Consider the following 56574-nt stretch of genomic DNA (forward strand, 5'->3'; position numbering starts at 1 on the left):
CGCCGACACCCTGAACCAACGACCCCGCCCTACCCTCGAGCTGAAAACCCCAGCCCAAGCCATGAACGAACTCCTCAGCAAAGGTGCTTAGACCAATTGACTTTGGGCGATCTCAGCTGTCCGAACCGTCACACTCGACGACTCGGCCGGGGAGTGCGGGGTCGGTGATGAGGGATTCGAAGATCAACTCGGCGGGGCCGATCACCGGGAGGTCGGGGCCGAGGGTGGCTCGGCGGATCTCGGGTGGGGTGCCGAGGGACGCGAAGGCGTGGCGGGCGATGGCGTCGTCGAGGCGGGCCGGATCGGCGGACTGGAGGGAGCCGAGGAAGCCGCCGAGGATGATCAATTCCGGGTCGAACGCGTTGCTGAAGTCGATCATGGCCTGGGCCAGCCAGTCCAGTTGGCGGATGATCTCCGGCCGGGCCGCCGAATCCTCGGCGAGCAGTCGTCGTTCCAGGTCCTCCGGGGCCGCGTCGGCGACCCCGAGTGCGCCGAGCAGTTGGTCGCGGGTGACCTCGGTCTCCAGGCAGCCGCGGCGACCGCAGTGGCAGGCGGCCCCAGCGGGGTTGACCGTGGTGTGGCCGAGTTCGCCGGCGAAGCCGGACCGGCCGCGGAGCGGGCGCCCCTCGATCAGCACGCCACCGCCGATGCCGCTGGCGCTGCCGTTCAGGTAGACCACGGACCGGTGCCCGGCGGCGGCACCGAAGGTCGCCTCCGCGACGGCGGCCAGCCGGGCGTCGTTGGCCACCCGGGCCGGGATCGACGTACCGGCGGTGAAGGCCTCGGCGACCGGTTCGTCCCGCCAGCCCAGGTGCGGCGCCAGGACGACGGTGCCGTCGGCCTCCCGGACCAGGCCCGGCACGGCGACCCCGAGCCCGACCACGCGAGCCTCCGGTACGGAAGCGATCAGTTTGCGGATCTCGCCGTCGGCCACGGCAGCGGCCCGTTCCGGCGTGGGGACTCGCCGGTGCGCCCGCCGTACCCGGGCCCGGACGATCCCGCCGAGCCCGACCAGCCCCACGGTCACCGCGTCGACGTCGGGGTTGACCGTCACCGCCAGCACGTCCGGGTTCGGCTCGATCCTGGGGCTGGGCCGGCCGACGCCGTCGATCGCCGGTTCGGCCTCGACGACCAGGCCGAGCTCGGCCAGCTCGGCGACCAGGCCGCCGATGGTGGACCGGTTGAGCCGGGTCAGCCGGGTCAGCTCGGCGCGGCTGAGCCCGCGCCGGGTGTGCACCAGTCGCAGCACCGCGGACAGATTGCGGCGCCGGGACGAATCCGTACCCGCCGACATCTCATTCCTCCGTTGACGCCACCGGCCTTCGTTGACGATGATGATTGTGCGCGAATATGTTGCGGAGGGCAACAATTCAAAGATGATCAAGGAGCGTTGGAGTCATGGCAGTCACCCCCACCCCTGCGGACAAGTTCTCGTTCGGCCTGTGGACCATCGGCTGGGTCGGTCAGGATCAGTTCGGTGCGCCGTCGCGGGAGCCGCTGGACGTCGTCGAGGCGGTGACCAAACTGGCCGAGCTCGGCGCGTACGGTCTCACCTTCCACGACAACGACCTGTTCCCGTTCGAGGCCACCGATGCCGAGCGGACCGCCCAGATCGACCGGCTCAAGGGCGCGCTCGCCGACACCGGCGTCGTGGTCCCCATGATCACCACCAACCTGTTCAGTCACCCGGTGTTCAAGGACGGCGGGTTCACCTCGAACGACCGCGCCGTCCGCCGATTCGCGCTGCGCAAGGTGATCCGCAATCTTGATCTTGCCGCGGAGGTCGGCGCCCAGACGTTCGTCATGTGGGGCGGCCGAGAGGGCGGTGAGTACGACAGCGCGAAGGACGTCCGGTCCGCGCTGGCCCGCTACCGCGAGGCGGTCAACCTGCTCGCCGACTACGTGACCGATCAGGGCTACGGCCTGAAGTTCGCGATCGAGCCGAAGCCGAACGAGCCGCGCGGCGACATCCTGCTGCCCACCGTCGGCCACGCACTGGCGTTCATCGAGACGCTGGACCGGTCCGAGCTGTTCGGCGTCAACCCCGAGGTCGGGCACGAGCAGATGGCCGGACTCAACTTCACCCACGCGATCGCGCAGGCCCTGGACGCCGGCAAGCTGTTCCACATCGACCTGAACGGCCAGCGCAGCATCAAGTACGACCAGGACCTGGTGTTCGGCCACGGCGACCTGCAGAACGCGTTCTCGCTGGTCGACCTGCTGGAGAACGGCGGCCCGGACGGTGGCCCGGCCTACGACGGCCCGCGGCACTTCGACTACAAGCCGAGCCGCACCGAGGACTACGCGGGCGTCTGGGAGTCGGCCCGCGCCAACATGGCCACCTACCTGCTGCTGAAGGAGCGGGCCAAGGCGTTCCGGGCCGATCCGGAGGTGCAGCAGGCCTTGGCCGATGCCAAGGTCGCCGAACTGGCCCAGCCGACGCTGAACGACGGTGAGACCTACCAGGACCTGGTCGCCGACCGCGCCAGCTACGAGGACTTCGACGCCGCCGGCTACCACAACGCCCGCGGCTTCGGCTTCGTCCGGCTGCAGCAGCTCGCCCTGGAACACCTGCTCGGCGCCCGCTGAGCCGGCTCAGGGAGCGGTACGGACCCAGCGCTGCTCGCCGTCCACCACCTCGTCGGTACGACTGAGGCCGGCCCGGGCGGCGACCCGCTGGGAGGCGACGTGCTCCGGGTGGACGTACGCGCCGACGACCCGGACGCCCTCCTCGAGCAGCCAGTCGACCAGGCCGGCGGCAGCCTCGGACGCGTACTCGCGGCCCTGCCAGGCGGTGCCGATCTCCCAGGCGACATCGGCGCCGCCGTCGGCCGGCCGGACCGTCGCCTGGACCACGCCGATCGGCACCTCGTCGAGCCGGACGATCCAGTTCAGCCAGCGTTCGGTGCCGTCGGGGGACAGGCCGCCGGCCAGCCGGCGGTAGCGGTCCCGGAGTTGATCAAGGTCCGGCGGGCTGCCGCCGGTGAACGTGTACAGCAGGGGATCCGCCAGCACGCCGACCATCGCCTCCGCGTCCTCCGGCACGACCGGACGCAGGGTCAACCGGCTCGTCCGCAGCGCCGGGAACCCCGTCACCGCTCGGCGCCGGTCCGCGGGTCGAGGGTCTTGCCGACGCCGGCGCAGACGGCCACGACCGCCTCGGACTCGCCGCGTTCGGTGAGCCGGCCCGCCGCCGGGTCGTCGCCGTCCGGTGCCCCGGCGAAGCGCAGGTCGAGGCTGGGGCCGCGGCCGGACTCGACGGCGCACGGGAACGACCAGACCTCGGTGCCGTCGGTGATCCGCAGACCGACGATCCGGTCGGCCTTGTTGTCGAACCGGGTGGTGCCGGCCAGCACCAGGACGTCGCCGTACGTGGCCGAGATGAGGCCCGACGAGATCGCCGGACCACCCGGCAGCGACGCCGTGACCGGCGAGACCGAGTACCCGAGCGCGCGGTCGGAGGTCGGCGTGTAGCCGGTGAACCCGCTCAACTGTTGACAGCCCGATCCGTGCACGACGAGGGTCCGGGCCGGCCCCTCGCCGGGCTGCCGCCAGGACGCGCAGCTGAACAGCAGTTCCGGGGTCGGGTCGCCGGACCTGATCTGTTCGGTCCGCAGTGCGGCCAGGTGGGCCGCCGACATGCCGATGCCGCCCATCCCGATCACCAGCGCGACCAGCAGCGTGATTACCGTGCCGGCCGGCCGGTCCGGACGGCGGCCGGGCAGCAGCCGCCAGGCGGCCCAACCGGCCACCAGCACCGCGGCGCCGGCCAGGTAGAGGCGCGGCGTCGCCTCGGTGAACAGGGCCGCCCAGCGCATCGCCGACCCGGACACCGTGAGGTCCTGTGCCGCCTGCCTCAGCTCGGGGGCGAACACGGCCCGGCCGACCGCCAGCGGGACCACCGCGGCGACGCAGGCCAGCACCAGCGGCCAGATCCGCGGCGGGCGGCGCGCAGGCAGGTCGTCGATGTTCTGCCAGAGGCTGCGCCAGGTGGTGGTGATCGCGGTGGCCACCCAGACCAGGCCGAGCAGCACCGCCAACAGGGTGCCGAACAACTCGCCCCGGATGGTCACGCCGATGATCATGACCAGGACCAGGGCGGCGCCGAGATAGGCGACCGGGAACAGGACCAGCCGGGCCACCCAGTGCCGGGACCGGATCAGCATCGCGATGGCCAGGCCGAAGATCAACAACCAGGTCCCGGTGCTGCGCTGGGTGGCGAACCAGACCTCACCGCCGGTCGCGAACGAGGCCGAGGCCAGCGGTGCCAGCTGGCCCAGCAGGGGATCGTCGGTGCCGCGGGCCAGCTCGGGCAGCCAGTAGGCGACGAAGAAGATCAGGTTCACCACGACCATGATCAACATCGGCAGCCGGGACAGCTCCAGCACCTTCGCCGTGGGCAGGTAGCTGTCGTCGCGGGAGAGTCCCGCCAGCGTCGGCTGCGTCGCCGAGCCGAGCGAGGTGATCGTGCTCACCCGCCGACTCCGGATCGCTGGTCGTCCTCGGAGCTGCTGGCCAGGGTGCTGCCGAGATCGGAGTCCTCGACGTAGGTCTCGTCGACGTACGGGTCGACCCACAGCCGCTCGGCCGGCGGCGCCGCCTCCGGGACCGGCTCCTGTTCGGCGGACCACTCCACCCGGCGGATCGTGACGCCCTGGACGTCGACCATGTCGTCGACCACGTTGTACGGCAGCCAGGCCTCGCGCAGCACCTTGAGCAGGGACTGCCGCCGGATCTCGGCGTAGTCGTTCATCCGCATCGCCGTCCGTACCGCGACCTCGAGCTCCGCCTGCACACCCCGGGCCAGGAACAGGCCGAGCTCGCTGCCGTAGTGCTCGGCCAGTTGCTGCAGCCCGTGGTACTCCTCGTCGTCCAGCAGCCGCAGCAGCACCTGGAGTTCCATCCGGTGGATCATCCCGCCGTCCGCCGTGACGACGTCGTCCAGCGTGATCGCCGCCTCGATCGTGTCCGTGGTGACCGGCAGCACCTCCAGCGCGGGGAGCAGCGGCCACCAGCTCGGCACCAGCAACTCGCCGGGCAGCTTGATCCTGGCCGGCCGGCGCCCGTCGAACAGGATCACGACGGTGCCCGGGCGCACCCGGGCCAGCCGGTCCAGGAGTCGACGCTCGCCGGTGAACAGGTGCGGCGGATCGGTGGCTTCGGGGACGGCTTCAGTCATGGCGTACTCAGCGGGTTGTGCGTGTCCTTGCGGGGCGGGTAGCGGGGGATGCGGGTTGGCATGTCAGTCCAAGACTGCATCACCAGCGCGGTTAGCGCCAGAATGCGGTCCCGCTGCCGGACCGGTGAGCATGCGTCCGATTGTCGTACCGCAGTGGCAGGATGAGCCCGTGCCGCCCTCCACCAACCGCTCGGCCGTGCCGAGCACCCTGCTGGTCACCGGCCCCGAGTCGCTGCTGGCCGACCGGGCCGTCGCCGACGTGCTCGGCAAGGCTCGCGCCGCCGCGCCGGAACTCGAGGTGACCGAGGTCGAGGCGGCCCGGCTCGACGCGGGCCGGCTGGCGGAGCTGGCCAGCCCGTCGCTGTTCTCCAGCTCCCGCGCCGCGGTGATCCGCAACCTGGCCGAGCTGCCGTCCGACCTGTTCGATCCGGTGCTGGAGATCGCCGGCGCCCAGGTCGAGGACCTGGTCCTGGTCCTCGTGCACGGCGGCGGCGCCAAGGGCAAGGGCCTGCTGGACAAGCTGCGCAAGCTGAAGCCGGTGACGGTGGTCGACTGTCCGCAGGTGAAGGCCTGGGAGCTGCCCAAGTTCGTCTCCGCGGAGGTACGGCAGGCCGGCGGCACCCTGGAGCCGGAGGCGGCGCAGTTCCTGGTCGACGCGATCGGGCACGACCTGCGCTCGCTGGCCGCCGGCGTGCGCCAGCTGATCGCCGACACCGAGGGCCGGATCGACGTGGCCACGATCCGGCGCTACTTCGGCGGCCGGGCCGAGGTGACCAGCTTCGCCGTCGCCGACGCCGCCCTGGCCGGCCGGACCGGGGAGGCGATGGAGCAGCTCCGCTGGGCCACCTCGACCGGGGTCGCGCCGGTGCTGGTCACCAGCGCGCTGGCCTCGGGGCTGCGCGGGCTGGCGAAGTTGATCAGTGCGCCGGGCGGGCTGCGCGAGGCGGACCTGGCCCGCGAGGTCGGCGTACCGCCGTGGAAGCTGAAGTCGATGCGGAGCCAGGTCCGCGGCTGGGACTCGACCGGACTGGCCACCGCGCTGCACGCCGTGGCCGCGGCCGACGCCGCGGTGAAGGGTGCCGAGGGAGACGCCGAGTACGCGCTGGAGCGGACGGTGCTCGCGGTCGCCGCTGCCCGGACCCGACGCTGATCCCAGGCCGTCGACGTGGTGTTCGCCACCAGGGCCCGTGTTGTGCAACGGATGTACTCCTCGCCGGGTATCGTCGGCCCGGTGCGTTTCAAGCGATCCGTGCCTGCGTCTGCGGCTGCGGTAATTCTGATCGGTTTATCCCTCCTCCTCGGGGCCTGTGGGACCGTTCCACCCGGCACGGCCGGTAGCCCGCCCGCCACGACCACCGGCACCACCTCCGAGTCGCCCGGCGGCTCGTCGAGTGCGCCGCCGAGTTCCGACGCTCCGGAATCGCCGAGCCCGACGCCGACCCCGCCGGCCAGCTCCGAACCCCCGGAGAAGCCCGCGGTCGACTGCAAGAAGCTCAAGTGCATCGCGCTCACCTACGACGACGGACCGAGCCCGGGGACGACGCCCGAGTTGATCAAGATCCTGAAGAAGTACAAGGCGAAGGCCACCTTCTTCCAGCTCGGCAACCTGGCCGCCGAGTACCCGGAGCTGGTCAAGGAGATCCACGACATCGGGTCCGAGGTGGCGAACCACTCGTGGGACCACGACTCGCTGGACCGGAAGTCGGTCGACGGCGCCTACCAGGACATCAAGAAGGCCTCGGACGCGATCGAGAAGGGCTGTGGCTGCAAGGTCACCCTGATGCGGCCGCCGTACGGCGCCACCGACAAGGGCGTGGACAAGGCGGCCAAGAAGCTCGGGGTGGCCGAGATCCTGTGGGACGTCGACACGCTCGACTGGGACACCCACGATCCGTACGACATCAAGAGCAAGGTGTTGCACAGTGCGGCCAAGAACCGGATCGTGCTGATGCACGACATCCACCAGACCACGATCGATGCCCAGGAGGACATCATCGAGGGTCTGCAGGACAAGGGCTACACGCTGGTCACGGTGAGCGAGATGCTCGGCGAGACGACGCCCGGCAAGCGGTACCCGAAGTCCTGGGCCAACTACGGCAACTGACCGTTCCGCGCGGCCCGGCGGGTGCTGATCACGCCGGGCTGTTCGGCCGGCTCCCCAGGTTGGTGCTCTCCAGGCTGGTGTCGGCCCAGGAGGCGAGCAGCTGCAGCGCCTCGGCCGTCGGCGACGCCGGTTCGGCGGTGTAGATCGTGAGGGTCAGGCCGGGCTCGCTGATCATGTCGACGCTCTCGTACGCCAGCGTCAGGTCGCCGACGACCGTGTGGTGGAAGTACTTGGTGCCCGTGCCGTGGGTGCGGACGTCGTGCGCGCTCCAGCGGCGCCGGAACTCCTCGCTCCGGGTGGACAGCTCGCCGACCAGATCGTGCAGCGCCTTGTCGTGCGGGTCCCGGCCGGCCTCGGTGTGCAGGATCGCGACGCAGATGTCGGCGGCCGCGTCCCAGCCCGGGTAGAAGCGGCGGGAGTCCTCGTCGAGGAACGTGTAGCGGGCGAAGTTCGGCGGTCGGGCCGGGTCGCGGTCGTACAGGGATGAATGCATGGCCCGGCCGAGGTGGTTGGTCGCCAGCAGATCCATCCGGCCGTTGCGGACGATCGCGGGCCCGCCGGTGATGGCGTCCAGCGTCCACTGCAGGCTCGGCGGCGGCGTCCACGGCTTCGCAGTACGGCGGCGCGGCCGCATCCGGGCGCTGGTGCCGTCGGCGGCGTGGGCGAGATGGAACAGGTGGGTGCGTTCGGCGTCGTCGAGTTGCAGCGCCCGGGCGATCGCGTCGAGGACGGAGCCGGAGACGCCGGCCAGGTTGCCGCGCTCGATCCGGGAGTAGTACTCGATGCTGACCCCGGCCAGGCCGGCCACCTCGGTCCGGCGGAGCCCCGGGACGCGGCGGGAGCCGGTCTCGGGCAGCCCGGCGTCGTGCGGGCTGATCTTGGCTCGCCGCGAGGTCAGGAACTCGCGGACCTCGGCTCGGTTGTCCACACCCGTGACGCTACCGCGCGCCGCGCGGGCCCTGGGATGCCTTGTCAGTACACCTCACGGCAGTGACTTCTCCAGTCCCGGCCGGGGCGCTCTGCTGGAGGGGCCGGCCGGTCGGCCGGCGTTTCCGATGAGTTCGAGGAGAACGTTCAGTGCGTGGTGTGGTGATGTACGGGCCGGGCGACGTCCGGGTGGAGGAGGTCGCCGAACCGACGATCCTGAAGCCGACGGATGCGATCATCCGGCTCGCGGCGACATGCATCTGCGGCTCCGACCTGTGGCCCTACCGAGGCGCCGACGCGGTCACCGAGCCGCTGCACATGGGTCACGAGTACGCCGGTGTCGTCGAGGAGGTCGGCGCGGAGGTGACCACGATCGAGCCCGGCCAGTTCGTGATCGGGTCGTTCTTCGCCTCCGACAACACCTGCGAGATCTGCCGGGCCGGCTATCAGACGTCGTGCGTGCACCGCGAGGTGCTGGGCACCGGCGGCGCGGCGCAGGCCGAGCGGATGCGGGTGCCCCTGGCCGACGGGACGCTGGTCGCCACCTCCGAACGGCCGGCGGACGACCTGGTGCCCGGCCTGCTGGCCGCCTCCGACGTGCTCGGTACGGGCTGGTTCGGCGCGGTCGCGGCCGAGGCCGGGCCGGGCCGGACCGTGGCCGTGGTCGGCGACGGCGCGGTCGGCCTGCTGGCCGTCCTCGCCGCCCGCGAACTCGGCGCCGAACGGATCATCGCGATGAGCCGGCACGCCGGCCGGCAGGCGCTGGCCCGCGAGTTCGGTGCCACCGACATCGTCACCGAGCGTGGCGACGCCGGGGCGGAGCGGATCAGGGAGCTCACCGGCGGTCTCGGCGCGCACTCGGTGGTCGAGGCGGTCGGCACCCAGGAGTCGATGATGCAGGCCATCCGGGCGACCCGGCCGGGCGGTCACGTCGGCTTCGTCGGCGTCCTGCACGACGTCGCGATCCGCGGCGAGGACTACTTCATGAGCCACGTGCACCTGCACGGCGGGCCCGCCCCGGTGCGCCGGTTCCTGCCCGAGCTGATCGAATTGATCATGACCCGGCGGATCGATCCGGGCCGGGTGTTCGACCTCGAACTCGATCTTGATCAGGCGGCCGACGGGTACCGGGCGATGGACGAGCGGCGGGCGATCAAGGTGCTGCTCCGCCCGTGACCGTGGCGATGCAGGCGGCCAGTGACCGAACGACCGCGAGGCTCACCGCGGCGCTGGTGGCGACCGTGGTCTTCCTGACCGCGATCGCGCCGCTGGCCACCGACCTGTACGTGCCGGCGTTCCCGCAGGTCGCCGGTGATCTTGTCGCGACGGCGACCCAGGTCCAGCTGACCTTGACCACCTTCTTCGCCGGGATGGCGCTGGGTCAGCTGGTCGGCGGCCCGGTCTCCGATCGGTACGGCCGCCGGCGGCTCCTGATCAGCGGCACGCTGATCATGGCCGCGGCGTCGGTGGTCTGCGCGGTCAGCCCGGCGATCTCGATCATGATGGCGGCGCGCTTCGTCCAGGGCTTCGCCGGCGGCTGGGCGATGGTGATCGGCCGTGCCGTGATCGTCGACCTGGCCACCGGCGCCCGGCTGGTCCGGGTGCTCAACGTGATCGCCGGGGGCGGCGGCATCGCTCCGATCGTCGGCCCGCTGGCCGGTGCCGTCATCCTGCAGCTGTCGCACTGGCGGATGTCGTTCTGGACCGTCGCCGCGCTCGGCCTGGCGATGGCCGTCGCGGTCGCGCTCGCCGTACCGGAATCGTTGCCGGCCGAGCGGCGGCACCGGGGTGGCCTGGCCGCGTTCGGCCGGACCGCCGGCGAGGTGCTGCGGAGCCGTCCCTTCCTCGGGTACGTCCTCGTCAGCGGCTCGTCGATGGGCGCGGTGTTCGCCTACGTGGCGACCTCGGCGTTCGTCCTGCAGTCGATGAACGGGCTGTCGCCGATCGCGTACTCGATCGACTTCGCGGCGAACGCCGGCGGCATGACCGTCGCCGCGCTGATCGCGGCCCGGCTGGCCGGACGGATCGCCACCCGCACGCTCATCCTGGCCGGTCAGCTCGCCGCGCTGGCCGCCGGCGTCGCCATGCTGGTGGGCGCCGTGTGGTTCCACGCGCCGCTCTGGCTGGCGATTCCGTGCTTCTTCGTCCTGATGACCGCGCAGGGCCTGATCGGTCCCAACGGCGGTGCGCTCGCGGCGGCCCAGGTGCCGCGCCATCCCGGCACCGGGTCCGCCGTGCTGGGCCTGGTCCAGTGGAGTTTCGCCGGCCTGATCGCGCCGCTGGCCGGACTCGGTGGCAGCACCACCGCGGTACCGATGGCTATTCTCATGATCAGCTGCACCGGCCTGTCCCTGACCGGACTCCTGGTCCTGGCCCGGCCCCGGTTCCTCGAACGGTAGGTCCTGTCGATCATGAAAACTGTCCGTACCCGGCGGATTCCCGGGCTGCTGCTCGCCCTGGCGCTGGCCGCCTGCAGCCCGGCGGCCGCACCGTCGGGGAGTTCGGAACTGGGCACGCCGGCGGTGATCACGACCGGCCTCGCCGCGCCGTGGTCGGTCGTCTTCCTGAGCGGTGGCACCCCCGTGATCAGCCAGCGCGACCAGGGCGAGATCCTCGAACTGGACGACGCGGGCCGGCCCCGGGTGATCGGGACCGTCGCCGGCGTGGAGCACACCGGCGAGTCCGGGCTGCTCGGCCTGGCCGTCGATGATCAAGATCGGCTGTACGCCTACTCGACCGGATCGGACGGCAACCGGATCCAGCGCTACCGGCTCACCGGCGAACCAGGCTCCCTGGCGCTCGGCGAGCCCGAGTCGATCATCGAAGGTCTGCCGTCGGCGAGCCATCACGACGGCGGCCGGATCGCGTTCGGCCCGGACGGCCTGCTGTACGCGACCGTCGGCGATGCCGGGCAGCGCGAGGCGGCCCAGCACCCGGACAGCCTGGCCGGCAAGATCCTGCGGCTGACGCCCGACGGCGAGATCCCGGCGGACAACCCGACCCCGGGCTCGCCGGTCTACAGCCTCGGCCACCGCAACCCGCAGGGCCTGGCCTGGGCGGCCGACGGCACGATGTTCGCCGCCGAGTTCGGCCAGAACACCTGGGACGAACTGAACGTGATCACGCCCGGCGCCAACTACGGCTGGCCGGTCGTCGAGGGCATCGCCGGCGACGACCGGTACGTCGACCCGGTGCAGCAGTGGAGTCCGGCCGACGCCAGCCCGAGCGGGATCGCGATCATCGGCGAGACGATCTTCGTCGCCAACCTCCGTGGCCGGGTGCTGCGGACCGTGCCGGTCGGCGACCCGTCCACCTCGGCCAGCCACTACGCCGGCGACTACGGCCGGCTCCGCGACGTGGCGCGAGCACCGGATGGCCGGCTGTGGCTGATCACCAACAACACCGACGGCCGCGGCAGCCCGGGTCCGGACGACGACCGCGTGCTCGCCGTCGACCCGCCCGGCTGACGCGGCCTCAGGCCCGGGCCAGGACGGTGGCGAGGCCGTCGGCCCAGCCGAGCAACGCCTCGTCGCGGCCCGGCGCGGCCGCGAACTGGACGCCGAGCGGGAGCCCGTCGTCGGTCCGGCCCGCGGGTACGCCGAGCACGGGCAGCCGCGCCTGGGTCCAGGGCAGGTTCATCAGCGGACTGCCGGTCGTGTCGAGCCCGTGCGGCGCCGGCCCGGTCGCGGCCGGAGCCAGGTACGCATCGAAGCCGGCCAGCGCGTCGACCAGGGCGTCGGCGAACACCGCCCGGTCCCGCAGCGCCGCCTGGTAGTCGCGCCGGTCGATCGCCCGGCCGTCCCGGATCGCGGCGGCCGTGCGTGGGTGGTAGAGGTCGGCGTGGTCGTCGAACCAGGCCTCGTGGGAGCGGGCCAGTTCGTGGCCGTTGATCAGGACGTTGCGCTCGTTGACGTCCTCGATGTCGTCGAGCAGTGCGACGTCCTGGATCCGGTAGCCGGCCTGGCGCAGCACGGCCAACTGCCGCTCGAACGCGTCCCGCGCGACCGGCTCGGCCTGGTCGAGATAGGCGCCGCGGGGGACCGCCAGCGTCGGCAGCACGGTCGAAGCGACGGGCTGCCAACCCGGCAGCGTGGCAGCCGCGACCCGGTGCAGCAGCGCGGCGTCGGCGGCCAGGAAGCCGACCGTGTCGAAGGTCGGAGCGTTGGCGATCACTCCCTCGGTGCCGATCCGGGCGAAGGTGGGCTTGAAGCCGAGGATGCCGCAGTAGGCGGCGGGCCGGATCACCGAACCGACGGTCTGGGTGCCCAGGGCGATCGGGGCGAGACCGGCGGCGACCGCGGCGGCCGAGCCGCTGCTGGACCCGCCGGGCGTGTGCTCCAAGCGGTGCGGGTTACAGGTCTCGCCGGGCGCCAGGTACGCGAACTCGGCGGTGACGGTCTTGCCCAGGATGACGGCGCCGGCCTCCAGCAGGCTGGTGATCAGGGGGCCGGGCTCGCCGGTGATCAACTCGGCCGGCAGCCGGGAGCCGGCCCGGGTCGGCAGGCCGGCCACATGGAACACGTCCTTGACCGCGACCGGAAGCGCGAAAAGCGGTGGCCGGTCCGAAGGGTCCGGCCACCGCTGCGCGAGATGGTCGAGGTCGCGCCGGCACCGCTCACGTCGATCAGGTTCGTCGACGAACGCGCGGAGGCGCGGGTTCTCGGCCTCGATCCGTGCGAGCAGGTCGATCATGACCGCGCCCGGTGAGGCCGAGCGGTCAGCCGAGCTTGGCGGCCTGGGCGGCGATGGCCGACTTGCGGTTCGCGGCCTGGTTCTTGTGGATGACGCCCTTGCTGGCAGCCTTGTCCAGCAGCCGGGTCGCGGACTTCGCGTACTCGGTCGCCTTGGCGGCCTCGCCGGATTCGGCGGCCTCGCGGAACCGGCGAACGGACGTCTTCAAGGCGGACTTGACGGACTTGTTGCGCTGGCGCGCCTTCTCATTCGTCTTGATCCGCTTGATCTGGGACTTGATGTTCGCCACGGGGCAGGCCTCTGACACTCTCTTCGTACGACAGGTGGACGTGCACGACCGAGCGGTCACGCGACGGTCGACTTTAGCAGTCTCGCTCCCGCGAGCTCAAATCCCGGCGACACTGAGCAGATGCACCTGGTTGATCCGCCCGAGGACACCGCCGTCCGGGCACTCTACGACGACGATCTCGCCTCCGACGGGTACGTGATGAACCTGACCCGGCTGTGGGCCTGGCGGCCGGATCTGCTCCACGCCTACCAGCAGGCCCGCTCGGCGGCGCTGGACGGCAGCGGCCTGACCGACCGCGAGATCGCGCTCCTCGTGGTGACCGCCGCATCCACCCGGCGGGACGCCTACTGCTCGCTGGCCTGGGGCGCCCGGCTGGCCCAGCGCGCCGACGAGCCGACGGCCGTCGCCGTCCTCGGCGGCAGTTCGGGCGGGCTGGGTGAGCGGGAGGCGGCCCTGGTCGACTGGGCCCGCGGCGTCGCCGCCGACCCGAACGGCACCACCGCCGCCGACGTCGAGCGGCTCCGCACGGCCGGCTTCGACGACCGGCAGATCCTCGCGCTGACCGTGTTCGTGGCGCTCCGGCTCGCCTTCTCGACGGTGAATGACGCCCTCGGTGCGCCGCCGGACCGAGAGCTGGTCGACGCCGCGCCGACCACGGTCCGGGACGCCGTCGACTTCGGGCGGACGCCGGCGTAATCTTTGACTATGTCAAAGGTTTCGGTCGACCCGGACACCGTGGACCGGGTCCGCTCCTTCAACCGCTTCTACACCAAGATCATCGGCGTGCTGGACGAAGGCCTGGCCGGCTCCCCGTTTAGCCTGACCGAGGCGCGGGTGCTGTTCGAGCTGGCCGCCGTCGGCCGGGTCGACATCGTCGGCCTGCGGACCGAGCTCGGCCTGGACCCCGGCTACGCGACCCGCATCCTGGACCGGCTGGGCGCGGCCGGCCTGGTCGAGCGGGAACGGTCCGAGGCCGACCGGCGACGGCAGACCGTCACGCTCACCGAGGCCGGCCAGGCGGCGTTCGAGGAGCTGCACGCCGGATCGGTGCGCGACGTCTCCGGCCTGCTGGCACCGCTGCGCGACCCCGACCGGGTCCGGCTGGTGAATGCCATGGGCACGGTACGGACGCTGCTCGAGCCGGCCGGGGACCCACCCCGGGTGGAGCTGCGCGGACCGGAGCCGGGCGACCTGGGCTGGGTGGTCGAGCGGAACGCGGTGCTCTATGCGGAGGAGTACGGCTGGGACCAGACCTACGAGACCCTGGTCGCCCGGATCGTCGCCGACTTCGCCGCGACCGCCACGCCGGGTCGGGACCGGGTCTGGATCGCCGCCGTCGACGGGCAGCGGGCCGGCAGCGTCTTCTGTGTCCGCGACGACGACGAGACGGCCCGGCTGCGGCTGCTGCTCACCGAGCCCTGGGCCCGCGGCCTGGGCCTCGGCACCCGGCTGGTCGAGGCCTGCATCGAGTTCGCCCGCTCCGCCGGCTACCGGCGGCTGGTGCTCTGGACCAACGACATCCTTTCCGCTGCCCGCCGGATCTACCAGCGGGCCGGCTTCCGGCTGGTCGACGAGGAACGACACCACAGCTTCGGCGCCGACCTCGTCGGCCAGACCTGGGAGCTGGACCTCCGACCCCTTGCGCCCTGAGCCTGTCGAAGGGCAAGGCCGATCGGGCACCGCCCTCGGGCAAGCACAGGGTGCATCCGGTTTCCGCTCCTCGGCACAGGGACAGCGCTAGCCTCGTTGCATGGTGCACAGCGACGCGCCGGACGTCGACGCCTACCTGGCCGAGGTGCCGGAGGGGCGGCGGGACGTGCTGACCCGGATCCGGGCGCTGTGCCGGGACGAGCTGGCTGGGTTCGACGAGACGATGGCGTACGGGATGCCGGCCTATCTCCGGGACGGGACGGCGGAGATCACCTTCGCCAGCCAGAAGCAGTACATCGCGTTCTACCTGCTCCGCAGCGACGTCAAGGAGGCGTACCGGGAGCGGTTGGCGGATCAGGACATGGGCAAGGGCTGCCTGCGGTTCAGGCGGCCCGATCAGGTCGATCTGGGCCTGCTCCGTGACCTGCTCCGGGCCACCGCCGCGAGGCCCGGCACCATCTGTTGATCACCGCTGTTGATCATGGCCAGGTGTTGATCATGACTCGGGATCGGTCCGGCGGCACCAGGCGATCATGGTGTCGGCGCAGCGGGCCTGCCAGGGCCGGATGGTCGGCAGGCCGGGCGGGTCCGGCTTGAGCGAGAACCCGTGCAGCGCTCCGGCGAGGCAGCAGACGCCGGCCCAGTTCAGCTCGAACGGCACCGTGCGCAGGGCGGGATGCTCGACGGCGAACCTAGCCACGTCGATCTCGCCGCCGTCGCCGACGTCGGCCCGCGACACCACCAGATCGGCCAGCAGCAGGGCCGGGTCGAGCCAGCGGGCGGCGTTCTGTGCGGCGGCCCAGTCGACCACCCAGACCCGGTCCGGCCCGAACAGCAGGTTGTCGGCACGCAGATCGGTGTGGCTCAGTGTTTCGCCGGCCATCCGGGCGACGGTGTCCGCCTCCAGCGCGGCGAAGCGTTCCGCTCGCTCGGCGATCCACGGATCGCCCAGCCACGGATCGTCGCCGCCGAGGGTGCGCCAGCCGCCGAAGAACCGGTCCAGCTCGTCACCGGTCGGCTCCGGCCACGGCGACGGCGTGAGCAGCCGGCCGAGCTCGGCGATGGTGTCGAAGGCCCGGGTGGCGTCGGCGAGGGTCCACGGGTGCGGCGGCGGGGCGGCGTCGATGGCCGGCAGTGCCGTGACCGCGTACTGCTCGTCGCCGACCTCGAGCTCGGCCGTCGCGACCGTACGCACCACGAAGTCGATCTCCGGCAGGCGTGCCGAGTGCTGTTGCTCTTCCCGATACATCCGTATCGCATCCGGATTGACCGCCGAGCCGACCGCCTTGATGAACAGGCTGCGGCCGCTGGCCCCGGTGACCACCGCCGCGACGCCGGGGGAGAAGCCGCCCTGCTTGTCGGCAACCTCGACGACCGGCTCGCCGAGCGTCCGGTCCACCCAGGCGCGGACCGCGGCGGGCAGATCGAGGTACGGACGCCGTACGCCGACGGCATAGGTCACCGGGTGAGTCATGGACGCCATCGTGGCGGACGGAGTCGGGTGAGTCGACCGGATAAGTCGCTGGTGCGCCGTGGGATGATGGGCGTTCGGTGCCTCCGTGCACCCGTACCGAACCATCGAACAGCTACAGACTGGAACCTGACCGCGTGACACCCACCCCTGGCCGGACCAGCCCCGACATCATCCGCAATTTCTGCATCATCGCCCACATCGACCACGGCAAGTCGACCCTGGCCGACCGGATGCTGCAGCTGACCGGCGTCGTCGACGACCGGGCGATGCGGGCCCAGTACCTGGACCGGATGGACATCGAGCGCGAGCGCGGCATCACGATCAAGTCGCAGGCGGTCCGGATGCCGTGGACGCCGCGGTCGGGCCCGTTCGCGGGTGCCACCCAGATCCTCAACATGATCGACACCCCGGGTCACGTCGACTTCACCTACGAGGTGTCCCGGTCGCTGGCCGCCTGCGAGGGCGCGCTGCTGCTGGTCGACGCGGCGCAGGGGATCGAGGCGCAGACGCTGGCCAACCTCTACCTGGCGCTCGAGGCGGACCTGCACATCATCCCGGTGCTGAACAAGATCGACCTGCCCAGCGCGCAGCCGGAGAAGTACGCCGAGGAACTGGCCGGGATCATCGGCTGCGACGCCTCCGACGTGCTCAAGGTGTCGGCCAAGACGGGTGACGGCGTGGCCGAACTGCTGGACCAGATCGTCACCCAGGTGCCGGCGCCGACCGGGAACGCGGACGCACCGGCCCGCGCGTTGATCTTCGATTCCGTGTACGACACGTACCGCGGCGTGGTGACCTACGTCCGGGTCGTCGACGGCGAGCTCTCGCACCGGGAACGGGTGCTGATGATGTCGACCAAGGCGACCCACGAGACGCTCGAGGTCGGTGTCATCTCGCCCGAGCCGGTGAAGGCGAAGAGCCTCGGCGTCGGCGAGGTGGGCTATTTGATCACCGGCGTGAAGGAGGTTCGGCAGTCCCGCGTCGGCGACACCGTGACCTCGTCCTCGGCCCCCGCGGCGGAGTCGCTCGGCGGCTACCGGCATCCGAACCCGATGGTGTTCGCCGGGCTGTACCCGATCGACGGCGCCGACTATCCGGAGCTGCGCGAGGCGCTGGACAAGTTGCAGCTCAACGACGCCGCCCTGACCTACGAGCCGGAGACCTCCGGCGCGCTCGGCTTCGGCTTCCGGATCGGCTTCCTGGGCCTGCTCCACATGGAGATCGTCCGGGAGCGGCTGGAGCGTGAGTTCAACCTCGACCTGATCTCCACCGCGCCGAACGTGGTCTATCGGGTCCAGCTCGAGACCGGCGCCGAACACATCGTGACCAACCCGTCGGAGTACCCGACCGACGGCAAGATCTCGGCCGTGTACGAGCCGGTGGTGAAGGCCACCATCCTCAGCCCGGCCGAATACATCGGAACGATCCTGGAGCTGTGCCAGGCCCGGCGGGGCGTCCAGCAGGGCCTGGACTACCTGTCCGAGGACCGGGTGGAGATCCGCTACACGCTGCCGCTGGCCGAGATCGTCTTCGACTTCTTCGACGCCCTGAAGTCGCGCACCAAGGGCTTCGCCAGCCTGGACTACGAGCCGGCCGGCGAGGAGGAGTCCGATCTGGTCAAGGTGGACATCCTGCTGCACGGCGAGCCGGTCGACGCGTTCTCGGCGATCGTGCACAAGGACAAGGCGTATTCGTACGGGGTGATGATGTCCGGCAAGCTCAAGGAGCTGATCCCGCGGCAGCAGTTCGAGGTGCCGATCCAGGCCGCGATCGGGTCGCGGGTGATCGCCAGGGAGACCATCCGAGCCATCCGCAAGGACGTGCTGGCCAAGTGCTACGGCGGCGACATCACCCGGAAGCGGAAGCTGCTGGAGAAGCAGAAGGAAGGCAAGAAGCGGATGAAGATGGTCGGCCGCGTCGAGGTGCCGCAGGAGGCGTTCGTCGCCGCGCTGTCCACCGGCGAGACGACCAAGGTGGAGAAGAAGGCCTGAGTCGGTCCATGATCATCAGCCTGTCCTCGGCGGCCGAGCTGCGCCGGCTCGCTCCCGAGGACCCCTTCCTCCGTTGGGAGATCCCGGACACGCTGACCCGGCCCGGCTACGCGTACGGCGCGGCGATGATCATCCCGCGCGCCACCCAGACCCGCGGCGACGGCAGCGCGGTGTTCGGGCCGCCGGCCGAGGCGGCGGCGCTGCTCGACGAGTTGATCATGACCGGTCGGCTGGACGAGCTGCCGCGCAACATCATCACGATCGAGGAGCGGTGCTACGCCGACGTGGCGGACCGGCTCGAACTCGAGCCGGGTGGCGACTGGCACTGGATGTGGACGGTCGAGGCGCCGCCGGACCAGCCCGGTGAGGACAAGATCATCGAGCTGGGCCGGTGCGACTACCCGGAGCTGACGGCGTTGATCACCGAGCACAACCCGGGCAGCGACGGGGTGCCGGGTCGTGCGCCCGGGCAGACCTGGCTCGGGCTGCGGGACCGGACCGGTGCCCTGATCGCCTGTGGCGTGATCGAGGACAACGTGGCCGGCCGGCCGTTGCTGTCCGGTATCACCGTCGACGGCGCGCACCGCGGCGGCGGGCTGGGCCGGGTGATCACCGCCGCCCTGACCCGGCTCGCCGTACGCCGGCAGGGCGTCTGCACGCTCGGCGTCTACGCGGCCAACACGGTGGCGATCAACCTGTACCAGCGCCTCGGGTTCCGGATCGGCCGGCGCTGGCAGAGCCGCCGGCTGATCGGAACCCGCTGACCGCCGCGGGTCAGCAGGTCACGTCGCGGCGCGGCCAGGTGCCGTCGACCAGGTAGTTCGTGGCGACGTTCGTCGCACACGGGTCGTCGCCGTAGACGTAGACGCCGTGCCCGACCCCGTCGACGCTGACCAGCCGGGCCCGGTCGCCGAACGCCGCGCGGACCTTCAGCCCGCCGAGGTACGGGGTCGCCGGGTCGCGCCGGTTCTGCACGACGAGGACGTTCGACGGGCCTTCGTCGGTGATCGTCACCGGCGGCTCGCTGGGCTCGTGGTGCCAGAAGGCGCACGGGTTGATGTTCGAGCCGGCGGCGCCGTACAACGGGAAGCTCCGGCGGTCCTTCGCCACCTGGCGCTGGTAGGTCGCGACGTCCTCGGGCCAGTCGGAGTCGTTGCAGGTGACCGCGAGGAATGCCGACCAGGTGTTGTCGTACGGGGACAGGCCGTCAGCCTTCTTCGTGATGGGCACGCGGGCCCGGTCCGGGCCCACCTGAGGGAGTTCGGCGAGCTGCCGGCCGACCGCTGCCGCGTCGGAGTCGGCGAGCGACTGCCAGAGCTGGGCGGTCGGGGCGAAGCTCCGCTCCGAGTAGAGCCCGACGAACACGATGAACCGGAACAACGCGCCGTCCACGTCGTCGACCGGCTTCCGGTCGAGCCGTTCCGCCAGGGCCAGGTAGTTCTTCCGGACCGCGGCCGGCGTGCGGCCGAGGCCGTACGCGTCGTGCCGGTCGGCCGCGAACCTCGCGAAGGCGCCGAACGTCTCCTCGGCGCCGAGGCCGAACCGCCGCAGACCCTCGTACCCGAGCTGGGTGTCGCCGACGTTGCTGTCGATGATCATCCGGTCGGTGCGGTCGGGGAACAGCGAGGCGTACGCGGCGCCGAGCGCGGAACCGTAGGAGAGCCCGAAGTAATTGAGCTTCCGCTCGCCGAGCGCCGCCCTGATCGTGTCCAGGTCGCGGGCCGTGTTCGCCGTGGTCAGGTGGCGCAGCCGGCCGTCCTGATCATGCTCGGCGCACTGGTCGGCGATCTTCTTCGCGGCCGCGGCCTGCCGCTCGACGGCCGCGGCGTCCGGCGCGTAGGGCGGGATGTTGCCGCGATACTCCTGGTCGGCGGTGAAGCCGCAGCTGATCGGCGACGAGTGGCCGACGCCGCGCGGATCCATCCCGATCAGGTCGTAACCGTCCAGCACACTCGCCGGTGCGCCGAGGGCGACCAGGTCGGCCGGCTGGGTGAGACCGGATCCGCCGGGTCCGCCCGGGTTGAGCAGCAGGATGCCGCGCCGCTTCGCCGCGTCCGTGCTGGCCAGCCGGGACACCATGACCTCGATCGTGGTGCCGTCCGGCTCGGCGTAGTCCAGCGGCACCGGCACCTTCGCGCACTCCAACTGCGGCGCCTTGGCCGCAACGTCCTCGGGGCAGGCGCCCCAGGTCACCTTCGCCTCCGGTCCGCCGTCGGCGCGGGCCGCGGCGGTCAGCAGGGATCCGGCGAGCCCGGCAGCGACGACCAGCGCGACACAGCGGCGCGCGATCCGTCCTCGATCCATCTCAAGCCTCCTGTCGTGGGACATGACGCGTCCCACTCCAGGGCGTGCCCTCGGGGCACGGTCAAGCCCGCGTGACCGAGGTCACCGGAGCCGGGCCACGGATCAGGCGAGGGCCGCCGCGATCCGGTCCAGCTGATCGGCCGACAACGGTCCGGCGGCGAGCACGCCGGCGTTGTCCCGGGCCTGCGCCACGGTACGGATGCCGGGGATCGGCACGAACGCCTGGCTTCGGGCGAGCAGCCAGCCGAGCGCTCCCTGGGCCGTCCTCGGTGAGGATCGCGCGGACCTTCTCCAAGGCGTCCAACCGGCGGCCCTGGTCGCCGGACCAGTCCCAGCCGTGCCGTACGTCGGTCTCGGCGAACGTGGTCTCCCGGGTCATCTTGCCGGTCAGCAGCCCCATCGCCAGCGGGCCGCGGACGATGCTGGCCAGACCGTTCCGCTCCGCGACGGCCAGCGTGTCCTCGTTGCCGTTGACCAGGCTGAAGGACTGCTGGACCGCCGCGCAGTGCTCGCCCCCGGCGAAGAACGCGGCCCGGTCCGGGTCGTCGGTGCTCCACCCGTAGAACCTGATCTTGCCGTCGGCGACGAGACCTTCGAGTGCGTCCCGGACCTCGCCGGCCCGGTCCAGCGGGTAGTCGCCGATGTGGAACTGGTAGAGGTCGATCACGTCCGTCCGCAGCCGGGCCAGACTGGCGTCGCACTGCTCCCGGATCGACTCCGGGGACGCGTCCCGGCCGATCGCCTCCCGCTTCTCCTCGTCGATCAGGTTGCCGAACTTGGTCGCGATCACCACCTCGTCGCGGCGGCCGTCGAGCGCCCTCGCGACGACCCGTTCGCTGTGGCCGGCGCCGTACACGTTGGCCGTGTCGATCAAGGTGACGCCCGCGTCCAGCGCCGCGTGCAGGGCGGCCACCGACTCGTCGTCGTCGACCTCACCCCAGCCGATCGGATTGCCGTCCCGGCTGGCCGGGCCGCCGATGGCCCAGGCACCGAACCCGATCGCACTGACCTCCGGGCCGTTCCTGCCGAGCCTTCGCGTGATCGTCGATTCAGCCACAGCGCTCCCTCTCCTCGTGTCTGCCGGGACTCCTGGTCCCGCCGCCGACAGTAGGCCGGGTCGCGGCGGCGGGGACTGTCCGTACCGGCTGATAGGACGGGGTGATGGCGATGAGATTCGGGGTGAACCTGCCCAACGGGCACCCGCCGGCCGAACTGGTCCGGTTCGCGGTCGAGGTCGAACAGGCCGGCTGGGACGGCTTCTTCCTCTGGGACCACGTGCAGCTCGACCCGGGCCGGCGAGAGCCGACGTATGACCCGTGGGTGCAGCTCGGCGCGATCGGTGCGCACACCGGACGGTTGCGGCTGGGCACCATGGTCACACCGGTGCCTCGGCGAAGACCGTGGAAGCTGGCCAAGGAGGTCGTCACGCTCGATCACCTGACCGGTGGCCGCGCGGTGCTCGGGGTCGGGCTCGGGGTGCCGCAGGCGACGGAGTACGGGGCGTTCGGCGAGCCGGTCGAGCCGAGGCTGCACGCGGCCCGGTTGGACGAGGCCCTGCCGGTGCTGGACCGGTTGCTCCGCGGCGAACGGGTCGACCACCATGGCGAGCACTACCAGGTGTCGGCCGAGCTGCTGCCGGGCGCGGTGCAGCGGCCACGGCCGCCGATCTGGGTCGCGGCGACGCTGCCTGCCCGCCCCGGAGTACGGCGAGCGGCCCGCTGGGACGGGATCGTCCCGCAGTCGCGGGACACCGGCGCGCTCACCCCGGACGCCCTGGCCGAGCTGGTCGCGGAACTCGACCCGGGACCGGGCTTCGACGTGGTGACACCGCTCGCCGACCACGCCAGAGCCGACGAGCTGGCCGACGCCGGCGCGACCTGGGCGATCGACGGCCCGCGGCACCGGGAGGAGACGTTCGCCGAGACCCGGGCCCGGATCCTGGCCGGCCCTCCGCGGTGATCAGCCGGCCGGTTCCAGCGCCGGCCGGGAGACCGGCAGGCTGACTCTGATGTCCAGCCCGCCGCCCGGTGCCGGCTCGGCCTCCAGCTGTCCACGATGGGCCGTCACGACCGACCGGACGATCGACAGGCCGAGCCCGGAGCCGTTGCGCCCGGCCAGCCGGTCGGCGTCCAGCCTGCGGAACGGTTCGAACAGCTGCGGCACCTGGTGGGCGCGGACCACCGGCCCGGAGTTGATCACCCGCAGCGTGGCCCGGTCGCCGGCGATGCCGGTCTCGACGTCGACCCAGCCGTGCTCGGGCACGTTGTGCCGAATCGCGTTCTGGACCAGGTTGTGCGCCAGCCGCTGCAGCAGCAGCGAGTCGCCGACCGTCGGTGCCGGCCCGGTCGTCGTCCGTACGGTCACGCCCGCCGCGGCGGCCTCGGTCGCGGTGTCGCCGACCGCGTGGTCGACGATCTCGGCCAGGTCGACGGGGCGCGCCTCGAGTGGCTCGTTGTCGATCCCGGCCAGCACCAGCAGCCCGTTGATCAAGGTCTCGTGCCGCGCGTTCACCTGGAGCAGGTCCTCGCCGAGCCGGCGCAGGTCCGGCGATGTCTGCTTGCGGTGCAGGGCGAGTTCGATCATGGCCCGGCTGAGTGCGAGCGGGGTGCGGAGCTCGTGCGAGGCGTTGGCCACGAACCGTTGCTGGCCGGCGAACGAGGCGTCCAGACGCTCCACCATGGTGTCGAACGCGGCGGCCAGATCCTTCACCTCGTCGTCCGGCCCGGACAGGGCGATCCGCTCCCGCAGGCCGTGGTTCGCGGTCGGCGCCGCGGCGATCCGTTCGGCGGCACCGCGGACCCGGTGCAGGGGTGCCAGCACGCGGCCGGCCACCAGCCAGCCGAGCCCGACGGCCAGGCCGCCGATGATCAGCAGCGCGATGCCGCCGAACAGCAGCAAGGATTGGGACGCCGCGTCCTGCAGCCGGGCCGCCTGCTCGGCCATGAAGGTCCGGGCGTCCGCCCCGGACAGGATCCGGCCGTCCGGCGTGTAGACGTACACCTGGCTCTTGGTGGGCAGGCCCGCCTTGTCGGGCAGCGGTTCGGCGCCGCCGGGATTGATCCAGGCGACCTTCTGCCGCAGCAGTTGCCCGGTGAGCTGCTGGTGGAACAGCAGGTAGGTGGTGATCAACAACGTCACGCCGCCGGCCAGGAACAACCCGCCGTAGATCAGGGTCAGCCGGCCTCGCAGCCCGATCGACCGGCGCAGCCTCGGGATCCTCATCGCAGCCGATAGCCGACGCCGGTGATCGTGTCGATCAAGGTCGGTTCGCCGAGTTTGCGGCGCAGCTTGTGGACGGTCAGCCGGACGGAGCCGGTGAACGGGTCGGCGAACTCGTCCCACACCTTCTCCAACAGCTGTTCCGCCGAGACGGTCGCCCCGTCGGCCCGGAGCAGCTCGGCCAGCACCCCGAACTCCTTTCTGGCCAAGGAGATCTGGACGCCGTCCCGGAACACCTCGCGACGGGACGGGTCCAGCTCCAGGTCGCCGCGGCGGAGCACCGGCGGCGCGGCGGGACGGGACCGGCGGCCGAGGGCCTGCACCCGGGCCGCCAGTTCGGCCAGCGCGAACGGCTTGGTCAGGTAGTCGTCGGCGCCGAGGCTCAGCCCGCCGACCCGGTCGGCGACAGCCGCGGAGGCGGTCAGCATCAGCACGCGGGCGGTCGACGGCGATTCGATCAGGTGCCGGCAGACCTCGTCGCCGTGCAGCACCGGAAGATCACGATCGAGCACCACGACGTCGTAGTCGTAGGTGTGGATCCGTTCCACCGCCGCGGCTCCGTCGCCGACGACGTCCACCGCGTGCGGTTCGTCCCGCAGCCATTCGGCGATCGCCTCGGCGAGGATCGGCTCGTCCTCGACCACCAGCACGCGCATGATCGGCATCCCCTTCTCGGTGTTCCTCGGCGATCTTGCGTGACCCTATGTTTCCTTCCTGTTAGCCGGCCATGAATCGGGTAACGGTCGGGAAACGTGGGCCGGGCTTCACTGGGGCGGAATCCGTTCGAGTGAAGGAGAAAGACGATGCTGAAGCGCGGAGCCGGCCCGTTCGCCGGCCTGCTGTTGATCTTGGTCGTGCTGGCCGGTTGTGCCGGTACGGACGGCGGGGGCGTGGCCAGTGCCGGCGGCGGGGAGCCCGGGCCGTCGGCGTCCGGCGCCCCGAGCCAGGACCCGAAGCAGGCGACGATGGCGTACGTCGAATGCCTGCGCGAGCACGGCATGGAGGTCGACGACCCCGGTCCCGACGGCCGGCTCAAGCTGCGCGTCCAGGGCGACCAGGGCACGTCCAAGGCGGCGATGGAGGCCTGCCGCGACCTGGCGCCGCAGATGGACAAGAGTGATCCGAAGTACCAGCAGCGGATGGGCGCCGCGCAGGACTTCGCGAAGTGCATGCGGGAGAACGGCGTCGAGAAGTTCCCGGACCCCGACCCGAACCAGCCCGGCATCCAGATCAACAAGGAGCTCGCCCAGGATCCCGACTTCGAGGCCGCGCAGGAGGCCTGCAAGGACCTGCTCGGCGGGGCGGTGGGCAAGTGACGCGGCGCCGCCGGGGCGGCCGGGTGGCCGCCGTGATCTTCCTCGCCGTGGCTGCCGCGGGCGGCGGGTCGGCGGTCTGGTTCGGCGCGCAGGGGTGGGGCAAGGCGGCGAACCAGAGCCCGCCCGTGCTGCCGCCGGCGACCGCCGAGGTGACCCGGCAGACGCTGACCGCCACCTCGGAGTACGACGGCGAACTCGGCTACGGCGTCGCCGCGGCGACGACGAACCGGCTGACCGGGACGATCACCGGCCTGCCCGACGTCGGCGACGTGATCAAGAGCGGCCGGCCGCTCTACTCCGTCGACGGGGACCCGGTGATCCTGCTGTACGGCGAGCTGCCGGCCTACCGGGCCCTCAAGGAGGGCGACGAGGGGGCCGACGTGGAACAGCTGGAACGCAATCTGGAGGAACTCGGCTACGACGGCTTCACCGTGGACGACGAGTTCACCTGGCGCACCGCCGAGGCGGTCGAGGAGTGGCAGGACGACCTCGGCCTGGCGGAGACCGGGACCGTCGACCTGGGCCGGGTGGCGTTCCTGCCGGAATCCCGCCGGGTCGAGGGCCTGGACGTCGAGCTGAGTGCCGCCGCGACGCCGGGCCAGCCGGTGCTCAGCCACACCTCGACCGCGAAGGCGGTCACGGTGCAGTTGGAGCCGTCCGACCTGGCCGACGTGAAGACCGGGGCCGCGGTCGAGGTCGAGCTCCCGGACGGGAAGCGGGTGCCGGCCGAGATCACCGAGCTGTCGACCGAGGTTCAGGCGGCCTCCGGCCAGCAGGAGGAAGCGTCGACCGCGGTGATCGCGGTCGCCGAACTCTCCGGCGACAAGGCGATCGAGGCGGCCGCCGGGTACGACCAGGCGGCGGTCGACCTGATCGTCACCACCGGTGAACGCGAGGACGTGCTGACCGTCCCGGTGACCGCGTTGCTGGCGCTGGCCGAGGGAGGGTACGGGGTCGAGGTCGTCGCCGGCGGCAGCACCTCCTACGTGAAGGTCGACACCGGGCTGTTCGCCGACGGCCGGGTCGAGGTGTCCGGCGAGGGGATCGACGAGGGCACCGTCGTCGGGATGCCCGAATGATCACCGAGAGCGGGACCGGGTCCGGGTCCGGGTCCGGGTCCGGCATGATCACGGTGAACCGGGCCAGCAAGGCCTACTCGGACGGGGTGGTGGCCCTGGACCGGGCGTCGCTCCGGGTCGACCCCGGCGAACTGGCCGCGGTCGTCGGCCCGTCGGGCTCGGGCAAGTCGACGCTGCTGCACCTGATCGGCACCCTGGACCGGCCGTCGTCCGGCGCGGTGATCATCGACGGGTACGAGGTCGCCGACCTGACCGACCGTCAGCTGTCGGCCTTGCGGGCGTACCGGATCGGGTTCGTGTTCCAGCAGTTCCACCTGGCTGCCGGCGTATCGGCGCTGGACAACGTCGCCGACGGGTTGCTCTACACCCGGACCTCCCGTCGCCAACGCCGCCGGCGGGCCGCTGCGGCTCTCGACCGGGTCGGCCTGTCCGCCCGCGTCGATCACCGGCCGCACGAGCTGTCCGGCGGCGAGCGGCAACGGGTCGCCATCGCCCGGGCCGTGGTGGGGGAGCCGGCCCTGTTGCTGGCCGACGAACCGACCGGCGCGCTGGACTCGGTGTCGTCGGCGGCGGTGATGCGGCTGCTCCGCGAACTGAACGCGGACGGGACCACGGTCGTGATCATCACCCATGATCGAGAACTCGCCGACTCGCTGCCGCGCCAGATCCGGATGCTCGACGGCCGGGTGGTCGAGGATCGGCGAGAGCCGGCGGATGATCATGATCTGCATGCTGATGATCTTGGTGAGGTGGCGTCGTGAGCCGGGCCTTGCGGCCGGGCCGGATGCCGCTCGCCGACGTGATCAGGGTCGGCGCGGTCGGCTTGCGCACCCGGCCGTTGCGGGCCGTGCTTTCCTCGTTGGGGATCGCCATCGGCATCGCCGCGATGGTCGCGGTGATCGGCATCTCGGCCTCGTCCAGGGCCGAGCTGGACCGAACCCTCGACGCACTCGGCACCAACCTGCTGACCGCCGACGCCGGCTCGACGTTCACCGGCGGCGCGGCCACCCTGCCGCTCACCGCCGAGTCCATGATCGGCCGGATCGGGCCGGTCGAGGCGACCTCGGCGACCGGGCTGGTGCCGGACGCGAAGGTGTACCGCAACGACCGGATCCCGGTCGAGCAGTCCGGCGGGATCGCGACCTACGCGGCCCGGACCGATCTCCTCGCGACCACCGGCACCGACCTCGAGGCGGGTTCCTGGCTGAACGCCGCGACCGGCAGCTACCCGGTCACCGTGCTCGGGTCCTACGCGGCCGAGCGGCTCGGGATCACCGCGCCCGGTCCGGAGGTCACGGTGATCATCGGTGGCGTCCGGTTCGTCGTCGCCGGCATCCTGGCACCGTCGGTGCTCGCCCCGGAGCTGGACAGCGCGGCCCTGATCGGCTGGCCGGCCGCCGAGGCCGTGCTCGGTTTCGACGGACACCCGACTCGCGTCTACACCCGGTCGGCCGAGGCTCAGGTGGAACAGGTCGCGGCGGTCCTCGGCGCGACGGCGAATCCGGAGGCGCCGAACGAGGTCGACGTCTCCCGGCCGTCCGACGCGCTGGCGGCCCAGCAGGCGGCCGACCGGGCCTTCACCGGCCTGCTGGTCGGGCTGGGCGCGGTCGCGCTCCTGGTCGGCGGGGTCGGAATCGCCAACACCATGGTGATCTCCGTCCTGGAACGCCGAGCCGAGATCGGCCTGCGCCGCTCGCTCGGCGCGACCCACGGCCAGGTCCGGACCCAGTTCCTGGTCGAGTCCCTGCTGCTGTCCGGCCTCGGCGGCCTGGCCGGAGCGGCGATCGGGGCGGCGGCCACGGTCGGCTATGCGACCTACCAGGCCTGGACCGCCGTCGTCCCCCTCTGGGCCGTCGCCGGCGGTCTAGCCGCCACCCTCCTGGTCGGCTGCATCGCCGGCCTCTATCCCGCCGTCCGGGCCTCCCGCCTGTCCCCGACGGAGGCCCTCGCCGCCCCGTAGCCGGAGGGCACCCTCGAGTGGACACTTCGACCTCGATCTCGGCCGATCTGCCGGTCAAAGTGTCCACTCGATGAGCTTCGGCTCGAGTTATCCACAGATCGAGGGTTGGGGGTGGCGGAGTGGGGCCAGGGGACGGGAGGGTGGGCTGATGGGGGAGGCCAGGTTGACGACGGCTCGGTTGGAGCGGGAGCGGGGGCAGGGGAATCGGGTGCGCTCGCTGCGACGGCTGATCCGCGGGGTGTACCTCGACAGCGGCGGTGAGCCGACACTGCTGGAGCAGTGCGCGGCGGCCGTGCTCGCGGCGCCGCCGGACGCGATCGTGGTCGGGGTCACCGCGTTGTGGCTGCACGGGGCCGAGGTGGGCGAGGCCCTTCCGGTACGGCTCGCGACGGCGACCGCTCTGCGCCACCGGGTGCCCGGACTCCGGCTGGCTCGCGTACACCAGTTGCCGCCGGCCCGGCACCGGGTCGCGCTGCCGGTGCCCGCCTGGGTCGCTGCCTGCGCCGAGCTGTCGATCATCGATGCGGTCGCGGCCGCCGATCGGTTGATCAGGCTGGAGCGAGCGACCGCAGCCGTCCTGATCCAGGCCGCTGCCACGGCGACGGGCCGCGGCTGCCGTACCGCGAACCGGGCCGCGTCCCTGGCCCGCTCGAACGTCGCATCGCTTCGTGAGTCGGAGCTCCGGCTGATGTTGATCATGGCCGGGTTGCCGGAGCCGCGGTGCAACGTGGCGGTCGGCGACGAGCAGCGGCGGATCGCCGAAGTTGATCTCTACTACGACGAGTTCCGGGTCGTGATCGAGTACGAGGGCGAACAGCATCGGACCGACGGCTGGCAGTGGAGCGCGGACATCGAACGGTACGAGGCACTCGTCGCGGCCGGCTATGCCGTGATCCGGGTGACCGCGGCGCGACTGAGGCAGGCCCGGGCTCTGGTCGCGACGATCCATGATCACTTGATCGAGCGAGGCTACCGGGGTCGGCCGCCGCGCTTCGGGAACGAGTGGCAGACCCTGTTCGAGCGCTGGTGATCAGCCGACGCGGAGACCGGCCAGGGCCTCCTTGGCCAGCTGGTTGCGCGGGGCATCGCCGATCGGGACGATGCTGACGAAGCCGCTGTAGCGGTCGGTCCGGCCGTCGTCGATGATCATGATCGTGACGACGTCGCCGTCGACGCTGATGCTGGGGTTGTCGACCCGGATCTCGGCGGAGATGATCCAGCCCTTGCGGCCGTCCAGGGTATACGCCTCGTTGCGCACATCGGTCCGGCTCTCGAAGTCGGAGAACCAGCTCGGGTTGATCACACACTGCATCGAGCTCTCGGCGGCGTCGGCCGGCGACTCGAAGCCGGGCTGGACGGCGAGCTCGCCGACGGCGAACCAGGACTCCCAGCCCGGTTCGGTGATCTGGGACTGGGACGCGACGTCGTAGAACCAGCTCAGTCCGAGCTTCGACCGCGGCGGACCGTAGCCGGCTCCGACGGTCGGGAAGGACAGCCTGCCGCCGTGCACCCGGCCGTCGTCGGGGTGTGCCGCGACCGCGGTCGGATCACCGCTCGGGCAGGAGACCCGTTCCCGCCGGGACGGCGTACCCGACGGCGACGGGCTCGGGGACGGGCTCGGCGACGGAGTGGGAGAGGCGGTCGGCTTCGAGTCGTCCCAGGCGCTCACCGTCGACTCCGGTTGCGGGTCGGTGATCGGCCGCGCCCCGCTGGTGAGGGTACGGGCGATGAGGATCCCGGTGACCGCGAGCACGAGGACCAGCACCACCGCGACGACGACGAGCACGACGCCGCGCCGGGATCCCTGCCGGCCGTCACCGGGCGCGGGCCGCGGGCGGGTCGTGGTCTGGTCGGACCAGGCCCGGCCGTCCCAATAGCGGTACGCGCCGGGCCGGCCACCGGGATCGGGGTACCAGCCAGGCGTCGACATGCCGCAGAGGCTATCCCGCCGGGGTCGCAGCTGGACGGCCCCCTGCCTGGTTGGATGGCAGTCTGCGCAGGCGGGGAACCTCCACCGGGTTGCCGGACTCCGTACCCGTGGAAGGGTCTGTCGCGATGCGGACGGAGGTGGCCGGATGACCGAGGCCGGGAGGATCAGCTGCGATGCGGGACGAGGGCGCCGAGCCGGACGCCGGCCTTCGCGACCCCACGTCCCCGCGTCCAGCGGATCCGCCGCCCGACGCCCGGGACGACGTGGCCCTGTGGCGGGACCTGCGGGCCGGCGACCGGGACGCGTTCCGGGCGATCTTCGTGCGCCACAGCGACGCGGTCTACAACTTCGGGTTCCGCCGGACCGGGTCGTGGGCGGTCGCCGACGACGTGGTCCAGGCGACGTTCACCGCCCTCTGGCGGCGGGTCCAGCACGGCACCGTGGACGACCTCCAGCTGCCGTCGGCGCGGCCGGTGCTGTTCTCGATGGCGCGCAACGAGTGCAGCAATCAGCTCCGCTCGGTCCGCCGGCAGACCGGCCTGGTCGACCGGATCGAGGCTCAGCCGGAACGGAGCGGAACGGACGACACGGACCGCTGGGTGACGGCGGAGGCGACGATGCGTGAGATCAGCCGCGCGCTCCGGGTGCTGCCGCGGAACCAGCGCGAGGTGGTCGAGCTGGTGGCCTGGTCCGAACTGTCGCTGGCCGAGGCGGGCGTCGTGCTCGGGCTGCCGGTCGGCACCGTGAAGTCCCGGCTGAAGCGGGCCCGGGACCGGCTGCACCGGACGCCCCTGGCCGGCCTGTTGTACGGGAGCCCGGAATGAACCTCGAGCTGCCGCCGAACCGGCGGTTGTCGGACAAGCAGGTCCGGATCGACCGGATCCTCGACGAGCCGGCCGGCCAGGAGCGTCCGGTGCGACGCCGCCGGGCCTGGTACGCCCTCGCCGCCGTCATCGCGGTGCTCGCCGGAGCGATAGGCCTCGGCCTGCTGGCCCGCCTGTCCGGGCCCGACGTGGCCGGCGACCCGCCGCCGAGCACCCAGGCCTCGGCCGGCCCGACCCCGGCTCCGTCGCCGAGGCCGTCGGACGGTCCGGAGGAACTGCCGGTCGGCGGCCGGGTCGACCTGGAGTACTTCACGTTCACCCTGCTGGACAGTCGGCAGACCTCGGCCGGCTTCGCCGCCCGGATCCGGACCTGCCTCACCGGAACGCCGCCGAACTACGAGAGCGACGCGATCCCGATCGGCTGGTACGCCTGGCGCGCCGTCACCGAGCGCAACTCCTATCAGGCCAATGTCGAGGACCTCCGGAAGCCGGCGTTCGAGCCGGTCTATCCGAGCGGCACCCGTTACGCCGTCGGCGACTGCGTCACCGGTTGGTTGCCGTTCGAGGCGATCGGCCCGGACGAGCCGGTCACCGTGCTCACGTACAGCAACGACTACGGCGGCGAGGCGCGCTGGCGGATCACCCGCTGATGCACCCTCCTGTGTGAGTTGGATCACACTATGCAACCGTGCGGCCGCCGCCGGACTACTCCCGGGTGACAGAACGAAAACTTCCATCCCGAGGAGGATGACTCGATGCGTATGGTCATGCGGATTGTCGGTGCAGCAGTTGCGGGTGCCGGCCTGATGGCCGCCCTGGCCTTCAACGCCACTGCGGCCCCGAGGTTCGTCACCGGCACGGTGGACGCCAACGGCGGCCTCAACGGCCGGATCGCGCCCAGCACTCACACGGCGAAGAACTATCTCTTCAAGAACGGGTCGAAGATCAGCATCGACTGCCGGACCAAGGGCACCATCGTCGGCGGCAACGCCGAGTGGTACCTGGTCGCCGCCGAGGGTGACGCCAACTGGGTCTCGGCCAAGTACGTCGACCTGACCGGGCCGAAGCCGCGCTGGTGTGGCGACTCGGGCGAGACGATCTCGGTCAAGATCACCAAGGACGTCTACTCCCGGCAGGGCCCGTCCACCGCGGACAAGAAGCGCCGGCTGCAGCATGCCGGCGGCGGGCAGGAAGTGCTCTGCTACGCCTACACGGCGGCCGGCGGCGGCAAGCGCTGGGTGGTCACCCTGGAGGACGGCTGGGTCCCGGCGAGCGCCGTGAAGTCCAGCAAGAAGATCCCCTTCTGCCAGGGGTGATCTGAACTTCCGCCGGTACCTGGGGGAACCGACGGGGCGGGGGGCAAGGAGAACGGTCCGGCATCGATGATCAATCGATGCCGGACCGTTCCACTCCCTGGATCAGATAGCGCTGCAGGAACAGGAAGACCAGCAGGACCGGGACGATCGCGACGACGGCACCGGTGAAGAGTTGCGGGTAGTCGACCCGCTGCGAGGTGAGGAACTGGCTCAAGGCGAGCTGGATCGTCCGGTAGCCGGGGTCCTGGCCGATCAGCAGCGGCCACAGGAAGGCGTTCCACGAGCCGATGAAGATCAAGGTGCCGACCGCCGCACAGATGCCGTACGAGTTCGGCAGCACGATCCGCCAGAACGTCCGCCAGTAACCGGCCCCGTCCAGATAGGCCGCCTCCTCGAGCTCGCGCGGGAAGGACAGGAAGTACTGCCGGAACAGGAACGTGGCCAGGGCCGAGAACATGCCAGGGATGATCAGGCCGCGCAGACTGGAGATCCAGCCCAGGCTGGACACCATGACGAACGTCGGCACGAAGGTCACCGCGGCTGGCACCATCAGGGTGGCCAGGGTGATCGCCAGCAGCACCTTGCTGATCTTGTTGTCGATCGCCAGGCCGTAGCCGGCCAGCGCGGAGATGATCACCGTTGCCACCGTCTGCAGTACTGAGACGACGGCGGAGTTGATCAGGCTGCGGACGATCGGGACGCCGGAGTTGCCCAGCAGCTCGGTCAGGTTGTCCAGCCCGACCGCGTTCGGCAGCCAGTGCCATTGGGCCGCCGTGATCCACGGGCTGGTGGAGAAGGCATTGCGCAGGATCACCCAGAACGGCAGCAGGAACACGGCGGCCAGGATGATCAGCGCGGTGTAGCGGAGGGCGGTCGGCAGCGGACGCGGCTTCACTTCGTACGCTCCCGTCCGACCAGGGACAGGATCCCGAGCTGGGCCAGCCCGAAGATCGCGATCACCACGGTCAAGATCATCGATCCGGCGCTGCCCAGGCCGAGGTCCTGGCTGCCGGAGCCGAACGACACCAGATACAGGTAGACCAGCGGCGGCTTGGCGAACGGGGGATAGCTGCCCACCGAGATCAGCGTGTTGTAGAACTCGTCGAACGCCTGGAACGCGTTGATCAACAGCAGCAGCACGACCGCGATCGAGGTGGCCCGCAGCTGCGGGAACGTGATGTAGCGGAACACCCGCCAGCCCTGCGCACCGTCGATCGCCGCCGCCTCGTACGTGTCGGCCGGGATCCGCTGCAGGCCGGCGATGAACAAGATCATGTAGAAGCCGACCTGCAGCCACAGCCGCAGCGTGACCAGCACCACCCAGTAGAGGTAGTTGCCGCCGCCGAGCCAGTTCACCGGGTCCAGACCCAGCTCGCGGAGGAAGCTGTTGATCATGCCGAACCGGGCGCCGTTGAAGAAGACCAGCCGCCACACCATCGCCGCGATCACGTACGAGCACGCGGTCGGCAGGAAGAACGCCGACCGGAAGAACGCCTTCGCCACGGTGGCCCGGTTGACCAGCAAGGCCAGGCCGAGCGAGATCACGAACGTCGTCGGGACGATGAACAGCGCGAACACGATGAAGGTGCCCAGGCTGGTCTGGAACGCCCGGTCGCCCAGCAGGTAGAGGTAGTTGTCGAAGCCGACGAACTCCGTCGGTGTCACCGTGTTCCGGGCGTCGAACACCGACAGCCAGGCGCTCCAGCCGATCGGCACGATCGTGAAGATCAACAGCCCGGCGAAGAACGGTGCGACGAAGATCAACTGCCACAGGTTGCGGTCGTGCAACCCGCGGATCCGCCGGGACAGTGCCGTGCGAGCCATTCCTTGTGCCCTGAGCCTGTCGAAGCGGCTCAGCCGTTCAGGCGCTTGATGTCCGCCTTGGCCGTGGCCGCGACCTCGGCGATCTCCGACTTCGGATCGGCCTTCTTCTGCACCACGTTGGTCACCGCCGCGGTGATCGCCTGCTGGATCGCCGGTGTCCACAGCTTGTCGTTGGCGTGGCCGCCGTCGGCGACGAACTTCGCCGCCTCGGCGCCCGCACCGGACGCGACCTTGTCCGCCTTCGGGACCAGGGCGGTCTTGGCCGGGATGTGGGTGCCGAAGGCGTTCGAGAACTCCAGCTGGTCGGCCTCCTGGTCGACCCAGAGCCAGCGGACGAACTCCGTCGCGGCCTCGACGTTCTTGCCCTTGGCGTTGACGCAGGCGCCGAACGCGCCGAACGGGACCGCGGGCCGGCCGGCCGCACCGACCGAGGGGAACGGCAGCACGCCGAAGTCGTCGCCGAGCGCCTCGGTGACCTCGGGCAGGATCCACAGCCCGCTCCACTGCATCGCCGTCTCGCCGTTGACGAACGGGGACGCCGTGGACCAGTCGCCCGACGCGCTGGGCACGTAGCCGTCGGCCGCGGCCAGCTCGGCGAACTTCGCGAACGCCGCGTGGCCCTCGGCGTTGTCGAAGCCGATCGTGGTCTTGTCGGCCGAGATCTGCTCCTGGCCGGAGGCCCAGATGAACATCGAGCTGAGCACGCCGATACCGCCGTCGGTGCCGGCGTAGAAGCCGCCCATGTCCTTGGTCTTCACCGCCGGCACGGCCTTGATCAGGTCGTCGATCGTCGCCGGCGGCGCCACGCCCGCCTTGTCCAGCGCCGACTTGCGGTAGAAGAGCATCTGCATGTCCACGGTCTGCGGGATCGCGTACACCTTGCCGTCCCAGCTGGCCGCCTCCAGCACGGACTGGGTGAACTGGGACTTGGCGTCGCCGAGCATCGTGGTCAGGTCGAGCGCCTGCCCGGCCTTGATCATGTCGAGGGTCGGGCCGTTGGCGTACTCGAAGACGTCCGGCGCCTTGTCGGTGAGCAGGGCCGAGGAGACCAGCTTCTCGTAGTCGCCCGGGTTCCACTGCACCGTCACGGTGGCCTTGTCGTAGGCGGCGGCGTACTTCTTGACCGCCTCCTCGACGCCGTCCTCGCCGTACTCGTGGTACCACTGGCTCAGCGCCGGCTTGGCGCCGCCCGCCGAGGACGACCCGCCCGGCTCGGGGCGGCCGGTGTTCGAACCGCAGGCCGTCAGTCCGGCAGCCGCGGCAAGACCGCCGGTCAGGGTGAGGAAGGCACGTCGTCGGATCGCCATAGCGGGACTCTAATTGACATTCGAGCTGCCGCGCTGGACGGCTCACCCTTCGGTAGGGTTCCGGTACGTGATCATGAACGGGGAGCTGCACCGCCGGCTGGGAGTCGGCGACGCCGTCACCGTGGGGCTGGCCGCGATGATCGGCGCCGGAGTCTTCGCCGTGTTCGGACCGGCCGCCGCGGCGGCCGGGACCGGACTGCCGATCGCGCTCGCCGTCGCGGCGCTGATCGCCTATTGCAATGCCACCTCGTCGGCCCGACTGGCGGCCCGCTACCCGGACTCCGGCGGCACCTACGTGTACGGGCGGGAACGGCTCGGGCCGTTCTGGGGCTACCTGGCCGGCTGGGGGTTCGTCGTCGGCAAGACCGCGTCCTGCGCGGCGATGGCGCTGACCGCCGGCTGGTACCTGTGGCCGGACCAGGCCCACCTGGTCGCGGTCGCCGCGGTGCTGCTGCTGACGGTGATCAACTGCCTCGGCATCCAGAAGGCGGCCTGGGCCTCGCGGCTGATCGTCGGGGCCGTGCTGCTGGTGCTGGCCGCAGTGGTGATCATCGGGCTGACCTCGCCCGCCGCCGACCCGGGCCGGCTGGCGCTCGGCCCGGATGCCTCGGTGTGGGGCGTGCTGCAGGCCGCGGGGCTGATCTTCTTCGCCTTCGCCGGCTACGCCCGGGTGGCGACCCTCGGCGAGGAGGTACGGCAGCCGGAACGGACCATCCCGATCGCCGTCGGGGTGGCGCTCGGCATCGTCCTGATCTTGTACGCCGTCGTCGGCGCGACCGTGATCGCCGTACTGGGCCCGGACCTGGGCCGGTCCACCGCGCCGCTCACCGACGTGGTCACCCGGGCCGGTCAGACCGGCTTCCTCCCGGTCGTCGCGGTGGGCGCGGCCCTGGCCTCGCTGGGCAGCCTGCTGGCGATGATCCTGGGCGTGTCCCGGACCGCGCTGGCGATGGCCCGGGACCGGCACCTGCCGCCGCCGCTGGCCGCGATCCATCCCCGGTTCGCGGTGCCGCACCGGACGATCATCGTGGTCGGCCTGGTCGTCGCGGTGCTGGCCGGGGTGGCCGACCTCCGTTCGGTGATCGGCTTCTCCTCCTTCGCCGTCCTGGTCTACTACGCGATCGCCAACGCCTCCGCCCTCACCCTGACCCGGGCGGAGGGCCGGCCGCCGCGGGCGTTGCCGATCATCGGGCTGGCCGGCTGCCTGGTGGTGGCGGCCGCGCTGCCGCCGGCCTCGGCGATCACCGGCGCCGCGGTGCTGCTGCTCGGCGCGATCGGCTACGTTCTCCGTACCCGACTGGGACGAAGGAGCGGCTGATGCTTGCTGTCCGACTGCATCGATTCGGCGGACCCGAAGTGCTGGCGGTCGAACAGGCCGAGCCACCGTCGCCCGGGCCGGGCGAGATCGTGATCTTGGTCGGGGCCGCTTCGATCAACCCGTTCGACCGGAAGGTCCGGACCGGGATGTTCGCCGCCGGGCCGGAGCCGGTCGAACCGGTGGTCCTCGGCGTCGACGCCGCCGGGGTGATCGCCGCCGTCGGACCGGGCGTGACGGACTGGTCGGCGGGCGACCCGGTGTTCGGGCTGGGCCGCTCGACGTACGCCGAACGGGCGGTGCTGCACGCCTGGGCCAGGAAGCCGGACGGCGTCGACGACGCGACGGCGGCGGCCGCGGCGACCACCGGCGAGGCGGCGATCCGGTCCTTCGACCTGCTCGGCCTGGCGCCGGCCGCTCGGCTGCTGATCGACGGCGGCAGCGGCGGCGTCGGCACGGTGGCGGTCCAGCTGGGCCGGCGCCGCGGCTACCGGGTGATCGCCACCGGCAGCGCCGCGAACCAGGACTACCTGCGCTCGCTCGGCGCCGACCCCGTGGTGTACGGCGACGGCCTGGCGGACCGGGTCCGAGCGCTCTGGCCGGACGGCCCGGACGCGGTCTTCGACGTCGCCGGGAAGACGATCATGGACGTGCTGATCGATCTGGCCGGCGATCCGCGCCGGGTGGTCAGCATCGCCAACTTCGACGCCGCCGACACCGGCATCCACGTCACCGGCGGGGGCGGCGACCCGGTCGCCGCGCTGGCTGAGGTGGCCGACGCGCTCGCCGCCGGCGAGCTGCGGATCCCGGTCACGACCTACCCGTACGCCGACGTCGTCGCCGCGCACCGGGACAGCGAGGCCGGCGGGGTCCGCGGCAAGCTCGTCCTGGTCCGGGAATAGAGCGGCCGGTCGCGGAGGTTGGCCCGGAGGTGACCACGCAGCTGCACGGTTCCCGGGTGACGAACGACCGGAAGGCCCGCAAGGTCCTCTGGGCGTCCCTGGTCGGAACCTCGCTGGAGTCGTTCGACTTCTACGTCTTCAGCTACCTGTCCGCGTTCTTCATCGGGCCGCTGTTCTTCGAACCGCTCGGCGTCTTCGGCGGCACCCTGAGCGCCTTCCTGGCCAATGCGCTCGGCTTCGTCGCGCGGCCGCTCGGCGCGATCGTGTTCGGCCACCTGGGCGACCGGTTCGGCCGCCGCGCCGCCTTGATCATCACCATCACGATCATGGGCGTGGCGACCGGAGCGATCGGCCTGCTGCCCGACTACGCGACCGCGGGCTGGCTCGGTGCCGTGCTGCTGGTCGGGCTCCGGCTGATCCAGGGTCTCTCGCTCGGCGGCGAGTGGGGCGGTGCCGTACTGCTGTCCACCGAGAGCGCGCGGCCGGGGCGGCGGGCTCTCTACGCGGCCGTACCGCAGCTGGGGTCGCCGGTGGGCTCCATCCTGAGCGCCGCGCTCTACCTGGCGCTGCCCGTGCTGCTGTCCGAGGCCGACCTGCTGGCCTGGGGCTGGCGGGTGCCGTTCCTGGCTGCGTTCCCGCTGCTGCTGATCTCGCTCTGGCTGCGCTACTCGATCGACGAGACTCCGGTCTTCCGTGAGGTCGTGGCCGAGGACCGCAGGGCTCGGATCCCTTTGCTGCAAGCGTTCCGGCAGCGCCCGCTGGCGATGCTGCTGGCCACCGGCGCGGCGTTGCTCGGCATCGGCTCGTACTCGCTGATGAACACCTACACGCTGAACTACGGCGTCACCACGCTGAACTTCGACTACGCCCAACTGCTGCTGGCGACGACGATCGGCGGTCTGCTGCAGTTGATCACCATCCCGCTGTTCGGCTTCTGGGCCGAACGGATCGGGTCGGCCCGGGTGGTCCTGATCGGGGCGATCGGCACCCTGGTCGTGGCGTTCCCGATCTACGCCCTGCTGCAGTCGGCGAGCTTCGGCATCCTGGTCGCGATGATGATCATCGGCGGCATCCTGCCGACCCTCAGCTGGGCCGCACTGGGCGGGCTGATGACCGAACTGTTCGCCGGCCGGTTCCGCTACGCGGCGATCTCGTTCGCGTACGCCGTCGCCGCGATCATCTCCGGCTTCGTCCCCGCGCTCACCCTGCTCCTCGGCCAGTCCAGCGGCTACGCCTGGTGGCATCCGGGCGTCGTGCTGGCCGCGATGAGCGTGATCACCGCCGTCAGCGCCGCCTTCGCGATCCGCCGCACCGAGCCCATCGACGCCCTCTGACCTCGTCACAGGAGTCACAGGTTTTTCACGTCCCGTGAAAAGTTGGCGCTTTACCAGAGAAGCATCTGTGGGGAAGCGACAGTTCTTCACGGGACGTGAAAAACCGACGCCTGCTCGAAGCTGAGTAACCTCCCGGATAATCCAACAGGTGGAGAAACTCGCGAGGAGAAGCGCGGCCGGGTAACCATCCAATTCGGCGGCGGGTCCTTGCCACGACTGTGCGCCGTGCTGGCAGACTGCACTCTGCAGATCGGATCGGATCAGCGGAGGTGGCAATGGCGTCAACCGAAACGCCGACTGGTGTCAACGGACCCACCCGGGCCCGGATCGACGCGCGGACCTTGCGGCAGGACCGGTGGTGGCTGAACCCGCTGGCGACCTTCGTCGTGTTCACGGGATTCGTGATCTATGCGACCTGGCGGGCGTTCAGCGGGGCGAACTACTACGCCTCGCCCTACCTGTCGCCGTTCTACTCGCCGTGCCTGACCGACCTGTGCGTCGAGGGCTCCTCGGATTTCGGCAGGCCGTTCTCCTGGTGGCAGTTGTCGCCGGCGTTGATCATCCTGATCTTCCCGCTCGGCTTCCGGTTCACCTGCTACTACTACCGCAAGGCCTACTACCGGGCGTTCTGGTTCTCCCCGCCGGCCTGCGCGGTGGCCGAGCCGCACAAGAAGTACACGGGCGAGACCCGGTTCCCGCTGATCCTGCAGAACATCCACCGCTGGTTCTGGTACGCGGCGGTGCTGGTCGCCGGCGTGCTCACGTTCGACGTGGTGCTGGCGTTCCGCAACGCCGATCATGAATGGGGCCACATGGGGCTCGGCACGTTGATCCTGTTGATCAACGTCGTGCTGATCTGGCTCTACACCCTGTCCTGCCACTCCTGCCGGCACATCATGGGCGGCCGGCTGCGGCACTTCTCCAAGCACCCGGTGCGCTACAAGCTGTGGACCTGGGTCTCGAAGCTCAACCAGCGGCATTCGCTGCTGGCCTGGGCTTCGCTCTTCTCGGTCGCGCTGGCCGATCTCTACATCTACCTGCTGGCCACCGGCGTGATCACCGATGTGAGGTTCTTCTGATGAGTGATCGTCATCCCATGACCGGGAACGAGATGTCCGGCAGCGAGGTCGGCGGGCTGGAGCGGCACGCGTACGACGTGATCGTGATCGGTGCCGGCGGCGCCGGGCTGCGCGCCGCGATCGCCGCCCACGACGCCGGTGCGCGGACCGCGATCGTCTGCAAATCCCTGCTGGGCAAGGCGCACACGGTGATGGCCGAGGGCGGCATCGCCGCCGCGATGGGCAACCGGTGGCCGGAGGACAACTGGGAGGTCCACTTCCGCGACACCATGCGCGGCGGCAAGATGCTGAACAACTGGCGGATGGCCCAGTTGCACGCGCAGGAGGCGCCCGAGCGGGTGATGGAGCTCGAGGACTGGGGTGCGCTGTTCGACCGGACCGAGGACGGGCTGATCTCCCAGCGCGACTTCGGCGGGCACCGCTACGCCCGGCTCGCCCACGTCGGCGACCGGACCGGCCTGGAGATGATCAGGACGCTGCAGCAGCGCGCCGTGCAGCTGGGCATCGACGTCTTCATGGAATGTACGATCACCGACCTGCTGACCGGCGCCGACCAGGGGTCGAAGAAGATCAACGGCGCCTTCGGCTACTGGCGCGAGACCGGCCGGTTCGTGGTCTTCGAGGCGCCGTCGGTGATCTTGGCGACCGGCGGGATCGGCAAGGCGTTCAAGGTCACCTCCAACTCCTGGGAGTACACCGGCGACGGGCACGCCCTGGCCCTGCGCGCCGGCGCTTCCTTGATCAACATGGAGTTCGTCCAGTTCCACCCGACCGGCATGGTGTGGCCGCCGTCGGTGAAGGGGCTGCTGGTCACCGAGTCGGTCCGCGGTGACGGCGGCATCCTGAAGAACTCCGAGGGCAAGCGGTTCATGTTCGACTACATCCCGGAGTTCTTCAAGGCCGAGACCGCCGACAGCGAGGCCGAGGCCGACCGCTGGTACGAGGACAAGGCGAACAACCGGCGGCCGCCGGAACTGTTGCCGCGGGACGAGGTGGCCCGGGCGATCAACTCCGAGATCAAGGCGGGCCGGGGATCGCCCCACGGCGGCATCTTCCTCGACATCGCGTCCCGCCGGAGCCCGGAGTTCATCCGGCGCCGGTTGCCGTCGATGTACCACCAGTTCAAGGAGCTGGCCGACGTCGACATCACCGCGGAGCCGATGGAGATCGGGCCGACCTGTCACTACGTGATGGGCGGCGTCGAGGTGGATGCCGACACCGAGCTGACCGGTGTCACCGGGCTCTACGCCGTGGGGGAGTGCTCCGGCGGCATGCACGGCTCCAACCGGCTCGGCGGCAACTCGCTGTCCGACCTGCTGGTCTTCGGGCGCCGCGCCGGCGAGGCGGCGGCGGCCTACGCGGCGAAGACGGGCGAGACCCGGCCGCCGCTCGACGAGGCGGAGATCAAGGCGGCCCAGGCGTCGGCGCTGGCCCCGTTCGAGACCGAGGGCGGCGAGAATCCGTACACGATCCACCAAGAGCTGCAGCAGACGATGAACGACCTGGTCGGGATCATCCGGACCGCCGACGAACTGAGCAAGGCGGCGGAGGCGGTCGAGGGATTCAAGGAGCGGGTGCGCAACCTGTCCGTCGAAGGTCACCGGCAGTACAACCCCGGCTGGCACCTGGCGATCGACCTGCGCAACATGCTGCTGGTGTCGGAATGCATCGCCAAGGCCGCGCTGGAACGCACCGAGTCGCGCGGCGGCCACACCCGGGACGACTACCCGATGACCGATGACGTCTGGGGCACCAAGAACATCGTGCTCACCCTCAACGATCGCGGCGACGGGGTCGACCTGGCCCAGCAGCCGCTGCCGGTCATGCCGGACGAGCTCAAGACCTTCTTCGAGAGCAAGTGAGTTGATCATGGGATACGACCTGAAGATGCGGATCTGGCGCGGCGACGAGTCGGGCGGCGAACTGACCGACTACACCGTGCCGGTCGAGTCCGGCGAGGTCGTGCTGGACGCGATCCACCGGCTGCAGGCCACCCAGGCCGGCGATCTCGCGGTCCGGTGGAACTGCAAGGCCGGCAAGTGCGGCTCCTGCAGCGCCGAGGTGAACGGGCGGCCGCGGCTGATGTGCATGACCCGGCTGTCCGACTTCGACGAGACCGAAACGATCACCGTCACGCCGATGCGGTCGTTCCCGGTGGTCCGCGACCTGGTCACCGACGTGTCCTTCAACTACGAGAAGGCGGCCGAGCTGCCGGCCTTCGCTCCGCCGCCCCGGGACGCCGACGGCAAGCGCCGGATGATGCAGGTCGATGTCGAGCGCGGCCAGGAGTTCCGCAAGTGCATCGAGTGCTTCCTCTGCCAGAACACCTGCCACGTCGTACGTGATCATGAGGAGAACAAGCCCGCGTTCGCCGGGCCGCGGTTCTTCCTCCGGTACGCCGAGCTGGACATGCACCCGCTGGACACCCATGATCGCCGCGAGCTGGCTCAGGGTGCCGCCGGTCTCGGCATGTGCAACATCACCAAGTGCTGCACCGAGGTCTGCCCGGAGAACATCAAGATCACCGACAACGCGATCATCCCGATGAAGGAACGCGTGGTCGACCGCAAGTTCGACCCGCTGGTCTGGCTCGGCAACAAGATCGGGATCCGGACCAAGGACTACCGGGGCCGCGAGGACGCCTGACCCGTGCTCTGGGCCTGTCGGTGGCGCCCTTCGACAAGCTCAGGGAACGGTGGGCGCGTCAGTCGATCGGGCCGCCGGTCGCGTACTCCTGCAGCTGGGCGTAGTCGCCGGCGTAGCGGTTCTGGTCCAGCGGGGTGTCCGTGTACTGCCAGAAGGTCCAGCCGCCGCTCCAGCCGGCCGGGATCTTCTCCGGCGGGGTGGAGCGCCAGGCGGCCAGCCAGAGCGGGTTGGTCTCGCCGAACGCTGCGCTGCTGCCGGTGCACTTCTCCCACCAGTAGTAGCCGGTGTAGATCACGGCCTGGCGTCCGGTCCGCTCGAAGTAGCGCGTTGTGAACGCCTTGATCCAGGTGATCATCTCGTCCTGGGTGAGGCCCCAGCACTCGTCGAAGTCGAAGTACGGCATCTCGATGTCCAGCACGCCGGGCAGGGTCTGGCCGTCGGCCGACCAGGAGCCGCCGTGATCGACGAAGAAGTCGGCCTGCACGTCGCCGGGCTTCCCGTCCGGCCGCGCGAAGTGGTACGCGCCGCGGATGAAGCCCGCGTGGTAGGAGTCGGTGTACTGCGCACTGAACTTCGAGCTCCGGAACGTCGAACCCTCGGTCGCCTTGACGTAGGCGAACCGCTTACCGTCCGCCCAGTGCTTGGCCCAGTCGACGTTCTCGTTGTGCCCCGAGACGTCGATGCCGAGCACGGCCGGCGGCAGCTCCGGGGCCGGGGCTGCCTGTGATCGATCGCGCCGCTCGTGAGGCTCGGCGGAGCGGTCGTCACCGCCGCCCATCCGACCTCCTTCGCCGGTCACGATCTTGTCGTCGGTGCCGGCCGTCTCCGCGTACGCCAGCGCAGGGCTGAGCGCCAGGGCCAGCAGCGCGACGGCCGTGGCAAGGAGTGGACGGCGTCTGGAAAGAAACATCTGCGGGATCCATCTGTCGTGCCAGTGATCTCCGCCACTCGTCCCGACGTGCTGTCAGGAGCGACACCCCGAACGCAACGGTTCGCGCTAACGGTAGCGGCAACGGCTTGGTTTCCGACAGCCCTGAGAGATCCGCCACAACGGGCGCTCCGGATTTAAGACCAGAGAGCATCAGGTTCTAGTGTTACCCACGTGGCAGGCACAATCGTGACGCCGGCGAGGCGTGCGGCGAGGTCGACCGTCGGTCTGAAGGCACTGATGGCGGTCAGCGGACTGATCATGTACGGCTATTTGATCTTGCACATGGGCGGCAACCTGTGGGTGTTCGGCGGGCAGCAGGCCTTCGACACCTACGCGCACCATCTGCGGACCATCGGTGAGCCGATGGTGCCGCACCAGACGGTGCTCTGGGCGATCCGGATCGTGCTGCTGGCCGGAGTGATCGCGCACATCTGGTCGGCGGTGGTGCTGTCCAGGCGGTCGCACCACGCCCGTGGCGGGATCGGCAAGCGGTACGCGTCGAACCAGCACCGCCGCGGCATGCAGCGCAGCTACGCCTCCTTCACCCTGCGCTGGGGCGGCGCGATCATCGCGCTGTTCGTGATCTACCACCTGCTGCACCTGACCCTGAACGTGATCGCGCCGGGCGGTGCCAGTGACAGCCCGTACCTGAGGTATGTGGCGGGCTTCAAGATCTGGTGGGTGCTGCTGTCGTACGTGATCGCCCTGATCGCGGTCGGCTTCCATCTGCGGCACGGCCTGTGGAGCGGCCTGACCACGCTCGGCGCCAACTTCAGCGCGGGAACGCGCCGAGTGCTGAACCAGCTGGCGACCGTGGTCGCCCTGGTGATCATCGTCGGCTTCCTGACCCCGCCCGTGCTGATCTTCCTAGGAGTGGTGGGCTGAGATGAGCGAGATCAACATCGATTCGGTGGACGCGGACTCGATCTACGTCGAGGGCGAACCGATCCAGGACCGGAAGGCTCCGGACGGCCCGATCCAGGACCGCTGGGACAAGCGGAAGTTCGGTGCCCGGCTGGTGAACCCGGCCAACCGCCGGAAGCTGCGCGTGATCATTGTCGGCACCGGCCTGGCCGGCGCCTCGGCGGCGGCGACGCTGGGCGAGGCCGGCTACGAGGTGAAGAGCTTCTGCTACCAGGACTCGCCGCGGCGGGCCCACTCGATCGCCGCGCAGGGCGGCATCAACGCCGCGAAGAACTACCGCAACGACGGCGACTCGGTCTACCGGCTGTTCTACGACACGGTGAAGGGCGGCGACTTCCGGTCCCGGGAGTCCAACGTCTACCGGTTGGCCCAGGTCAGCCTGCAGATCATCGACCAGTGCGTGGCGCAGGGCGTCCCGTTCGCCCGCGAGTACGGCGGCCTGCTGGACAACCGGTCCTTCGGCGGTGTCCAGGTGTCGCGGACCTTCTACGCCCGCGGCCAGACCGGCCAGCAGCTGCTGCTCGGCGCGTACCAGGCGCTGGAGCGGCAGGTCGCGGCCGGCACGGTCGAGGTGCACACCCGGCACGAGATGCTGGAGCTGATCGTCGTCGACGGCCGGGCTCGCGGGGTCGTGGTCCGGGACATGGTGACCGGGGAGATCGAACCGCATTTCGCCGACGTGGTGGTACTCGCGACCGGCGGTTACGGCAACGTCTTCTATCTGTCGACGAACGCGATGGGCTGCAATGTCACCGCCACCTGGCGGGCCCACCGCAAGGGCGCCTATTTCGCGAATCCGTGCTACACGCAGATTCACCCGACCTGCATTCCGGTGTCCGGCGAGTACCAGTCGAAGCTCACCCTGATGAGCGAGTCGCTGCGGAACGACGGCCGGATCTGGGTGCCGAAATCCGGTGAGGACAAGCGGGATCCGCGGGAGATCCCGGACGAGGACCGGGACTATTACCTGGAACGGATCTATCCGAGTTTCGGCAACCTGGTGCCGCGCGACATCGCCTCCCGGGCCGCCAAGAACGTGTGCGACGAGGGCCGCGGTGTCGGCCCCGGCGGGCTCGGTGTCTACCTCGATTTCGCCGACGCGATCAAGCGGATGGGTCGCAAGGCGGTCGAGGCGAAGTACGGCAACCTCTTCGACATGTACGCCCAGATCACCGGCGAGGATCCGTACCAGGTCCCGATGCGGATCTACCCGGCCGTGCACTACACGATGGGCGGCCTGTGGGTGGATTACGACCTGCAGTCGAGCATTCCGGGTCTGTACGTGACCGGCGAGGCGAACTTCTCCGACCACGGCGCGAACCGGCTCGGCGCGAGCGCGCTGATGCAGGGTCTCGGCGACGGCTATTTCGTGCTGCCGAGCACGATCAACGACTACCTGGCCGACGGTCCGTTCGAGGCGGTCGACGCCTCGCACCCGGCCGCGGCGGAGGCCATCGATGCGGTCAAGGGCCGGATCGAGAAGCTGTTGTCGATCAAGGGCAGCCGTACCGTCGACTCCTTCCACAAGGAACTCGGCAAGATCATGTGGGAATACTGCGGGATGGAGCGCACCGAGGCCGGCTTGCGCAAGGCCATCTCGCAGATCCGCGAACTCAAGGCCGAATTCTGGTCCGATGTCCGCGTGCTCGGTGAGAACGAGGAATTGAACCAGGCCCTGGAACGGGCCGGCCGGGTCGCCGACTTCTTCGAACTCGCCGAATTGATGTGCACCGACGCGCTGGTCCGCCGGGAATCCTGCGGTGGCCATTTCCGGGCCGAGAGCCAGACCGAGGACGGCGAGGCGTTGCGCAACGATGCCGAATTCGCCCATGTATCGGCCTGGGAGTTCGGCGGCGACGGAGGCAAGCCGATCCTGCACAAGGAACCGCTGGTCTACGACTACGTCGAGCTGAAACAGCGCAGCTACAAGTGATCAGAATGGAGCGCCGTAAGTGAAGATCACGGTACGGGTCTGGCGGCAGTCCGGCCCGGATGCCCAGGGCGAACTGGTGTCCTACCCGGTCGACGACGTGTCGGAGCACATGTCGTTCCTGGAGATGCTCGACGTCCTGAACGAACGGCTCACGCTGGCCGGCGAGGACCCGATCGCGTTCGATTCCGATTGCCGGGAAGGGATCTGCGGCATGTGCGGCGTCGTGATCAACGGCGTCCCGCACGGCCGCGGCGAGTCGGCGGTGCCGACCACGACCTGCCAGCTGCACCTGCGATCCTTCTCCGACGGCGACGTGATCGACATCGAGCCGTGGCGGGCCGACTCGTTCCCGGTGATCAAGGACCTGGTGGTCGACCGCGGCGCGTTCGACCGGATCATCGCCGCCGGCGGCTACATCGCCGCCAACACCGGCTCGGCGCCGGACGCGCACGCCGTGCCGGTGCCGAAGTCGGACGCCGACGACGCCTTCGACGCCGCCACCTGCATCGGCTGCGGCGCCTGTGTCGCGGCCTGCCCGAACGGTTCGGCGATGCTCTTCACGGCGGCCAAGGTGACCCACCTCGGCCTGCTGCCGCAGGGCCAGCCGGAGCGCAAGTCCCGGGTGCTGGCGATGGTGGAACAGCACGACGCCGAAGGCTTCGGCAACTGCACCAACATCGGCGAGTGCACCGCGGTCTGCCCGAAGGGGATCCCGCTGGAGACCATCTCGCGGCTGAACCGGGACCTGCTCGGCGCCATGCTTCGCCCCGGCAACTGAGACCTCACGCCCCGAGCCTGGCGAAGGGCCACCGGCACCCGGTCGGCGCGCAGCCGGCCGGGTGATCAAGGACGTCAGTCGGCGAGGCGCTTCGCGGCGGCCGGCAGGATGTCGGCCTGCGGATGCGGCCCGGCGACGTTCTCCTCCGGATCGGCGTCCCAGTTGGAATCCATCCCGAAGCCGACGGTGACGGTGATGGCGAGTCGGTCGCCGACCCGGACCAGGCCGACGGACTCCCAGAACGCACCCTCGCCGTCACCCCAATCGGGCCGCTGGTAGACGAACTCCGTGAATCGGGCGGTCGGCACCTTGCCGCGCACCGGGTACCACTGGTCGAACCCCTTCACCGGACCGCCGCCGGGAGCCCGGAAGCCGTCCGAGTCCAGCGCGTTGGCGCAGCTCTCGATCCAGCCGCTGACCGTCTCGTAGGCCTGCTCGGCCTGCTCCTCGTTCCCGAACTGCAGCGCGCTGGCGTACATGGTCGGCTGGCCGTACAGGGGATCCGAACTGTCGGCGCTGGCCTCCGGATCGGTGATCTTGTAGTTGAAGCTGCGGGTCCGGAAGTCGACGGCGCCGAGGTTCTCCAGGCTCTGCAGGCAGGCCGACGGACGGGTCGACGGCCGCGCGCTCCGCTTGTACTCCTGGGCCTTCAGCCCTTCGTGCTTCGGCAGGTCGCTCGCCCGGAGCAGGTTGTCCTCGGTCAGACTGCTGGACGGCGTCGGGGCGGGCGTGTCCCGGACCGGCTCGCCGGCCAGCCGAGCCGCAGCCTTCGGCAGTGACCTGATCATCGGATCCAGCGGCAGGCCGGTGCTGTTGGCCTCGTCCTCGCTCTGGGACCAGTGGTGCTCCTCGCCGCCGGCGCGCAGGGTCATCACGACCAGCTCGACCCGGGAGCCGGTGAGGATCGTGCCGTACTCGGAGCTCATGGTCTGCGACCCGGACGGATCCTCGAGCTGATCGGCCTGGACCACGCGGTATTGCGCCTCGCCCCGGCCGACCGGGACCTTCACCCAGTCGTACACCTTGACCCGCTCGTGCTTGGCGTCCTTCAGCGTCTGCTCGCACGCGTCGCCCCATTCGACGAGCTTGGCGTACGCCCGCCGGGCCCCCTCGGCATCGCGGAATTCGAGTGCTGTCGCCGAGGCGGTGTCCTCGCCCATCAGATAGGTCCGGTGCCGCAGGTGCTCCGCGTCGAAGGACTCCAGCTGATCCTGCAGACATTCGCTGACCACGCCGTAGCCCTGCTCGCCGGACCGGGTCTCGTGCCGGGTCTCGCCGATCTTCCAGTCGCCCGGCCGCCGCCATTCCAGGTCGGACTCCGTCGGCAGCAGGTTGTCCGAGAACGGGACCGGCGGGGCGGCGGTGATCGGTGGGGGTGTGGTGCCCCCACCGCTCGGGTCGGTCGGCACCAGATTGGTCTGGTTGAGGATCCCGCCACCGACGACGCCGGCCAGGATCGCGACCGCCAGCGTGCCGGCCGCGGCGGCGATCCGCCGGTTCCGGCCGCGCCGCTCCCCGCGGGCCCGGATGTCCTCGGGTGGGCTGGGCCGGGCTGCGCGCTCGCCCAGATGGGCCAGGTCGCGCAGATCGTCCAGGGGATCACGCCCGGTCATGTCGCACCTCGCTTGCGGGTTCGTCGTGCAACAGATTCGCCAGAGCCGTACGCCCTCGCGACAGCCGGGCCTTGATGGTCCCGACCGGTGAACCGACCTCCTGCGCGATCTCGGCCACCGACAGATCGCACAGGTGATGGAGCACGATCGCGCGGCGCTGGTCGGCCGGCAGTTGGGCCAGCGCCCGGGCCAGGGCGACCCGGGTGACGTCCGGTTCCGGCGGCGACTGTTCCGGCTGCTTGGCCCGGTCCGGCGGCAGCAGGGCCCGGCGCGCCTTCCGCCAGCGGCTCACCGCCAGCCGGTACGCGACCGTACGGACCCAGGCCTCCGGCGACTGCTCGGTGTCGAGGATCCGGCGCTTGTCCCAGGCCCGGACGAACGCCTCCTGGACGCAGTCCTGAGCCTCGGCCAGATTGCCGCACATGGCGTAGATCTGACCGACGAGTCGGCTGAACGACGCGTTGTAGAACGCGTCGAAGGAATCCGAATCCATCAACTTCCCCGTAGTCGGGCGAGCACCACGGCTCGACCCGATCGCCGAACCTTCCTGGTGCATCATGCCCGGAAGGACGGCCGAGGTCACGGTAGTGCCGCTCACGGCGCGCCCCGGTCCATCGGATCCCTCTCGTTGGGAGTCTGTTCGCAGGGGTTACGCGCGGGACCGGGGCAGGGTTGCATACCGGATGCACATTTCTGCGCAGCCGGGCGAGCGGGTCCGGGTCAGCGGTAGGCGCGGGCCTGGAGCTCGAACAGCCGGGCGTAGTGGCCGCCCGCAGCGAGCAGGTCGGCGTGGCTGCCGAACTCGCTGATCCGGCCGTCCGAGACGACCACGATCAGGTCGGCCATCCGTACCGTCGAGAACCGGTGCGAGACCAGGATCGTCACGGCGCCGGTGCGCCGGGCCAAGTCCCGGGCGGCCTGCCCGTAGCGGTCGTAGATGGCGGCCTCGGCCTCGGGGTCCAGCGCCGCGGTCGGCTCGTCGAGCAGCATCAGCAGCGGCTCGGGGCGCATGAAGGCCCGAGCCAGCGCCAGCCGCTGCCACTGGCCGCCGGACAGTCCGACGCCGTCGGTGAACCGGCGCCCGAGCATTGTGTCCAGCCCGTCCGGCAGCGACGCGACCACCGGGCCGGCCTCGCCGGACCGGACCGCGTCGTCGAGGATCGCCCGGTCCTCCCGCCGCTTCAGGTCGCCGACGCCGACCGAGTCGGAGGCCAGGAACTCGAAGGTGGCGAAGTCCTGGAAGCCGGCCGAGATCCGGTCCCGCCAAGCCGCCGGGTCGATCTCGGTCAGCGGCGTGCCGTCGATGGTGACGCGGCCCTCGCTCGGGTCGTACAGCCGGGCCAGCAGCTTCACCAGGGTCGACTTGCCGGCGCCGTTGTCGCCGACGAACGCGACGGTACGGCCCGCCGGCAGGGTCAGGTCGACCCGGTCCAGCACGATCCTGGTGGTGCCGGGATAGCTGAACGACACGTCCTCGAACCGGATCCCGCGGGTCAGCCGCTCCGGCGGCGCGCCGACGCTGCCGGACCAGGCGTGCTCGGTGGCGTAGTCGCGCAGCCACTGATAGCGGCCGAACGTCTGCGTCGCGCCGATGACGATGGCCAGGTTGGCCGCCACCGCCTGGGCGGTGGTCGCGATCTGCGGGCCGATCAGCACCACCAGGATCACGTCGCCGGCGGTGGCCCGGCCGGACTGGGCCCAGCCGAGCACGCCGACGATCGCGAACGCGTACCCGGCGCCGAAGATCAGCCAGGCGAGGCCCTCCAGCAGCCCGTACCGCCGGGTCATCCCGACCCAGGGGATGCGCCGCGCGTCCATCGCGCCGCGGACCACCTCGACCAGCGGCGCGACCAGCCCGAAGCAGCGCACCTCGACGCCGTGTTTGGGCTCGGCGAGCAGGTCGGTCACGCCGTTGGCCAGCCGGCGGTAGCGCTCGTTCTCCCGCCACAGGTTGTTCCGGCGGTGCAGCAGCAGCGCCGAGACCGCCGCCGGCAGCAGCGCCAGCAGCAACAGCAGGTTGAGCAGCGGGTCGACCGAGCTGAGCATGACGATCACGGTGGTGACGCCGCTGACCACGCCGATGGTCATCAGCATCCGCCAGATCCCGCCCAGCTGGTACGCGTCCCGCTCGATCAGCGACACCCGGTCGGCCAGCTCGGGGTTCTCGTGGTGCGCCAGGGACGGGATCCCGGTGGTGAGCCGGAGCAGGTCGTCGTAGACATAGCGGACCACCTGATCGTCCAGCGTGTCGCCGAGCGGCCCGGCCACTTTGTTGGCCGCCGTCGAGACCAGCAGGGTGACGATCGTGACGACGACGCCGAACATCAGCGTGTCCGCGCCGGTCACGCCGTCGATGATCAACTTCACGCCGTAGACCGAGATCGGGCCGAGCGCCGCGCCGAGCACGGTGGTCGCACACATCACGACGGTCAGCCGGGGATTGGCGCGGAACGCCGTACCGATCCACAGCGCGAGGATTCGCAGCATCGTCATCGGGCGGCCTCCCTCTCCTTGCTCGGTTCCGGTTCCGGTGGTTCATGATCATCGATGTACCGGCTGGCCTGCAGCTTGAACATCGCGGCGTAGCGGCCGTCGGCGTCCATCAGCTCCTGGTGACCGCCGGACTCGGTGATCCGGCCGTGCTCCAGGACACAGATCCGGGGCACCGGCCGGACCACCGAGAAGCGGTGCGAGATGATCAAGGACGTGACGCCGGAGGTCAGCTCCAGGTAGCTGTCCACCATCCGCGCCTCGGACTCCACGTCCAGTGCCGCGGCCGGCTCGTCCAAGATCAACACGCCGGCCCCGCCGGCCACCGCGCGCAGCGCCCGGGCCAGGCCGATCCGCTGCCACTCGCCGCCGGAGAGGTCGGTGCCGCCCGGGATCGTCTTGCTCAGCGGGGTGCCCCAGCCGGACTTCAGCCGGTCGATCACGTCGGTGATGCCGGCCCGTTCGGCGGTCGCGTCCAACTCGGTGGTGTCCGGCAGTGTCTCCGCGGCCAGGTCGATCCGACCGGACCAGATCCGGCCGGTGCCCAGCGCGACGTTGTCGCCGGCGGCGAGCGGCAGCCGGACGAACTCCTGGGTGATCGGCGCGACGCGGCGCTGCCAGGCGCGGCGCTCGTCCAGGCTCAGGTCCGCCAGATCGACGCCGTCGACCAGGACCCGGCCCGCCGTCGGCAGGTAGGCCCCGCAGGCCAGCTTCACCAGCGTCGACTTGCCCGCCCCGTTCACCCCGACCAGCGCCACCGCCTCGCCTGCCGGCAGCTCCCAGCTGAGCCCGCGCAGGATGTCGGACTCGGCGCCCGGGTAGCGGAACGTGACGTCCTCGAACACGATCGACGGCGCGCCGGCCGGCGCCGGCGCGGGGGCCGGGTCCGGTTCGGTCCGCGGACGGCTCCGGATCCGTTGCAGGACGGCCTTCGCCGGCGCGATCCGGTCCAGCCAGGCCAGCACCGCGACGCCGCGCTGCAACTGCCCGAGCGACCACAGGTCGGTGTTGCCGATCGCGATGATCAAGGACAGCGCGGTGGCCAGCGCGGTCAGGTCGAGCCGCCCGTCCGACGCGAGCCAGGCCGCATAGGCGATCGCGGCGCAGGTGACCACGGTGCGGCCGCCGCCGATCGCGAGATTGATCAACGCGCCGCGCCGCCGCTTCCGCCAGTACGGCAGGTAGGCCGAGGTGATGTTGTCCCACCAGCGCCGCCGGATGAAGCCGGTCAGACCGAAGATCCGGATCTCCTTGGCCGACTTGCCCATGCCCTGCTCGAACGCGTAGAAGGCGTGCTTCTGCGGCTCGGTCTGGCCGGACCAGACGTCCATCTCGGTCATGATGATCCGGCGCAGGTATTCGCCCTCGACCAGCGCGCCGACGAACAGCACCAGCGCGATCCAGGGGGAGAGCGTGACGGACAGCGCGATCGACGTGCCGATCAGCCCGAGCCACTGGGTGATGCCCGGACCGGTGGCCATCCGCAGCGCCATCTCGATCTCCCAGCGCCGGTTCCGTACCTTCTGCAGCTGGGCGGCGGCGTCGGCGTCCTCGGCGCCGGCGAGGTCGGGGGAGTCGGACAGGGCCAGGCCGATCCGGGACGTCGCGTCGCGCTCGGACAGCCCGATCAACTGCTCGCCGGCCGACTTCGCGACCAGCCCGACGCCGTGGCCGACCACCAGCAGGATGAGCAGCGCGGCCAGGGACTGGTTGAAGTCGGCGTCGAGGCCGGTGGCCACCACGTCCGGCAGCATGCCGATCACCCGGCCGGTGAAGATCGGCACCGCCACCAACAGGCCGGCGCTGAGCAGCGCCGACAGCACGGCGAGCACCGTGTTCAGCGGACTCAACCGCCAGGAGTACCGGATCAGCCGAAGCACGTCGTTGTCGCTCCTCGCAAGGGATTCGTCGCCCGCCGAGGCAGCCCCCCGAGCGAGCCTGTCGAGCCTACGAGGCACCACTGACAGCGGCAACGGAATAACCGGTGGCGAGCGGGCGCTATGCTTCTTCGTCGGTGGTTCGGCCACCTGTCCCTGTCGTCGACCAGAGGAGTGCCGGTGTCGATCTGAGGTCCGTCACCTCAACCCCTGGCCCTTGATCCGCAGTGCGCGAGATCGGGCCGACTCGACGACCTCAGGAGGCGCTCCATGTCCGACGTACTCGTTTGTCACCAGCTCTCGTTCGCCTGGCCCGACGGCACCGTGGTGTTCGACCGGCTCGACGCCGCGTTCCCGCGCGGCCGCACCGCGGTGGTCGGCCGCAACGGCGCCGGCAAGTCGACCTTGATCAAACTGCTGGCCGGCGAGTTGTCACCCACCGCCGGTACGGTCACCGGCGCGACCAGGATCGGCTACCTGCCGCAGGATCTGGTGCTCGCTGCGGACCGTACCGTCGCGCAGGTGCTGGGCGTCGCCGAGGTGCTGGCCGCCCTGGCGGTGGTCGACCGCGGCGAGGGGACCGAGGCCGAGTTCGACGTGATCGGCGACCGCTGGGACGTCGAGGCCGAGGTCGGCGCCGCCCTGTCCCGGTTCGGCTTCGACGGGGTCGGCCTGGACCGGACCATCGGCACCCTGTCCGGCGGCGAGTCCGTCCTGATCGCGCTGGCCGCGCTGCTGCTGGAACGTCCGGACGTGCTGATCCTGGACGAGCCGACCAACAACCTGGACCGGAACGCCCGGGAACGGCTGTACGCGGCGATCGGCGACTGGCGCGGCGCGGTCGTCCTGGTCAGCCACGACCGGGAACTGCTGGAACGGGTCGACCAGACCGCCGAGGTACGCGACGGCGAGGTGCGACTGTTCGGCGGACCGTACTCCTTATATAGGGAGGCGGTGCAGAGCGAGCAGCAGGCGGCCGAGCGGGCGCTGCGCAATGCCGAGGCCGACCTGCGCCGGCAGCGGCGCGAGCTGATCGAGGCGCGGGAGAAGCTGGACCGCCGGCAGCGCTACGCCAAGGGCCAGCAGGACAACGTGCCGCGGATCGTCGCGGGCAACCTGAAGCGGAAGGCGCAGGTGTCGGCGGCGAAGCTGATGGACACCTCGCGTGGCGAACTGGCCGAGGCGTCGGCGGCGGTGGCGGCGGCGGAGGAGCGGGTCCGCGACGACGACCTGATCAAGGTCGATCTGGGCGCGACCACGGTGCCGTCCCGCCGGGACGTGCTGATCGCCGAGGACCTGGTGCTCCGCAACGGGCTGGAGTTGTCGTTGCGGATCCGCGGGCCGGAGCGGCTGGCGCTGGTCGGCCGGAACGGCGTCGGCAAGACGACCTTGATCAACACGATCATGGGTACGCTGGCGCCGCGGCACGGCTCGATCGAGGTGAAGGTGCCGGCGAGTCTGTTGCCCCAGCGGCTGACCGTACTCGACGACGAGGTCACGGTGCTGGCCGGTGTGTCCCGGTTGGCCCCGACCGCCGACGACAACACGTTGCGGTCGCAGCTCGCGAAGTTCCTGCTCGGAGCCGATGTGGTGGCCCGCCGGGTCGGTGATCTCTCCGGCGGGGAACGCTTCCGGGCCAGCCTTGCCGCACTGCTGCTGGCCGAGCCCCCGCCGCAGTTGTTGATCTTGGACGAGCCCACCAACAATCTTGATCTTGACAGCGTGGCACAGCTCACATCCGCACTCCGCCAGTATCACGGTGCACTCCTGGTGGCCAGCCATGATCACCATTTTTTGGATGATCTTGAGCTAACCGGAAGGGTGGACCTGGATGCCCGCGATGCGGGTGTCGTTGGTTGACGTGACCCCGGAGGACCGGTAGACATACGCGGGGCGACAGGCTCGCCCGTGGGTGCGGGGCTGAAGAAAACCGACGAAGGGGACTACGAACCTTGCAAGGGAAGAGAAGGTGGGTAGCTCGAACTCTCGTGCCGGCGCTTGCGTTGGGCGGGATGGTCGGATCACTGGCGTTGGCGACTCCCGCCGCCGCCGATCCGGCCGCTGACGCGAGCACGAAGGCCGACATCAAGCCGCTTGCGCTTGATCAGATTCCGGCCGACGGAAGCAACCCGTCTGCGAAGAAGACGATCTGGCTCGACTTCGCGGGCGGCACGGTCACCAACACGAACTGGAACGATCTCAGCGGCAAGTCCGAGCTGAAGTACGAGCCGGCCGACAAGCTGTCGGCCGCGCAGAAGCTCGAGGCCTACCAGCGCATCGTTCAGGCGTACGCGCCGTTCGACGTGAATGTGACGACCAAGAAGCCGTCGAAGGACAAGCTGGTCCGGTCCAGCATGGATGACGCCGAATACGGTGGCGTCGCTCACATCACCGACAGCAACAGCACCTCGGACGGCTTCGAGAAGATCTTCGTCCCGGGCGTCGCCGCTGGTAAGGGCGTCGTCTCCGGCTTCGGCGATCCGTACGAATTCGACACCTGGATCACGACCGACGTGTTCGGCGAGGCCGGCGCCAAGGGCCCGGTCAAGCTGGGCAAGGGCACCGTCCGCAAGTCGGTCGAGGCCCGTGACCCGCGGACCTACCTCGGGCGGATCAGCGGCGACATCGCGGTCCACGAGATCGGCCACACGCTCGGTCTGGAGCACCAGGGCTGGGACGACGGCGAGTCGAAGCAGGAGTACTACTCGCCGGGCGCCGACTGGTCGGCGGAGAATGCCAGCGTCTGGGGCCCGACCATGGGTTCGCCGATCGCGTCGATGCACCGCTGGGCGGGGGACTACCCGAACAACAGCGAGAAGCAGGACGACCTGGCCCTGCTGACCAAGAAGCTGTCGGAGAAGGACGCCACCAAGAAGCGTCTCTACGACGAGGACGGCAAGGTCTACTGGGGCGCGTACTGCACCAACGACCAGACCGGCGAGGTCGTCAAGGGCGACAAGGAGAGCGGCGACTGCTACGACGATCAGCCGCTCAAGTGGCAGAACGATCTCCGTGGCCGGGTCGAGTACCGGGACAACCAGGAGTCGAACACCGACAGCCGGGCCCGTGCGCTGACCATCCAGGACGGCAAGGCCGAGGTCTGGGGCGAGTTCGTCAAGAACCTCGGTGACGGCGTCGGCAACTGGTACCGCTTCGACGCGGCCGCCGGCCCGATCAGCGTGGTCGCCACCCCGCAGCTGCCGTTCAGCTCGCTGGACCTCAAGGTGACGCTGTACGACTCCGAGCTCAAGCAGATCGGCAGCGCGGATCCCGCGGTCCAGCCGATCGTCGACGACGGCGGTCACGTGGTCGTGCTCGAGGGGACCGGTCAGGACGCCAAGGTCGACCATGTCGGCGCCGGCACCCA

At 70.6% G+C, this 56574-nt stretch carries 52 protein-coding genes (1 of these 52 only partly in view); 31 read left to right on the top strand and 21 right to left on the bottom strand.

What is annotated here, in order from left to right:
- Positions 1-112: 112 nt before the first annotated feature.
- On the bottom strand, positions 113-1294 hold the full coding sequence (locus AC6CCG_RS33960; RefSeq protein ID WP_496659292.1) for an ROK family transcriptional regulator: 1182 nt from the start codon (positions 1292-1294) through the stop codon (positions 113-115).
- Positions 1295-1398: 104 nt separating this feature from the next.
- Here AC6CCG_RS33960 and xylA point away from each other — a divergent pair, with 104 nt between their 5' ends.
- Positions 1399-2589 (top strand): xylose isomerase, encoded by a 1191-nt coding sequence (xylA, locus tag AC6CCG_RS33965; protein ID WP_496659293.1) that lies wholly within the window; start codon positions 1399-1401, stop codon positions 2587-2589.
- A gap of 6 nt (positions 2590-2595) precedes the next feature.
- Here xylA and AC6CCG_RS33970 read toward each other — a convergent pair whose 3' ends face one another.
- The 3 genes from AC6CCG_RS33970 to AC6CCG_RS33980 are packed head-to-tail and all read right to left on the bottom strand — an operon-like array spanning position 2596 to position 5179.
- The gene (locus AC6CCG_RS33970) at positions 2596-3063 is read right to left on the bottom strand and encodes a GNAT family N-acetyltransferase (protein WP_496659294.1); all 468 of its coding nucleotides are present in this window, start codon (positions 3061-3063) and stop codon (positions 2596-2598) included.
- A gap of 29 nt (positions 3064-3092) precedes the next feature.
- Positions 3093-4475, bottom strand: coding sequence for a hypothetical protein (locus tag AC6CCG_RS33975; RefSeq protein WP_496659295.1), 1383 nt, complete (start codon positions 4473-4475; stop codon positions 3093-3095).
- Positions 4472-5179 (bottom strand): hypothetical protein, encoded by a 708-nt coding sequence (locus AC6CCG_RS33980; protein ID WP_496659296.1) that lies wholly within the window; start codon positions 5177-5179, stop codon positions 4472-4474. Before AC6CCG_RS33980 ends, AC6CCG_RS33975 begins: the two co-directional genes overlap by 4 nt.
- Before the next feature lie 169 nt (positions 5180-5348).
- On the opposite strand from AC6CCG_RS33980, the gene holA reads away from it, so the two are divergent.
- Both holA and AC6CCG_RS33990 read left to right on the top strand, forming a co-directional pair.
- Positions 5349-6329 (top strand): DNA polymerase III subunit delta, encoded by a 981-nt coding sequence (gene holA, locus AC6CCG_RS33985; RefSeq protein ID WP_496659297.1) that lies wholly within the window; start codon positions 5349-5351, stop codon positions 6327-6329.
- A 99-nt stretch (positions 6330-6428) separates the two neighbouring features.
- Positions 6429-7283 (top strand): polysaccharide deacetylase family protein, encoded by an 855-nt coding sequence (locus tag AC6CCG_RS33990; protein ID WP_496659298.1) that lies wholly within the window; start codon positions 6429-6431, stop codon positions 7281-7283.
- Positions 7284-7311: 28 nt separating this feature from the next.
- On the opposite strand, the gene AC6CCG_RS33995 is transcribed toward AC6CCG_RS33990, so the two are convergent.
- On the bottom strand, positions 7312-8211 hold the full coding sequence (locus AC6CCG_RS33995) for a helix-turn-helix transcriptional regulator (RefSeq protein WP_496659299.1): 900 nt from the start codon (positions 8209-8211) through the stop codon (positions 7312-7314).
- A gap of 149 nt (positions 8212-8360) precedes the next feature.
- Between AC6CCG_RS33995 and AC6CCG_RS34000 the strand changes: the two genes are divergently transcribed.
- From AC6CCG_RS34000 to AC6CCG_RS34010, 3 genes are read left to right on the top strand one after another with little or no spacing between them, the layout of a single operon-like run.
- Entirely contained in the window at positions 8361-9386 is a 1026-nt protein-coding gene (locus AC6CCG_RS34000; RefSeq protein ID WP_496659300.1) for a zinc-dependent alcohol dehydrogenase family protein, read from the top strand.
- Entirely contained in the window at positions 9383-10609 is a 1227-nt protein-coding gene (locus tag AC6CCG_RS34005; RefSeq protein WP_496659301.1) for a multidrug effflux MFS transporter, read from the top strand. The genes AC6CCG_RS34000 and AC6CCG_RS34005 overlap by 4 nt, the downstream gene beginning before the upstream one ends.
- Before the next feature lie 12 nt (positions 10610-10621).
- On the top strand, positions 10622-11677 hold the full coding sequence (locus tag AC6CCG_RS34010; RefSeq protein ID WP_496659302.1) for a PQQ-dependent sugar dehydrogenase: 1056 nt from the start codon (positions 10622-10624) through the stop codon (positions 11675-11677).
- 7 nt (positions 11678-11684) lie between these two features.
- On the opposite strand, the gene AC6CCG_RS34015 is transcribed toward AC6CCG_RS34010, so the two are convergent.
- Entirely contained in the window at positions 11685-12902 is a 1218-nt protein-coding gene (locus tag AC6CCG_RS34015) for an amidase (RefSeq protein ID WP_496659303.1), read from the bottom strand.
- A 25-nt stretch (positions 12903-12927) separates the two neighbouring features.
- Positions 12928-13191, bottom strand: a complete 264-nt coding sequence (gene rpsT, locus AC6CCG_RS34020) for a 30S ribosomal protein S20 (protein ID WP_496659304.1) — start codon at positions 13189-13191, stop codon at positions 12928-12930.
- A gap of 120 nt (positions 13192-13311) precedes the next feature.
- On the opposite strand from rpsT, the gene AC6CCG_RS34025 reads away from it, so the two are divergent.
- The 3 genes from AC6CCG_RS34025 (at position 13312) to AC6CCG_RS34035 (ending at position 15307) form a co-directional block, all read left to right on the top strand.
- Positions 13312-13887: a carboxymuconolactone decarboxylase family protein gene (locus AC6CCG_RS34025; RefSeq protein ID WP_496659305.1), complete on the top strand. Its 576-nt coding sequence runs from the start codon at positions 13312-13314 to the stop codon at positions 13885-13887.
- 9 nt (positions 13888-13896) lie between these two features.
- Complete coding sequence (locus AC6CCG_RS34030) at positions 13897-14841, top strand: bifunctional helix-turn-helix transcriptional regulator/GNAT family N-acetyltransferase (RefSeq protein ID WP_496659306.1); 945 nt, start codon at positions 13897-13899, stop codon at positions 14839-14841.
- A 100-nt stretch (positions 14842-14941) separates the two neighbouring features.
- Positions 14942-15307: an iron chaperone gene (locus AC6CCG_RS34035; RefSeq protein WP_496659307.1), complete on the top strand. Its 366-nt coding sequence runs from the start codon at positions 14942-14944 to the stop codon at positions 15305-15307.
- A gap of 30 nt (positions 15308-15337) precedes the next feature.
- Here AC6CCG_RS34035 and AC6CCG_RS34040 read toward each other — a convergent pair whose 3' ends face one another.
- A complete protein-coding gene (locus AC6CCG_RS34040) occupies positions 15338-16315 on the bottom strand; it encodes a phosphotransferase (protein ID WP_496659308.1) in 978 nt (325 codons plus the stop codon).
- Positions 16316-16449: 134 nt separating this feature from the next.
- Between AC6CCG_RS34040 and lepA the strand changes: the two genes are divergently transcribed.
- Together lepA and AC6CCG_RS34050 are read left to right on the top strand one after the other, a co-directional pair.
- Positions 16450-18306 (top strand): translation elongation factor 4, encoded by a 1857-nt coding sequence (gene lepA, locus AC6CCG_RS34045; RefSeq protein WP_496659309.1) that lies wholly within the window; start codon positions 16450-16452, stop codon positions 18304-18306.
- Between the two features lie 8 nt (positions 18307-18314).
- On the top strand, positions 18315-19070 hold the full coding sequence (locus tag AC6CCG_RS34050; RefSeq protein ID WP_496659310.1) for a GNAT family N-acetyltransferase: 756 nt from the start codon (positions 18315-18317) through the stop codon (positions 19068-19070).
- 10 nt (positions 19071-19080) lie between these two features.
- On the opposite strand, the gene AC6CCG_RS34055 is transcribed toward AC6CCG_RS34050, so the two are convergent.
- A complete protein-coding gene (locus tag AC6CCG_RS34055; protein ID WP_496659311.1) occupies positions 19081-20610 on the bottom strand; it encodes an alpha/beta hydrolase in 1530 nt (509 codons plus the stop codon).
- A gap of 61 nt (positions 20611-20671) precedes the next feature.
- Positions 20672-21667, bottom strand: a complete 996-nt coding sequence (locus AC6CCG_RS34060; protein WP_496659312.1) for an aldo/keto reductase — start codon at positions 21665-21667, stop codon at positions 20672-20674.
- 104 nt (positions 21668-21771) lie between these two features.
- Between AC6CCG_RS34060 and AC6CCG_RS34065 the strand changes: the two genes are divergently transcribed.
- Positions 21772-22569 carry an LLM class flavin-dependent oxidoreductase gene (locus tag AC6CCG_RS34065; protein WP_496659313.1) on the top strand — a complete coding sequence of 266 codons (798 nt, stop codon included), beginning with the start codon at positions 21772-21774 and terminating at the stop codon, positions 22567-22569.
- On the opposite strand, the gene AC6CCG_RS34070 is transcribed toward AC6CCG_RS34065, so the two are convergent.
- Both AC6CCG_RS34070 and AC6CCG_RS34075 read right to left on the bottom strand, forming a co-directional pair.
- Positions 22570-23832, bottom strand: coding sequence for a sensor histidine kinase (locus AC6CCG_RS34070; RefSeq protein ID WP_496659314.1), 1263 nt, complete (start codon positions 23830-23832; stop codon positions 22570-22572). It lies immediately after the preceding gene.
- On the bottom strand, positions 23829-24485 hold the full coding sequence (locus AC6CCG_RS34075) for a response regulator transcription factor (RefSeq protein ID WP_496659351.1): 657 nt from the start codon (positions 24483-24485) through the stop codon (positions 23829-23831). Before AC6CCG_RS34075 ends, AC6CCG_RS34070 begins: the two co-directional genes overlap by 4 nt.
- A gap of 147 nt (positions 24486-24632) precedes the next feature.
- On the opposite strand from AC6CCG_RS34075, the gene AC6CCG_RS34080 reads away from it, so the two are divergent.
- The 5 genes from AC6CCG_RS34080 (at position 24633) to AC6CCG_RS34100 (ending at position 29214) form a co-directional block, all read left to right on the top strand.
- The gene (locus AC6CCG_RS34080) at positions 24633-25145 is read left to right on the top strand and encodes a hypothetical protein (protein WP_496659315.1); all 513 of its coding nucleotides are present in this window, start codon (positions 24633-24635) and stop codon (positions 25143-25145) included.
- A complete protein-coding gene (locus AC6CCG_RS34085) occupies positions 25142-26224 on the top strand; it encodes a peptidoglycan-binding protein (protein ID WP_496659316.1) in 1083 nt (360 codons plus the stop codon). Before AC6CCG_RS34080 ends, AC6CCG_RS34085 begins: the two co-directional genes overlap by 4 nt.
- Positions 26225-26268: 44 nt before the next feature.
- The gene (locus AC6CCG_RS34090; RefSeq protein WP_496659352.1) at positions 26269-26985 is read left to right on the top strand and encodes an ABC transporter ATP-binding protein; all 717 of its coding nucleotides are present in this window, start codon (positions 26269-26271) and stop codon (positions 26983-26985) included.
- Complete coding sequence (locus tag AC6CCG_RS34095) at positions 26982-28184, top strand: ABC transporter permease (protein WP_496659317.1); 1203 nt, start codon at positions 26982-26984, stop codon at positions 28182-28184. The genes AC6CCG_RS34090 and AC6CCG_RS34095 overlap by 4 nt, the downstream gene beginning before the upstream one ends.
- A 148-nt stretch (positions 28185-28332) precedes the next feature.
- On the top strand, positions 28333-29214 hold the full coding sequence (locus AC6CCG_RS34100; RefSeq protein WP_496659318.1) for a DUF559 domain-containing protein: 882 nt from the start codon (positions 28333-28335) through the stop codon (positions 29212-29214).
- Here AC6CCG_RS34100 and AC6CCG_RS34105 read toward each other — a convergent pair whose 3' ends face one another.
- Positions 29215-30114, bottom strand: coding sequence for a DUF2510 domain-containing protein (locus tag AC6CCG_RS34105; RefSeq protein ID WP_496659319.1), 900 nt, complete (start codon positions 30112-30114; stop codon positions 29215-29217).
- A gap of 173 nt (positions 30115-30287) precedes the next feature.
- Between AC6CCG_RS34105 and AC6CCG_RS34110 the strand changes: the two genes are divergently transcribed.
- The 3 genes from AC6CCG_RS34110 to AC6CCG_RS34120 all read left to right on the top strand — a co-directional run bounded on the left by AC6CCG_RS34110 (position 30288) and on the right by AC6CCG_RS34120 (position 32254).
- A complete protein-coding gene (locus tag AC6CCG_RS34110) occupies positions 30288-30938 on the top strand; it encodes an RNA polymerase sigma factor (RefSeq protein WP_496659320.1) in 651 nt (216 codons plus the stop codon).
- Positions 30935-31588, top strand: coding sequence for a hypothetical protein (locus tag AC6CCG_RS34115; RefSeq protein WP_496659321.1), 654 nt, complete (start codon positions 30935-30937; stop codon positions 31586-31588). Before AC6CCG_RS34110 ends, AC6CCG_RS34115 begins: the two co-directional genes overlap by 4 nt.
- Before the next feature lie 105 nt (positions 31589-31693).
- On the top strand, positions 31694-32254 hold the full coding sequence (locus tag AC6CCG_RS34120; protein ID WP_496659322.1) for a hypothetical protein: 561 nt from the start codon (positions 31694-31696) through the stop codon (positions 32252-32254).
- Between the two features lie 70 nt (positions 32255-32324).
- Here AC6CCG_RS34120 and AC6CCG_RS34125 read toward each other — a convergent pair whose 3' ends face one another.
- From AC6CCG_RS34125 to AC6CCG_RS34135, 3 genes are read right to left on the bottom strand one after another with little or no spacing between them, the layout of a single operon-like run.
- Positions 32325-33149, bottom strand: a complete 825-nt coding sequence (locus AC6CCG_RS34125) for a carbohydrate ABC transporter permease (RefSeq protein WP_496659323.1) — start codon at positions 33147-33149, stop codon at positions 32325-32327.
- On the bottom strand, positions 33146-34078 hold the full coding sequence (locus AC6CCG_RS34130) for a carbohydrate ABC transporter permease (protein WP_496659324.1): 933 nt from the start codon (positions 34076-34078) through the stop codon (positions 33146-33148). Before AC6CCG_RS34130 ends, AC6CCG_RS34125 begins: the two co-directional genes overlap by 4 nt.
- 29 nt (positions 34079-34107) lie before the next feature.
- On the bottom strand, positions 34108-35385 hold the full coding sequence (locus AC6CCG_RS34135) for an ABC transporter substrate-binding protein (RefSeq protein WP_496659325.1): 1278 nt from the start codon (positions 35383-35385) through the stop codon (positions 34108-34110).
- Between the two features lie 73 nt (positions 35386-35458).
- Between AC6CCG_RS34135 and AC6CCG_RS34140 the strand changes: the two genes are divergently transcribed.
- The 6 genes from AC6CCG_RS34140 (at position 35459) to AC6CCG_RS34165 (ending at position 42661) form a co-directional block, all read left to right on the top strand.
- Positions 35459-36703, top strand: coding sequence for an APC family permease (locus tag AC6CCG_RS34140; protein ID WP_496659353.1), 1245 nt, complete (start codon positions 35459-35461; stop codon positions 36701-36703).
- Entirely contained in the window at positions 36703-37602 is a 900-nt protein-coding gene (locus AC6CCG_RS34145; protein WP_496659326.1) for an NADP-dependent oxidoreductase, read from the top strand. The genes AC6CCG_RS34140 and AC6CCG_RS34145 overlap by 1 nt, the downstream gene beginning before the upstream one ends.
- A gap of 29 nt (positions 37603-37631) precedes the next feature.
- Positions 37632-38936: an MFS transporter gene (locus AC6CCG_RS34150; RefSeq protein WP_496659327.1), complete on the top strand. Its 1305-nt coding sequence runs from the start codon at positions 37632-37634 to the stop codon at positions 38934-38936.
- A gap of 275 nt (positions 38937-39211) precedes the next feature.
- Entirely contained in the window at positions 39212-40015 is an 804-nt protein-coding gene (gene sdhC, locus AC6CCG_RS34155; RefSeq protein ID WP_496659328.1) for a succinate dehydrogenase subunit SdhC, read from the top strand.
- Positions 40016-40032: 17 nt separating this feature from the next.
- Positions 40033-41877, top strand: a complete 1845-nt coding sequence (locus AC6CCG_RS34160) for a fumarate reductase/succinate dehydrogenase flavoprotein subunit (protein ID WP_496659329.1) — start codon at positions 40033-40035, stop codon at positions 41875-41877.
- A 7-nt stretch (positions 41878-41884) separates the two neighbouring features.
- Positions 41885-42661, top strand: coding sequence for a succinate dehydrogenase/fumarate reductase iron-sulfur subunit (locus AC6CCG_RS34165; protein ID WP_496659330.1), 777 nt, complete (start codon positions 41885-41887; stop codon positions 42659-42661).
- 58 nt (positions 42662-42719) lie between these two features.
- Here the strand turns inward: AC6CCG_RS34165 and AC6CCG_RS34170 are convergent, their stop codons facing one another.
- Positions 42720-43571 carry a GH25 family lysozyme gene (locus AC6CCG_RS34170; protein WP_496659331.1) on the bottom strand — a complete coding sequence of 284 codons (852 nt, stop codon included), beginning with the start codon at positions 43569-43571 and terminating at the stop codon, positions 42720-42722.
- Between the two features lie 192 nt (positions 43572-43763).
- Between AC6CCG_RS34170 and AC6CCG_RS34175 the strand changes: the two genes are divergently transcribed.
- Genes AC6CCG_RS34175 through AC6CCG_RS34185 form a run of 3 tightly spaced genes read left to right on the top strand, consistent with a single transcriptional unit; the run spans position 43764 to position 47227 of the window.
- Positions 43764-44477, top strand: coding sequence for a succinate dehydrogenase cytochrome b subunit (locus AC6CCG_RS34175; RefSeq protein ID WP_496659332.1), 714 nt, complete (start codon positions 43764-43766; stop codon positions 44475-44477).
- A 1-nt stretch (position 44478) separates the two neighbouring features.
- The gene (locus AC6CCG_RS34180) at positions 44479-46449 is read left to right on the top strand and encodes a fumarate reductase/succinate dehydrogenase flavoprotein subunit (RefSeq protein ID WP_496659333.1); all 1971 of its coding nucleotides are present in this window, start codon (positions 44479-44481) and stop codon (positions 46447-46449) included.
- Between the two features lie 19 nt (positions 46450-46468).
- Positions 46469-47227, top strand: a complete 759-nt coding sequence (locus AC6CCG_RS34185; protein WP_496659334.1) for a succinate dehydrogenase/fumarate reductase iron-sulfur subunit — start codon at positions 46469-46471, stop codon at positions 47225-47227.
- Positions 47228-47301: 74 nt separating this feature from the next.
- Here AC6CCG_RS34185 and AC6CCG_RS34190 read toward each other — a convergent pair whose 3' ends face one another.
- The 4 genes from AC6CCG_RS34190 to AC6CCG_RS34205 form a co-directional block, all read right to left on the bottom strand.
- Complete coding sequence (locus AC6CCG_RS34190; RefSeq protein WP_496659335.1) at positions 47302-48840, bottom strand: hypothetical protein; 1539 nt, start codon at positions 48838-48840, stop codon at positions 47302-47304.
- Complete coding sequence (locus AC6CCG_RS34195) at positions 48827-49333, bottom strand: SigE family RNA polymerase sigma factor (RefSeq protein ID WP_496659336.1); 507 nt, start codon at positions 49331-49333, stop codon at positions 48827-48829. The genes AC6CCG_RS34190 and AC6CCG_RS34195 overlap by 14 nt, the downstream gene beginning before the upstream one ends.
- A gap of 227 nt (positions 49334-49560) precedes the next feature.
- Positions 49561-51333: an ABC transporter ATP-binding protein gene (locus AC6CCG_RS34200; RefSeq protein ID WP_496659337.1), complete on the bottom strand. Its 1773-nt coding sequence runs from the start codon at positions 51331-51333 to the stop codon at positions 49561-49563.
- Positions 51330-53210: an ATP-binding cassette domain-containing protein gene (locus AC6CCG_RS34205; RefSeq protein WP_496659338.1), complete on the bottom strand. Its 1881-nt coding sequence runs from the start codon at positions 53208-53210 to the stop codon at positions 51330-51332. Before AC6CCG_RS34205 ends, AC6CCG_RS34200 begins: the two co-directional genes overlap by 4 nt.
- Before the next feature lie 267 nt (positions 53211-53477).
- Between AC6CCG_RS34205 and AC6CCG_RS34210 the strand changes: the two genes are divergently transcribed.
- Positions 53478-55067 carry an ABC-F family ATP-binding cassette domain-containing protein gene (locus tag AC6CCG_RS34210; protein ID WP_496659339.1) on the top strand — a complete coding sequence of 530 codons (1590 nt, stop codon included), beginning with the start codon at positions 53478-53480 and terminating at the stop codon, positions 55065-55067.
- A gap of 152 nt (positions 55068-55219) precedes the next feature.
- A protein-coding gene (locus tag AC6CCG_RS34215) for an Ig-like domain-containing protein (RefSeq protein WP_496659340.1) crosses the window boundary here: on the top strand, positions 55220-56574 show its 5' portion. The gene runs 922 nt beyond the window's last position; only the first 1355 of its 2277 coding nucleotides appear in the window; its start codon is at positions 55220-55222; its stop codon lies off the right edge, out of view.

The organism is Microlunatus sp. YIM B11417 (assembly GCF_059617205.1).

Bases quoted from the DNA above. Each gene is read 5' to 3' on its own strand.
- AC6CCG_RS33980 (WP_496659296.1), bottom strand. From the start codon at position 5,179: ATGACTGAAGCCGTCCCCGAAGCCACCGATCCGCCGCACCTGTTCACC.
- AC6CCG_RS34210 (WP_496659339.1), top strand. From the start codon at position 53,478: ATGTCCGACGTACTCGTTTGTCACCAGCTCTCGTTCGCCTGGCCCGAC.
- AC6CCG_RS34145 (WP_496659326.1), top strand. From the start codon at position 36,703: ATGCTTGCTGTCCGACTGCATCGATTCGGCGGACCCGAAGTGCTGGCG.
- AC6CCG_RS34100 (WP_496659318.1), top strand. From the start codon at position 28,333: ATGGGGGAGGCCAGGTTGACGACGGCTCGGTTGGAGCGGGAGCGGGGG.
- xylA (WP_496659293.1), top strand. From the start codon at position 1,399: ATGGCAGTCACCCCCACCCCTGCGGACAAGTTCTCGTTCGGCCTGTGG.
- AC6CCG_RS34170 (WP_496659331.1), bottom strand. From the start codon at position 43,571: ATGTTTCTTTCCAGACGCCGTCCACTCCTTGCCACGGCCGTCGCGCTG.
- AC6CCG_RS34110 (WP_496659320.1), top strand. From the start codon at position 30,288: ATGCGGGACGAGGGCGCCGAGCCGGACGCCGGCCTTCGCGACCCCACG.
- AC6CCG_RS34090 (WP_496659352.1), top strand. From the start codon at position 26,269: ATGATCACGGTGAACCGGGCCAGCAAGGCCTACTCGGACGGGGTGGTG.
- AC6CCG_RS34030 (WP_496659306.1), top strand. From the start codon at position 13,897: ATGTCAAAGGTTTCGGTCGACCCGGACACCGTGGACCGGGTCCGCTCC.
- AC6CCG_RS34010 (WP_496659302.1), top strand. From the start codon at position 10,622: ATGAAAACTGTCCGTACCCGGCGGATTCCCGGGCTGCTGCTCGCCCTG.
- AC6CCG_RS34105 (WP_496659319.1), bottom strand. From the start codon at position 30,114: ATGTCGACGCCTGGCTGGTACCCCGATCCCGGTGGCCGGCCCGGCGCG.
- AC6CCG_RS34040 (WP_496659308.1), bottom strand. From the start codon at position 16,315: ATGACTCACCCGGTGACCTATGCCGTCGGCGTACGGCGTCCGTACCTC.
- AC6CCG_RS34035 (WP_496659307.1), top strand. From the start codon at position 14,942: ATGGTGCACAGCGACGCGCCGGACGTCGACGCCTACCTGGCCGAGGTG.
- AC6CCG_RS34160 (WP_496659329.1), top strand. From the start codon at position 40,033: ATGACCGGGAACGAGATGTCCGGCAGCGAGGTCGGCGGGCTGGAGCGG.
- AC6CCG_RS34070 (WP_496659314.1), bottom strand. From the start codon at position 23,832: ATGAGGATCCCGAGGCTGCGCCGGTCGATCGGGCTGCGAGGCCGGCTG.
- AC6CCG_RS34135 (WP_496659325.1), bottom strand. From the start codon at position 35,385: ATGGCGATCCGACGACGTGCCTTCCTCACCCTGACCGGCGGTCTTGCC.
- AC6CCG_RS34015 (WP_496659303.1), bottom strand. From the start codon at position 12,902: ATGATCGACCTGCTCGCACGGATCGAGGCCGAGAACCCGCGCCTCCGC.
- AC6CCG_RS34200 (WP_496659337.1), bottom strand. From the start codon at position 51,333: ATGACGATGCTGCGAATCCTCGCGCTGTGGATCGGTACGGCGTTCCGC.
- AC6CCG_RS34065 (WP_496659313.1), top strand. From the start codon at position 21,772: ATGGCGATGAGATTCGGGGTGAACCTGCCCAACGGGCACCCGCCGGCC.
- AC6CCG_RS34130 (WP_496659324.1), bottom strand. From the start codon at position 34,078: ATGGCTCGCACGGCACTGTCCCGGCGGATCCGCGGGTTGCACGACCGC.
- AC6CCG_RS34165 (WP_496659330.1), top strand. From the start codon at position 41,885: ATGGGATACGACCTGAAGATGCGGATCTGGCGCGGCGACGAGTCGGGC.
- AC6CCG_RS34180 (WP_496659333.1), top strand. From the start codon at position 44,479: ATGAGCGAGATCAACATCGATTCGGTGGACGCGGACTCGATCTACGTC.
- AC6CCG_RS34075 (WP_496659351.1), bottom strand. From the start codon at position 24,485: ATGCGCGTGCTGGTGGTCGAGGACGAGCCGATCCTCGCCGAGGCGATC.
- AC6CCG_RS34055 (WP_496659311.1), bottom strand. From the start codon at position 20,610: ATGGATCGAGGACGGATCGCGCGCCGCTGTGTCGCGCTGGTCGTCGCT.
- AC6CCG_RS34050 (WP_496659310.1), top strand. From the start codon at position 18,315: ATGATCATCAGCCTGTCCTCGGCGGCCGAGCTGCGCCGGCTCGCTCCC.
- AC6CCG_RS34140 (WP_496659353.1), top strand. From the start codon at position 35,459: ATGAACGGGGAGCTGCACCGCCGGCTGGGAGTCGGCGACGCCGTCACC.
- AC6CCG_RS34025 (WP_496659305.1), top strand. From the start codon at position 13,312: ATGCACCTGGTTGATCCGCCCGAGGACACCGCCGTCCGGGCACTCTAC.
- sdhC (WP_496659328.1), top strand. From the start codon at position 39,212: ATGGCGTCAACCGAAACGCCGACTGGTGTCAACGGACCCACCCGGGCC.
- AC6CCG_RS34190 (WP_496659335.1), bottom strand. From the start codon at position 48,840: ATGACCGGGCGTGATCCCCTGGACGATCTGCGCGACCTGGCCCATCTG.
- AC6CCG_RS34195 (WP_496659336.1), bottom strand. From the start codon at position 49,333: ATGGATTCGGATTCCTTCGACGCGTTCTACAACGCGTCGTTCAGCCGA.
- AC6CCG_RS34080 (WP_496659315.1), top strand. From the start codon at position 24,633: ATGCTGAAGCGCGGAGCCGGCCCGTTCGCCGGCCTGCTGTTGATCTTG.
- AC6CCG_RS33960 (WP_496659292.1), bottom strand. From the start codon at position 1,294: ATGTCGGCGGGTACGGATTCGTCCCGGCGCCGCAATCTGTCCGCGGTG.
- AC6CCG_RS34120 (WP_496659322.1), top strand. From the start codon at position 31,694: ATGCGTATGGTCATGCGGATTGTCGGTGCAGCAGTTGCGGGTGCCGGC.
- AC6CCG_RS34115 (WP_496659321.1), top strand. From the start codon at position 30,935: ATGAACCTCGAGCTGCCGCCGAACCGGCGGTTGTCGGACAAGCAGGTC.